61 protein-coding genes and 1 pseudogene (2 of these 62 only partly in view) are annotated in these 56,695 nt (G+C 49.6%); 42 read left to right on the forward strand and 20 right to left on the reverse strand.

Annotated elements, in window-relative coordinates; genetic code table 11:
• The 8 genes from ACN0YR_RS16105 to ACN0YR_RS16140 all read left to right on the forward strand — a co-directional run.
• A protein-coding gene (locus tag ACN0YR_RS16105) for an efflux RND transporter permease subunit (RefSeq protein ID WP_417850254.1) crosses the window boundary here: on the forward strand, positions 1-3,056 show its 3' portion. Its footprint begins 154 nt before the window's first position; 3,056 of the gene's 3,210 nt are visible here — the last part of the coding sequence; its start codon lies beyond the left edge, outside the window; its stop codon occupies positions 3,054-3,056.
• A 140-nt stretch (positions 3,057-3,196) separates the two neighbouring features.
• Positions 3,197-3,883, forward strand: coding sequence for a hypothetical protein (locus tag ACN0YR_RS16110; RefSeq protein ID WP_417850255.1), 687 nt, complete (start codon positions 3,197-3,199; stop codon positions 3,881-3,883).
• Between the two features lie 89 nt (positions 3,884-3,972).
• Positions 3,973-4,485, forward strand: coding sequence for a hypothetical protein (locus ACN0YR_RS16115; RefSeq protein WP_417850256.1), 513 nt, complete (start codon positions 3,973-3,975; stop codon positions 4,483-4,485).
• Between the two features lie 74 nt (positions 4,486-4,559).
• Positions 4,560-5,570, forward strand: coding sequence for a cation diffusion facilitator family transporter (locus tag ACN0YR_RS16120; RefSeq protein ID WP_417850257.1), 1,011 nt, complete (start codon positions 4,560-4,562; stop codon positions 5,568-5,570).
• A gap of 961 nt (positions 5,571-6,531) precedes the next feature.
• Positions 6,532-7,314, forward strand: coding sequence for a hypothetical protein (locus ACN0YR_RS16125; protein WP_417850258.1), 783 nt, complete (start codon positions 6,532-6,534; stop codon positions 7,312-7,314).
• Between the two features lie 89 nt (positions 7,315-7,403).
• Positions 7,404-8,636, forward strand: a complete 1,233-nt coding sequence (locus ACN0YR_RS16130) for an ABC transporter permease (RefSeq protein WP_417850259.1) — start codon at positions 7,404-7,406, stop codon at positions 8,634-8,636.
• 35 nt (positions 8,637-8,671) lie between these two features.
• The gene (locus ACN0YR_RS16135) at positions 8,672-9,355 is read left to right on the forward strand and encodes an ABC transporter ATP-binding protein (protein ID WP_417850260.1); all 684 of its coding nucleotides are present in this window, start codon (positions 8,672-8,674) and stop codon (positions 9,353-9,355) included.
• A gap of 195 nt (positions 9,356-9,550) precedes the next feature.
• A complete protein-coding gene (locus tag ACN0YR_RS16140) occupies positions 9,551-11,038 on the forward strand; it encodes a PP2C family protein-serine/threonine phosphatase (protein WP_417850261.1) in 1,488 nt (495 codons plus the stop codon).
• Between the two features lie 64 nt (positions 11,039-11,102).
• Here the strand turns inward: ACN0YR_RS16140 and ACN0YR_RS16145 are convergent, their stop codons facing one another.
• From ACN0YR_RS16145 to ACN0YR_RS16155, 3 genes are all read right to left on the reverse strand, one after another.
• Positions 11,103-12,002: a hypothetical protein gene (locus ACN0YR_RS16145; protein WP_417850262.1), complete on the reverse strand. Its 900-nt coding sequence runs from the start codon at positions 12,000-12,002 to the stop codon at positions 11,103-11,105.
• Between the two features lie 229 nt (positions 12,003-12,231).
• Positions 12,232-12,585, reverse strand: coding sequence for a hypothetical protein (locus ACN0YR_RS16150; RefSeq protein ID WP_417850263.1), 354 nt, complete (start codon positions 12,583-12,585; stop codon positions 12,232-12,234).
• Between the two features lie 490 nt (positions 12,586-13,075).
• Entirely contained in the window at positions 13,076-13,336 is a 261-nt protein-coding gene (locus ACN0YR_RS16155; protein WP_417850264.1) for a helix-turn-helix domain-containing protein, read from the reverse strand.
• A 96-nt stretch (positions 13,337-13,432) separates the two neighbouring features.
• Between ACN0YR_RS16155 and ACN0YR_RS16160 the strand changes: the two genes are divergently transcribed.
• The 16 genes and pseudogenes from ACN0YR_RS16160 to ACN0YR_RS16235 all read left to right on the forward strand — a co-directional run bounded on the left by ACN0YR_RS16160 (position 13,433) and on the right by ACN0YR_RS16235 (position 23,542).
• Positions 13,433-14,422, forward strand: coding sequence for a DUF5685 family protein (locus tag ACN0YR_RS16160; RefSeq protein ID WP_417850265.1), 990 nt, complete (start codon positions 13,433-13,435; stop codon positions 14,420-14,422).
• 549 nt (positions 14,423-14,971) lie between these two features.
• Positions 14,972-15,340, forward strand: coding sequence for a DUF1257 domain-containing protein (locus tag ACN0YR_RS16165; RefSeq protein ID WP_417850266.1), 369 nt, complete (start codon positions 14,972-14,974; stop codon positions 15,338-15,340).
• Positions 15,337-15,531 carry a DUF2997 domain-containing protein gene (locus ACN0YR_RS16170; RefSeq protein WP_417850267.1) on the forward strand — a complete coding sequence of 65 codons (195 nt, stop codon included), beginning with the start codon at positions 15,337-15,339 and terminating at the stop codon, positions 15,529-15,531. Before ACN0YR_RS16165 ends, ACN0YR_RS16170 begins: the two co-directional genes overlap by 4 nt.
• An 8-nt stretch (positions 15,532-15,539) precedes the next feature.
• A complete protein-coding gene (locus ACN0YR_RS16175) occupies positions 15,540-16,169 on the forward strand; it encodes an ATP-dependent endonuclease (RefSeq protein ID WP_417850268.1) in 630 nt (209 codons plus the stop codon).
• Positions 16,170-16,258: 89 nt separating this feature from the next.
• Positions 16,259-17,734 carry an AAA family ATPase gene (locus ACN0YR_RS16180; RefSeq protein ID WP_417850269.1) on the forward strand — a complete coding sequence of 492 codons (1,476 nt, stop codon included), beginning with the start codon at positions 16,259-16,261 and terminating at the stop codon, positions 17,732-17,734.
• Positions 17,735-17,814: 80 nt separating this feature from the next.
• Positions 17,815-18,207, forward strand: coding sequence for a DUF6878 family protein (locus ACN0YR_RS16185; RefSeq protein ID WP_417850270.1), 393 nt, complete (start codon positions 17,815-17,817; stop codon positions 18,205-18,207).
• A pseudogene (locus ACN0YR_RS16190) lies at positions 18,204-18,509 on the forward strand (DUF6915 family protein); the annotation flags it as partial. The gene ACN0YR_RS16185 and the pseudogene ACN0YR_RS16190, both read left to right, overlap by 4 nt.
• Before the next feature lie 99 nt (positions 18,510-18,608).
• On the forward strand, positions 18,609-19,553 hold the full coding sequence (locus ACN0YR_RS16195) for a hypothetical protein (RefSeq protein ID WP_417850328.1): 945 nt from the start codon (positions 18,609-18,611) through the stop codon (positions 19,551-19,553).
• A gap of 10 nt (positions 19,554-19,563) precedes the next feature.
• Complete coding sequence (locus tag ACN0YR_RS16200) at positions 19,564-19,809, forward strand: hypothetical protein (protein ID WP_145196894.1); 246 nt, start codon at positions 19,564-19,566, stop codon at positions 19,807-19,809.
• Positions 19,810-19,992: 183 nt separating this feature from the next.
• Positions 19,993-20,214: a hypothetical protein gene (locus ACN0YR_RS16205; RefSeq protein WP_417850271.1), complete on the forward strand. Its 222-nt coding sequence runs from the start codon at positions 19,993-19,995 to the stop codon at positions 20,212-20,214.
• A gap of 175 nt (positions 20,215-20,389) precedes the next feature.
• Positions 20,390-20,575 (forward strand): hypothetical protein, encoded by a 186-nt coding sequence (locus ACN0YR_RS16210; RefSeq protein WP_417850272.1) that lies wholly within the window; start codon positions 20,390-20,392, stop codon positions 20,573-20,575.
• 49 nt (positions 20,576-20,624) lie between these two features.
• Positions 20,625-20,927, forward strand: a complete 303-nt coding sequence (locus tag ACN0YR_RS16215) for a hypothetical protein (RefSeq protein ID WP_417850273.1) — start codon at positions 20,625-20,627, stop codon at positions 20,925-20,927.
• Entirely contained in the window at positions 20,879-21,088 is a 210-nt protein-coding gene (locus ACN0YR_RS16220; protein ID WP_417850274.1) for a hypothetical protein, read from the forward strand. Before ACN0YR_RS16215 ends, ACN0YR_RS16220 begins: the two co-directional genes overlap by 49 nt.
• Before the next feature lie 81 nt (positions 21,089-21,169).
• The gene (locus tag ACN0YR_RS16225; RefSeq protein WP_417850275.1) at positions 21,170-22,261 is read left to right on the forward strand and encodes a hypothetical protein; all 1,092 of its coding nucleotides are present in this window, start codon (positions 21,170-21,172) and stop codon (positions 22,259-22,261) included.
• A gap of 103 nt (positions 22,262-22,364) precedes the next feature.
• The gene (locus ACN0YR_RS16230) at positions 22,365-22,862 is read left to right on the forward strand and encodes a hypothetical protein (RefSeq protein WP_417850276.1); all 498 of its coding nucleotides are present in this window, start codon (positions 22,365-22,367) and stop codon (positions 22,860-22,862) included.
• Positions 22,859-23,542, forward strand: coding sequence for a ThiF family adenylyltransferase (locus tag ACN0YR_RS16235; protein ID WP_417850277.1), 684 nt, complete (start codon positions 22,859-22,861; stop codon positions 23,540-23,542). Before ACN0YR_RS16230 ends, ACN0YR_RS16235 begins: the two co-directional genes overlap by 4 nt.
• 134 nt (positions 23,543-23,676) lie before the next feature.
• Here ACN0YR_RS16235 and ACN0YR_RS16240 read toward each other — a convergent pair whose 3' ends face one another.
• From ACN0YR_RS16240 to ACN0YR_RS16280, 9 genes are all read right to left on the reverse strand, one after another.
• Entirely contained in the window at positions 23,677-25,029 is a 1,353-nt protein-coding gene (locus tag ACN0YR_RS16240) for a tyrosine-type recombinase/integrase (RefSeq protein ID WP_417850278.1), read from the reverse strand.
• Between the two features lie 3 nt (positions 25,030-25,032).
• On the reverse strand, positions 25,033-25,281 hold the full coding sequence (locus ACN0YR_RS16245; protein ID WP_417850279.1) for a helix-turn-helix transcriptional regulator: 249 nt from the start codon (positions 25,279-25,281) through the stop codon (positions 25,033-25,035).
• Between the two features lie 90 nt (positions 25,282-25,371).
• Positions 25,372-26,127, reverse strand: a complete 756-nt coding sequence (locus ACN0YR_RS16250; RefSeq protein ID WP_417850280.1) for a hypothetical protein — start codon at positions 26,125-26,127, stop codon at positions 25,372-25,374.
• Entirely contained in the window at positions 26,117-27,670 is a 1,554-nt protein-coding gene (locus tag ACN0YR_RS16255) for a type IV secretory system conjugative DNA transfer family protein (protein WP_417850281.1), read from the reverse strand. Before ACN0YR_RS16255 ends, ACN0YR_RS16250 begins: the two co-directional genes overlap by 11 nt.
• Before the next feature lie 127 nt (positions 27,671-27,797).
• On the reverse strand, positions 27,798-28,463 hold the full coding sequence (locus tag ACN0YR_RS16260; protein ID WP_417850282.1) for a hypothetical protein: 666 nt from the start codon (positions 28,461-28,463) through the stop codon (positions 27,798-27,800).
• A gap of 45 nt (positions 28,464-28,508) precedes the next feature.
• On the reverse strand, positions 28,509-29,114 hold the full coding sequence (locus ACN0YR_RS16265) for a hypothetical protein (RefSeq protein ID WP_417850283.1): 606 nt from the start codon (positions 29,112-29,114) through the stop codon (positions 28,509-28,511).
• Between the two features lie 33 nt (positions 29,115-29,147).
• The gene (locus tag ACN0YR_RS16270; RefSeq protein ID WP_417850284.1) at positions 29,148-29,864 is read right to left on the reverse strand and encodes a hypothetical protein; all 717 of its coding nucleotides are present in this window, start codon (positions 29,862-29,864) and stop codon (positions 29,148-29,150) included.
• A 95-nt stretch (positions 29,865-29,959) separates the two neighbouring features.
• A complete protein-coding gene (locus ACN0YR_RS16275; protein ID WP_417850285.1) occupies positions 29,960-30,157 on the reverse strand; it encodes a hypothetical protein in 198 nt (65 codons plus the stop codon).
• A 69-nt stretch (positions 30,158-30,226) separates the two neighbouring features.
• Positions 30,227-30,397 (reverse strand): hypothetical protein, encoded by a 171-nt coding sequence (locus tag ACN0YR_RS16280; RefSeq protein WP_417850286.1) that lies wholly within the window; start codon positions 30,395-30,397, stop codon positions 30,227-30,229.
• 186 nt (positions 30,398-30,583) lie between these two features.
• Between ACN0YR_RS16280 and ACN0YR_RS16285 the strand changes: the two genes are divergently transcribed.
• Both ACN0YR_RS16285 and ACN0YR_RS16290 read left to right on the forward strand, forming a co-directional pair.
• Positions 30,584-31,144: a helix-turn-helix transcriptional regulator gene (locus ACN0YR_RS16285; RefSeq protein WP_417850287.1), complete on the forward strand. Its 561-nt coding sequence runs from the start codon at positions 30,584-30,586 to the stop codon at positions 31,142-31,144.
• Positions 31,125-34,016 (forward strand): protein kinase domain-containing protein, encoded by a 2,892-nt coding sequence (locus ACN0YR_RS16290; RefSeq protein WP_417850288.1) that lies wholly within the window; start codon positions 31,125-31,127, stop codon positions 34,014-34,016. Before ACN0YR_RS16285 ends, ACN0YR_RS16290 begins: the two co-directional genes overlap by 20 nt.
• Here the strand turns inward: ACN0YR_RS16290 and ACN0YR_RS16295 are convergent.
• On the reverse strand, positions 34,013-34,396 hold the full coding sequence (locus ACN0YR_RS16295) for a hypothetical protein (protein WP_417850289.1): 384 nt from the start codon (positions 34,394-34,396) through the stop codon (positions 34,013-34,015). The two genes, ACN0YR_RS16290 and ACN0YR_RS16295, sit on opposite strands and share 4 nt — an antisense overlap.
• 142 nt (positions 34,397-34,538) lie before the next feature.
• Here ACN0YR_RS16295 and ACN0YR_RS16300 point away from each other — a divergent pair, with 142 nt between their 5' ends.
• The gene (locus ACN0YR_RS16300) at positions 34,539-34,982 is read left to right on the forward strand and encodes a hypothetical protein (protein WP_417850290.1); all 444 of its coding nucleotides are present in this window, start codon (positions 34,539-34,541) and stop codon (positions 34,980-34,982) included.
• A gap of 38 nt (positions 34,983-35,020) precedes the next feature.
• Here the strand turns inward: ACN0YR_RS16300 and ACN0YR_RS16305 are convergent, their stop codons facing one another.
• The gene (locus ACN0YR_RS16305) at positions 35,021-36,103 is read right to left on the reverse strand and encodes a replication initiator protein A (RefSeq protein WP_417850291.1); all 1,083 of its coding nucleotides are present in this window, start codon (positions 36,101-36,103) and stop codon (positions 35,021-35,023) included.
• A 571-nt stretch (positions 36,104-36,674) separates the two neighbouring features.
• Here ACN0YR_RS16305 and ACN0YR_RS16310 point away from each other — a divergent pair.
• From ACN0YR_RS16310 to ACN0YR_RS16350, 9 genes are all read left to right on the forward strand, one after another.
• Entirely contained in the window at positions 36,675-36,923 is a 249-nt protein-coding gene (locus ACN0YR_RS16310; RefSeq protein WP_417850292.1) for a FitA-like ribbon-helix-helix domain-containing protein, read from the forward strand.
• Entirely contained in the window at positions 36,920-37,345 is a 426-nt protein-coding gene (locus ACN0YR_RS16315; protein WP_417850293.1) for a type II toxin-antitoxin system VapC family toxin, read from the forward strand. Before ACN0YR_RS16310 ends, ACN0YR_RS16315 begins: the two co-directional genes overlap by 4 nt.
• A 220-nt stretch (positions 37,346-37,565) precedes the next feature.
• Positions 37,566-38,519 (forward strand): toprim domain-containing protein, encoded by a 954-nt coding sequence (locus ACN0YR_RS16320; RefSeq protein WP_417850294.1) that lies wholly within the window; start codon positions 37,566-37,568, stop codon positions 38,517-38,519.
• A 337-nt stretch (positions 38,520-38,856) separates the two neighbouring features.
• Positions 38,857-40,008 (forward strand): hypothetical protein, encoded by a 1,152-nt coding sequence (locus ACN0YR_RS16325; protein WP_417850295.1) that lies wholly within the window; start codon positions 38,857-38,859, stop codon positions 40,006-40,008.
• Positions 40,009-40,034: 26 nt separating this feature from the next.
• A complete protein-coding gene (locus ACN0YR_RS16330) occupies positions 40,035-40,847 on the forward strand; it encodes a hypothetical protein (RefSeq protein ID WP_417850296.1) in 813 nt (270 codons plus the stop codon).
• The gene (locus ACN0YR_RS16335; RefSeq protein ID WP_417850297.1) at positions 40,848-41,237 is read left to right on the forward strand and encodes a hypothetical protein; all 390 of its coding nucleotides are present in this window, start codon (positions 40,848-40,850) and stop codon (positions 41,235-41,237) included.
• Between the two features lie 448 nt (positions 41,238-41,685).
• Positions 41,686-42,093: a DUF6876 family protein gene (locus tag ACN0YR_RS16340; RefSeq protein ID WP_417850298.1), complete on the forward strand. Its 408-nt coding sequence runs from the start codon at positions 41,686-41,688 to the stop codon at positions 42,091-42,093.
• A gap of 105 nt (positions 42,094-42,198) precedes the next feature.
• On the forward strand, positions 42,199-43,185 hold the full coding sequence (locus ACN0YR_RS16345) for an ArdC family protein (RefSeq protein WP_417850299.1): 987 nt from the start codon (positions 42,199-42,201) through the stop codon (positions 43,183-43,185).
• Positions 43,186-43,466: 281 nt separating this feature from the next.
• A complete protein-coding gene (locus ACN0YR_RS16350) occupies positions 43,467-43,721 on the forward strand; it encodes a hypothetical protein (protein WP_417850300.1) in 255 nt (84 codons plus the stop codon).
• Between the two features lie 306 nt (positions 43,722-44,027).
• On the opposite strand, the gene ACN0YR_RS16355 is transcribed toward ACN0YR_RS16350, so the two are convergent.
• Positions 44,028-44,444: a hypothetical protein gene (locus ACN0YR_RS16355; RefSeq protein ID WP_417850301.1), complete on the reverse strand. Its 417-nt coding sequence runs from the start codon at positions 44,442-44,444 to the stop codon at positions 44,028-44,030.
• A 20-nt stretch (positions 44,445-44,464) separates the two neighbouring features.
• Complete coding sequence (gene mobF / locus ACN0YR_RS16360) at positions 44,465-47,362, reverse strand: MobF family relaxase (RefSeq protein ID WP_417850302.1); 2,898 nt, start codon at positions 47,360-47,362, stop codon at positions 44,465-44,467.
• Positions 47,363-47,696: 334 nt separating this feature from the next.
• Here mobF and ACN0YR_RS16365 point away from each other — a divergent pair, with 334 nt between their 5' ends.
• Positions 47,697-48,068, forward strand: coding sequence for a hypothetical protein (locus ACN0YR_RS16365; protein ID WP_417850303.1), 372 nt, complete (start codon positions 47,697-47,699; stop codon positions 48,066-48,068).
• A gap of 15 nt (positions 48,069-48,083) precedes the next feature.
• Here the strand turns inward: ACN0YR_RS16365 and ACN0YR_RS16370 are convergent, their stop codons facing one another.
• Genes ACN0YR_RS16370 through parA form a run of 4 tightly spaced genes read right to left on the reverse strand, consistent with a single transcriptional unit; the run spans position 48,084 to position 49,517 of the window.
• On the reverse strand, positions 48,084-48,224 hold the full coding sequence (locus ACN0YR_RS16370) for a DUF6876 family protein (RefSeq protein ID WP_417850304.1): 141 nt from the start codon (positions 48,222-48,224) through the stop codon (positions 48,084-48,086).
• Positions 48,225-48,250: 26 nt separating this feature from the next.
• Entirely contained in the window at positions 48,251-48,646 is a 396-nt protein-coding gene (locus ACN0YR_RS16375) for a DUF6876 family protein (protein WP_417850305.1), read from the reverse strand.
• Positions 48,643-48,900, reverse strand: a complete 258-nt coding sequence (locus ACN0YR_RS16380) for a plasmid partition protein ParG (protein ID WP_417850306.1) — start codon at positions 48,898-48,900, stop codon at positions 48,643-48,645. Before ACN0YR_RS16380 ends, ACN0YR_RS16375 begins: the two co-directional genes overlap by 4 nt.
• Positions 48,897-49,517, reverse strand: coding sequence for a ParA family partition ATPase (gene parA / locus ACN0YR_RS16385; RefSeq protein ID WP_417850307.1), 621 nt, complete (start codon positions 49,515-49,517; stop codon positions 48,897-48,899). Before parA ends, ACN0YR_RS16380 begins: the two co-directional genes overlap by 4 nt.
• A 150-nt stretch (positions 49,518-49,667) precedes the next feature.
• Here parA and ACN0YR_RS16390 point away from each other — a divergent pair, with 150 nt between their 5' ends.
• From ACN0YR_RS16390 to ACN0YR_RS16410, 5 genes are all read left to right on the forward strand, one after another.
• The gene (locus tag ACN0YR_RS16390; protein ID WP_417850308.1) at positions 49,668-50,564 is read left to right on the forward strand and encodes a hypothetical protein; all 897 of its coding nucleotides are present in this window, start codon (positions 49,668-49,670) and stop codon (positions 50,562-50,564) included.
• Positions 50,565-50,902: 338 nt separating this feature from the next.
• Positions 50,903-52,459 (forward strand): glycosyltransferase, encoded by a 1,557-nt coding sequence (locus ACN0YR_RS16395; RefSeq protein WP_417850309.1) that lies wholly within the window; start codon positions 50,903-50,905, stop codon positions 52,457-52,459.
• A gap of 186 nt (positions 52,460-52,645) precedes the next feature.
• On the forward strand, positions 52,646-54,472 hold the full coding sequence (locus tag ACN0YR_RS16400) for an RHS repeat domain-containing protein (RefSeq protein ID WP_417850311.1): 1,827 nt from the start codon (positions 52,646-52,648) through the stop codon (positions 54,470-54,472).
• 80 nt (positions 54,473-54,552) lie between these two features.
• Entirely contained in the window at positions 54,553-55,476 is a 924-nt protein-coding gene (locus ACN0YR_RS16405) for a hypothetical protein (protein ID WP_417850312.1), read from the forward strand.
• 234 nt (positions 55,477-55,710) lie between these two features.
• A protein-coding gene (locus ACN0YR_RS16410; protein WP_417850313.1) for a glycosyltransferase crosses the window boundary here: on the forward strand, positions 55,711-56,695 show its 5' end (the start). The gene runs 2,543 nt beyond the window's last position; only the first 985 of its 3,528 coding nucleotides appear in the window; its start codon is at positions 55,711-55,713; its stop codon lies off the right edge, out of view.

Genomic DNA, 56,695 nt, shown 5'->3' on the forward strand with positions numbered 1-56,695 from the left:
AAGTGCCTGGGATGGCACCGGAAGAAGTCGAAACTCTGGTGACGTTCCCGCTGGAAACGGCATTGAATGGTGCCAACGGCGTGCAGGCTGTTCGCAGTTCCTCGGGCGTTGGAATTTCGGTGATTTATGTCGAGTTCGATTGGGGAACCGACATCTATAATGATCGTCAAATTGTCAACGAACGCATCCAGCTCGTCCAGGAACGAATGCCCGAGGGAGTGAAACCAACCCTCGCTCCGATTTCATCCATCATGGGACAAATCCTGATGTTGGGGATGTGGAGTGAAGACGAACAAACCGATGCATTGGAGATGCGTACGATTGCGGACTGGGTGGTGCGTCAACGGCTACTGACGATTCCTGGCGTTTCGCAGGTGTTTACGATGGGCGGAGGGCGCAAGCAGTTCCAGGTGCTTGTCGATCCAGATGCCATGCTGCGGTACGGAGTCGCGCTTCATGAAGTCAAGGACGCCGTTCAAAATAGTAACGAGAATGCGACGGGGGGATACCTCGATGAACAAGGCCCGAACGAATTGCTGGTCCGTGCATTAGGGCGAGTTCAGTCGATTGAAGATCTTCAGAAAGTCGTCGTCACAATTCGCGACGGCAAGCCGATTGCCCTTTCTCAAATCGCCCAAGTCATTGAAGGTCCGCAGGTCAAACGCGGCGATAGTTCTGCCTTCTTGCGTGAAGAAGATGGCGAGTTTTCCGGCGGTCAGTCAGTCATTTTGACGATCAATAAGCAACCCAACGCTGATACGCGTGAAGTGACCGAAAGCGTGATGGCGGCCATTGAGGAACTCCGCCCTTCGTTGCCGGACGATCTTAGAATTCGTCAGTTCTATTCCCAAAAGTCGTTCATTGATCGGGCGATTGAGAATGTCATCGAAGCATTGCGCGATGGTGGCATCCTGGTCGTCATCATACTATTCCTGTTTTTGATGAACTTTCGCACGACGTTTATCACGCTGACGGCAATCCCCCTCTCTCTGGTCAGTACCGCGATTGTTTTCCACTTCCTTGGACTCTCCATCAATACAATGACGCTGGGAGGATTAGCAGTCGCCATCGGTGAGTTGGTCGATGATGCGATTGTGGATGTGGAGAACATCTTCCGACGACTCAGAGAGAACCGACTTAAAGATAAACCGCTGCACCCGTTGCTGGTGGTCTTCCGGGCGAGTGTTGAGGTTCGTAATTCGATCGTGTTTGGAACCATGATCGTGATTCTCGTTTTCGTTCCCCTGTTTGCGCTCACCGGGATGGAAGGACGTCTCTTCACCCCGCTGGGAATCGCTTACATCGTCTCGATTCTCTCATCGCTGGTCGTCTCGCTGACTGTCACACCGGTGTTGTCGTATTGGCTTCTGGCACATCAAAAATCGACTGAGGAAGAGAAAGACGGCTTCTTCCTCAGAGGACTCAAGTGGGTCGGTGACAAGGTGATCCGCTTCAGTTTGCAATTCCCACGGTTGAATCTGACCGTCACGTTGACCGCTGTGGCATTGGCAGGACTGTTTGTGACCAACCTCGAAAAAGACTTTCTTCCGCCGTTTAACGAAGGCGTGATTCAGTTGAATGTTGTGTTGCCACCGGGCACGTCGTTGGAAACATCCAACGCAATCAATCGTCGGGTCGAACAGCGTCTGCTCGAAATCGAAGATATCGAACAGTTTGTTCGTCGGACAGGACGCGCGGAACTCGATGAGCATGCGGAGGGCGTCAACATGAGTGAATACATTGTCGACCTCGATCCGGAGTCGGAACGTTCACGTGAAGAACAACTTGAAGAAATTCGTGAGGCGATGGCAGACATCCCCGGCATCGTGACCGCCGTGGAACAGCCGATTGCCCACCTGATCTCTCACATGCTTTCGGGGGTGAAAGCCCAGATCGGAATCAAGATTTACGGCGACGATCTCGATGTTCTCCGTCGCAAAGCCGACGAAATGAAGGCGGCCATGCAATCGGTGCCGGGAGTGACGGACTTGTTGGTCGAACCGCAGGTCATCATCCCGCAACTGCGCATCGAACTCGACCGCGACAAGTTGCTCCTCTACGGCCTCACTCCGGTCGAGGTCAATGAGTTCATCGAGACCGCCATGAATGGGCAGGTCGTCTCGGAAGTGCTGATGGGACAACGCACCTTCGACCTGTTGATTCGTTTGGACGAGAACTATCGCGAGAACCTTCAGGAACTGAAGCGGCTCACCATTGATCTTAAAGGCGGTGGGAAAGTTCCGCTCGAAGCTGTTGCCAATATCTACGAATCGGGCGGACCCAACACCGTCAATCGAGAGAACGTTCGTCGTCGGATTATCTTGCAATGTAACGTTTCCGAGCGAGGTGTCGTCGATGTTGTGCAGGACATCCAGCGTCAGGTGCAACCAGTCGTGGAATCTCTCCCAACTGGCTATTTCGTCGAATACAGTGGACAGTTTGAATCACAACAGTCGGCGTCACGCATCATCGGAGCGCTATTCGCAGTTTCAATGATTGGCGTCTTTATGGTGCTATTCACCATGTTCCGGTCGGTCAATCTCTCCTTACAGGTGATGGCCGCATTGCCGATGGCGTTTATCGGATCGGTGGCAGCCCTCGTGATCACCGGACAAACGCTGACAGTCGCAGCCATGGTCGGATTTATCTCTCTGGCCGGAATTGCCTCCCGCAATGGCATTTTGTTGCTCAATCATTATCTGCATCTGGTGAAGTACGAAGGTGAAGACTGGAGCAAGAAAATGATTGTTCGCGCCGGGCTGGAGAGGCTCGCACCGGTGTTGATGACCGCACTCACCTCGGGCATCGGACTCGTTCCACTAGTCCTCGCGTCTGGTGAGCCAGGAAAAGAAATCCTTTACCCAGTCGCCACAGTCATCCTGGGAGGCCTGATTAGTTCGACTTTGCTGGACTTTTTTGTCCATCCGGCACTCTTTTGGCTCTTTGGACTCAAAGAGGCTCAGCGAGTCGTCAAAGAATCACAGACTGAAATCGCACTGACCGAAGAACACGACGAAACTCATGGAATCGAACATCCCGTCGCGATTACGACTTAGCAACTGTCCTTTGCCGTTACAAAACAACTCCGCAAATCATGTAACTCTTTCAACCGCATCACGACGACGGTTTATCAAGATGCTTTGATCTCCACAGGACAGGCGATTCACAGCAAACAACTGACTTTAGGAGACGAACGATGAAAACTTTTCAAACAACGATGCTCGCTACCGCTGCTATGCTCGTAATGAGCACGGCTTCATCTGCGATGGCCGAGGAGTCTTTCGTGATTGCCTATCGGCTGGGGAATTGGAAGACAATGGAATTTGAAAATCCAACAACCGCGCAGCAACACCTGCAAGCCGTGAGAAATCTCGGATGTGAAGCACGAGCCGAAAACCATAACGGACATCTGGATGTGATCTATCGTCTTCCCGAGTGGAGGCCGCTGGAATTGGCATCGGACAAGCTGGTCCACGATTGGGAAGGGTGGTTGAAATCTTCAGGTTTTGAAACGATCCATGGTCATGGTGATGATCACGCCCAGGGACATGACGGACATAATCATGCTGCCCACGATCACGCTGGTCATCAACATGGTCCTAACGGAGAAGAGTCGATCGCCTATCGAATGCCCAACTGGAAAACCCTCCATTTTGAAACCGCCAGTGAACGTGACCAGCTCATTGCCATCGCACAAGGGCTCGGGTGTGAAGTTCGTCAGGAATCGCATGCAGGGCACGACGACGTCCTCATCCGATCACCACGCTGGATGCACGCTGAGTTTTCGACGCATGCCATCGCACTCAATTGGGAGCAGTGGATGAAGCGTACGGGCTTCGAAACGCAGCACGAACATGGCGGTGAGCACAATCATGTTCACTGATCACTCGGCAGCACATCGACACCATTCGCCGCGAGTGGTGTCGATGTGCGTCGCTTTTAACTTTCTCTACTCAACTCAAGGATTGCAAAATGAAACGTTTCCCTCATCTCACAACGGCATTAGTCGCATCCCTATCCATTGCAATGATCGGATGTGCGGATAACGAACCTTCCTCTGATGGTCCGATCTCTACCGGTCCACCGGCGACGGTCGACAGTCACGAAGGGCACGATCACCCGACAGAAGGCCCCCATCATGGCTCGCTGATCGAACTCGGTGCCGAAGAGTACCATGGTGAATTCGTCCATGACGAGGAAGCAGGGACTGTGACCATTTATGTCCTCGACAGTGCCGCCAAAGCTGCTGTTCCGATTGAAGCATCTGAAATCACGATCAATCTCAAACATGATGGCAAAGGCGAACAGTTCAAACTCGCCGCCAAACCGGACAGCGGTGACGCAGAAGGAAAATCGTCGCGATTTATTTCCTCAGATAAGGAACTCGGAGAAGACCTGCATAGCGAGGACGCTGAGGCAACTCTTGTCCTGTCCATCAACGGGAAATCGTATCGTGGGAAAATCGCTCACGATCATGCGCACTAATTTGTCAGGTCAAGACTGGACGACCCACCGACTTGATTTTCCAGTCAGTTCAAACTCTAGCCCCCCACAGTAGAATGTCATCCCCATCCGCAACGACTAAGAACGAAGAATCGCCATCGATCGACCATGACCACTCGGGGCATACACATAGGATGACCCGCAGTGGCGAGGTGGTGGACGTTAGCGATTCGCGCCTGTTGTGGTCTGTGGTTCTCAACCAGATTTTGACATTGGGACAGGTGATTGCCGGAATCATGTCCGGGAGCGTCGCTTTGCTCTCGGACGCAGCTCACAATTTCAATGATGCCAATGCCCTGTTGATTGCGTGGATCGCTCGGCGCATTTCTCGAAAGGAATCAAACGAACGTTACACGTTTGGATATCGGCGAGCCGAACTCATCGGGGCAACGATCAATCTGACGCTTTTGGCAGTCATCGGGTTGTACCTGGTCTACGAAGGAATCAATCGCATTTTCTATCCGCAGGAGATTATCGGCTGGTTAATGGCCGCGGCGGCGATCCTGGCCCTCGTCGTTGATGTGGGCACAGCCTTGCTGCTGTGGGCAATGAGTCGCGGATCGCTGAACGTGAGAGCGGCTTTCATTCACAACATTGTCGATGCTCTCGGATCGTTAGGAGTTCTAATTGGAGCAGGAGCGATCATCTGGCTGAAGTGGAATTGGGTTGATCCAGCATTGACGTTATTGATTTCCGGCTACGTGCTATATCAAGTGGTCGTGATGCTGCCGCAAGCAACACGTGTGTTGATGGAGGGTACACCGACCGATTTTGACCTCGATCATCTCGTCAAGGATGTCACCGCCATCGATCAAGTCATCGACCTGCATCATCTGCATGTCTGGCAACTCGACGAACAACACATTGCACTGGAAGCTCATATCGTCATCAAACGCCAGAACGCTGGCGACTTGGAGACCATCAAGAAGTCGGTCAAAAATCTTTTGAAGGACGAATTCGACATCTCTCATTCAACTCTCGAATTTGAGTTTAATGAGGAGCGAACACAGCAGGACCACACCTGTCAGCTTGATGCGGGCGCATCAGGTCTGTCCCCTGGAGATTAAGTCATTTAGCCAGAACACTTTGCAATGATGATATTATAAATTGAGTTCGTGTTCAGAATGAGCGATATCAGTACGATTTTCGCTGACGTAGTTTCGCCCAAAGTCGAGACCCATTGAGGAGGCATCCAACCCTGAGTTTTTCCTCTAGACTCACTGCTCCATGTCCGATAAATAGAGATAACCGTTGTTCTCATCTTTCACGTTCTCATCCCAACAATTGAACTCCTCGGATTTCATGTTTCGCAACTTCCTCATTCTCTGGACCGTGTCGGCAGCCATTTTTCATGTGCTGTTGGGATGCTGTTCACCGTATGTGGGTTGTTGTGCCTATGCCTGCACAATGTGTGTCGATTCTTCTTCGTCTGAGTGCAAAGGTGACTGCTCCGCCTCTGATTGCGATGAAGCGGAGAATCACGAATCAGAACAGGGAAGCAATCTTTCATCGTCCCCATGTGGGAACAGTCATCCGAGCCCACCAAAGCCATGCGATGACGTTGACTGCCAGTTTGTGTTTGCACCTCGGACCGATGACACCTTAGACACACTTTCAACCGACTTGCTGGCAACAGTTCAAAACGTCTGCCCGGCTTCGTTTGTTCTTGACGTGTTGCCTCGCCTCACTCGGCTTGAGCGACCGGATCAATTCTTGACAACTTCTGAACCGCTATACGCTATCAAGCAGGTTTGGTTGGTCTAACGCTCTTGTAGACCAATATTCTTCTTTCATCCGCATGGATTGGCGCGCTGTGTTGAGCGATCTTTCCATCCGTCCTTCGTGATACCCGGCGGCTGTCGAATTACTTCCAGTTGCCGCAGTCACTGTTCTCACTCTCAAAACTACGTTCATGGAACCTCGTCCTCGACGTCCCCGTTGAGCGATGGTAATCGAATGCAGAATCGGATTCGTCGAGTCGGTTGTTGCAGTCTCAATTCACACTCGGCATAGAAAAGGATTTCAATCATGACTAGAAATACGCAAGCACTCACAGTCGCGTTCATGCTGATTGCAGGAGCGCTTCCCTTGAGCCATCAAGCAACCGCTGCTGAATTCAGCGCGGGGCAACAAGCAGTTGAATCGAATGCCCAGAATGGGAAGTTTAGTTTTGTCCTGTTTTATCGCAGTAATGATTCCGCGACTCAGTCGATGCAGCAAGTCCTTCAATCGACCCTTGCGAGTCGACAGGACGCAGCGATCGTGCCCGTTCAAATTAACGATAACCGCGAACAAGCGTTAATCAGTAAGTTTGATGCGACTCGGATACCGATGCCTGCCGTGGCTGTGCTTGCTCCGAACGGGGCGATCGCGAGTGTGTTTCCTCAGCGAGTCACTCCTCAGCATCTCACTGCTGCAATTGTTTCTCCCGCGCAGGCGAACTGCCTGAAAGCACTTCAGGAACAGAAGATTGTTTTGTTGTGTGCTCATCCAGACGGCCAAAAAGTCGTTCCAGCCGGTGTGACTCAGTTCCAGAACGACGCTCTGTTCAAGAAACGAACCGAAGTCGTCACTGTCAATGCAAACGATCCGGCGGAAGCGCGCTTCCTGCAGCAGCTTCGCATCCGTACCGATCAGCCAAGTTCGGTTGTGGCGTTCATGGCCCCTCCGGGAGTGATGCTCGGTCTCTATAACGAAAATGTGACTCACAATATTCTGGCTCAAAAACTGGCTGCCGCCGGTAAGTGCTGCGACGATGCGAATTGCAAGCACATTAAGGCTGCTGGTGGAACACAAGTACCACGCCGCTAATTCTATTTCTTCAAGCACGGGAATCGCTTCATTGCAGACAACGCGATTCCCGTGCTTTCCTTAATACTCAACACTTAGGGGTGGATTCCATGAAACTTCGTACACTCATCTGGAAAGAACTCTGGCAACGTCCGACGACAATGCTAACAAGTTTATTAACGGTGACGCTCGGCGTCGCTGCACTCGTTGCGATTCAAAATATTACGGTCTCTTCAGAACGGAAAATTGCCGGTGACATGGAGTCGCTGGGAGCGAACGTCCTTGTCTTACCCGACAATGTCTCGTTGCAGGATTATTATTCTGCCGACATGCACGGTCAGACCATGCCCGAAGAGTATGTCACCAGGTTGGCACTGGCTCGGATGCCGGGAGTGGAAAACCTTGCTCCGAAACTTTGCGTCGCTGCAACGGTGGACTCGATCCCCGTCACCCTCACTGGGATTCTTCCGCGTTCGGAGTTTCAAGCGAAATCGGCGTGGCAGGGCCTGAACCTCATCGCAAATCCAGTCGGTTCCGATCGAGGATGCTGCCCCACTGCGACTTCCGTCGGAGATGGCGATAGCGAAAGCCCAGCAGATCTCGCGACCACACGATCCATTCAAACTCTCGGAAAACGAGAGGTGATCCTCGGTGCTGATATTGCAACGCAACTCGGGACGGAAAATGGAGACAAACTTAATCTGTTGGGAGAAGATTTCGAGGTCCTCACAATCCTTCCTGAGACAGGAACGGTCGATGACAGTCGCCTGTTTGCACATTTACATTCCGTTCAAGATCTCTCCGGTTCAGGACCAGTCATCAACGTCATCGAAATTATGGCGTGCTGTGAGGACGCAGCCGGTGATCTCATCGGCAACCTTTCGGCGGAACTTCCTGAGACCCGTATCGTGACCATTGCACAAGTCGTGGAGACACAGGTCGCCGTCAACGGATTGATGTCGAGTCTCTCCTGGGTTTTCTTTTCGATCCTACTACTTGTTGGTGGAGCGAGTATCGCCAGTGTCATGTTCGCTAATGTCACCGAACGACGCAAAGAAATTGGCACACTCATGGCATTGGGAGCGGGGCGTCGGTTTGTGACGCAACTGTTTCTCGGTAAAGCCACCCTCCTTGGAGTCTCGGGCGGGTTGATCGGATTTTTGACCGGGACGGTTGTCGCAGTCGTCCTTGGACCGCAACTCCTCGGAATTGCTGTCCGCCCGATGCCACAACTGCTGGCCATCGGCATGGTCACAGCGACAGTCGTCTCATTGCTTGCCAGCTACTTTCCCGCTCGGAAAGCAGCGGGACTCGATCCCTGCCTCGTGTTCAACGACGCGTAATTCTCAAACTGGTCATTGGACCAAGGAGCTTTTTCATGTATCAACTTAAAGAGGTCACGAAGACCTACACGCGTCGCGGTGAGACCGTGACAGCTCTCGATCATTCGAACCTGGCGATTGCCGACAACGACTTCGTTGCGATTGTCGGTCCCAGTGGCAGCGGAAAGACAACGATGCTCTCCGTCCTCGGCGGCATGATGGCTCCGACCTCGGGACAAGTCATCCTCGATGGGCAATCCCTGTATGATCTCTCCATCGAAGAACGAACAGCCGTTCGGGGAGAAAAGATCGGATTCGTGTTTCAAACCTTCAACTTAATTCCTTATCTCTCCGCTTGCGAGAATGTGCAGGTGCCGTTGTTGCTGTCAGGCAAGACTCCTGATGAACAACGAAAACGTGCACTGGAAATGCTCGACCGTGTCGGATTGTCTGACCGGGTCGATCACAAGCCCAATGAACTCAGCCAGGGACAGCAGCAGCGTGTGGCGATGGCCCGCACTTTGGCGAATGATCCGCAAATCATCCTGGCTGATGAGCCGACCGGGAATCTCGACTCTGAAACCCGTCAACAGGTGATGGAATACCTGACCGAGTTTCATCAGGACGGTCGTACCATTATCATGGTGACCCACGACAGTGGCTCCGCAGCCTATGCGAAAAGAACAATCCGCCTCGTCGATGGTGTTGCCTTGGATGTGAAGGATGCAAGAGCTGCCTAATCAAACCTGTCGGTTCACAATTGCGATTCCGTGTTGCAAGTTCTGACGCGTTGCTTCCGACGCCAGGAACTTGTACACGGTTTTTCAAAAGTTATTGACCACGCTCTGTTAACAAGATGCTTGGAAGTGTTTTCACGCACAACTATCAAAGAACATGTCATCAATTCGTCCAAAGAAGTGATTGTGGAACCATAAATGTTGAAGATTCGACAACCGGATTCATCACTAAACGGCTCACGATCGATACGAACTCAGCTGTTATGGTCAGTCAACCTGACGTTGGGAATTGCCATACTTTGTCTACTCTCTTTTCATTATCAAAAAGAGATGAGCGGCGAGTCACGTAAAAAATTCGAAAATCTCCGCGACGAAGCGATTGCAATCCACACAGCAGTCAATCATCTTGCTCTCAATCACGACTCCGGCGAAATACAACGCTACATCGATGGGGTTTGTAACCGTATTTGTTCAGGCAATCCCTCTGGACATCGGATCACTGTTAAAGTGGACGGGAAAGTGTTGCATTCCCACAAACATGCCGAAGACGCCCCGAACATTCTTGAGGTTATTAGTGAAGCGGCAGTTTCACCTGATCATCAAGCAGTGATCCATGATCGTGCTATTGTTGTAGGCAGCCATATTGAAAATGGGATCAGTGTATTCGTCTCTGAAGATTTGGCAGATGCTCGCAGGGCGATTCGCACACACCTCCTGACACAACTAGGAGTATTAGCAATACTTGGAATCGGCGCTGCAGTCATCGTGAATATCGTCCTGCTTCGTATCGTTGATCGTCCATTGAAGCGTCTTGTACAACGGGTCGAACAGATTGCGGTGGGGGAGTACGGGCTCACGACAAAACCGTTCGGTTGTCGTGAGCTTCAAAATCTTTTTCGGGCGATTAACTCAATGAGCGAACGACTTCAGTTCAATGAAAGAGAAAGACATCAACAGTTGGAGAAAGCGCAGAGAATCCAACAGCACTTGCTGCCCGATGCAGTGGCAGTCCCAGGAATCCGCATCGCACACTCGTTCAAACCGGCAGATGTTGTGGCGGGGGATTACTACGATTATCTCCCGCTGTCCGATGGATCATGGTTGATTTGTCTGGCCGATGTGACGGGACACGGAATCCCGGCCGCTATGGGAGCAGCGATGTTGAAATCCATCCTTCTGGGCGTAACAGAAGAAGAACCTTTCGAGTTGATTTCAATCGTTCAGAAAGTCAATCGACGATTTGCAGCGACTGTACTTCCCGGAAACTTTGCATCAATGTTTCTCGCTCAGTGGACACCTGCTAAGCAGGAATTCTCATGGGTCAGCGCGGGTCATGAAACTGGAATTCTGCTCACCGAACGAAACACAGTACAAGAACTTTCCAGTACCGGGTTGCTACTGGGCATCGATGAGAAAGCGAATTACGAGCAGCAAACAATCACGCTCGCGCCCAACCAAAGAATTCTCTTGTTCAGTGATGGAGCTACTGAAACACTCAGTCTTTCAGGTGAACTCTTTGGACGTGAACGACTACTTGAATGCTTTCGTCGCCATCGAGAAGCACGAATTGAATTTGCTCTTGCCAAAATTGAAGAGCAACTGGATTCCCACCGAGGGACCGCGAACTTGTCGGACGACTTGACACTGATTGCCATGGAATTCGCGGAGATGAACGACAGCGAATAAAAAACTGCCTGACAACTCTTGGTGAATTGCAGGCAGTGGATTGTCTCAGTCTATTGTTTTGAGATCATGGAACGGTTGGAGGTGGGGGGGAACCAATCGCGTTTGGATTTTGATTGGTTGGAACCGCTTGTCGAAAGGTCGGACTATTCGATGGTGCTGATTGCTGGAATCCCGAACCGGCGGGCGGAGGCGCTTGTCCGTTTGCAGGGCCTCCCGGTGGTGGAGCTTGACCATTACCAGCGTTGACGCCTGACTTGCGGACTCCGACATCATTCATGAGATGATGCAGTGTTGATTCGATGTAATCCATCTTCGTCAAGATTCCGAGATTTCCAACCTGTCGATGATGGTGACGGCTCCAGCCTCGCACATCGTCTTGAACATGGTGGAACAATTCATCAAGACCACCAAGTCGTGATGCGATGGCGTCGCGATAATGCTGATGTTCAGCGTCGTGAATGTATTTCGCGACTTGCAGGATTTCGTAAGCTTCAGCATATGTTTCACGGAATCCATGATTGTGTGAGTAATTGAAATGGAGATCCAGACAGAGTTCATTTGTTAGTTCTTCGAGACGAATTGCCAGATCATCGACGTGTGAAAATCCACCGAATTCGATCTGCACAGGTTTAGCAGTACGATGAACATGCCCATGCGGATCAGCTGCTGTAGTACGTGAAGGATAGTAATAATGATGGCCATCATGCGAATAGTAAGCCCCTGAGTTCCCCGAGTTATAGTGTGGGACCACATGAGTTGAATTCGGATGAACTACGTCATGGTGATAGCGTTGGATGACGTGCCCATGACTATCCCGCACAACATGATCATGATGATCGATGTGCGCTCCTCCCGAGTAGCGTGGTTGATAGCGACGATGAACATGCTGAGCTTCGACAGTACTAGCTGTCCACACCAATGCCAGCCCGGCCATTGTCAGAAATGTTGCGGCGTTCGTTTTCACAGGACTCTCCTCTGTTGAAATTGTGAGACATCCTGTCATCGATTTGGCCCGCTGCTCCGCAACAGGTATTTACCTCTAGTCAATTATGCCTATCTCATTACCAATCATTCAAGGTTAGAGCTGAATTCTTTGAGTTAGACACGAGGTGAGGCGTGGAGGCAAATTCAGGAAAACCTGCCCCCAAAGCTCTGACGCCATAATGCATGCCAAGCTCCTACCGACAGCTCATTTAATGTCTGTGCCCCGATCGATGAAAATCATAGTGGCCTGGAGTGTAGTCGAGATGTCCTCGATGCCGCTGAACTGTTGGGGGATGGTAGTCGTAATGGCTGGTGTCATGGTACGAGCGACCATATCCGAAAGAAGGATAGGAACCATAGTTTGACCGATAGCCGTTGTTAAATCTGGATCCGTAGTTGCCGTAATTTCGTGAGTAAGAGCGACCGTACCCCCCGTGAGAATAGGCACCGCCATAGTTGTTGTAACCGTTTCCCCAACTGACTCCGAATCCGGAAGCCTGAGCTGATGATCCCATCAGTATTGTGGCAGTCAGGACAGCACTCAATGCAAGTAAACGTTTCATCGTTCTATCTCCTCGTTAAGACTTCGATTTCAAGTGAATCGCAATTTCGCGATGTACCAATGAATTGCACAAGCGATGCCAAACCGGCAAATATTGCCGATTTCTCCTTTCCGCAGCGAATACAGTCAGATCGATGCAATTGAGGGCTTGAAGTCGATGAATCGGTGTCGCGTTTGGGAGTTTGGTGTCGTCAAAGCGATCTCGGGAAGGCAACTTTGACTCCGGTTTGATTGAGAACCAGCTTTGAGTCCAGACAAAACTGGGCGAAAGTCGATCTTATCAACGAGGCACAGAAGCCCGGTTCCATTGATGTGACTCACTGGAGCGAGTCGATTGCGGTGATTGAACAACCAACTTTTTTTTTTGGAATCCTTCCAACATCAAAAGGAAGCCATCTGTATCTTTCTTGGTGTTAGAAAGCATTCGCGCGAGACCGACCAGCAATTTCTGGCTCTTGTTTCGGCTGGTTTACCGTTCAATCGCCAACTGTCTATTTCGCCTTCCCATTCACCGACAACACCTTTTCCAAGGTCATCGCGAAATCTGAGAGTTTGATGCCGAGGACTTCGCACACATCGTAGAGTTCGAGAATGTCGAGTCTTCTTTCTCCAGACTCGTATTTGCTTACGAAGGATTGTGGGCGGTTGAGTTGAATGGCCACATCCTCTTGGCGTAGACCCGCCCGACTCCGAGTCTCTCGCAGGAGACTCAAAAGTTTCTGTTGTCGTGCGGTGTAGAGATTCTTTTCCACTCACCCTTCCTTCAAAGTTGAAGGGCGAATCTACATCCCGCTTGAGGATATCCCATTATCGGATACACTGGTCTGGTCAGCGCAGCTCCGTATCAGATGAAAGGCCAAGACATGTTCGGGATCTTGAAACCACAAGCGAATCTTTTGACTCGCGAAGAATACCGTCAGTACGTTTCCGCCTACTGCAATCTATGTGGTCTATTACATCACCGGTATGGCCTAAAATCTCGCTTCCTTGTGCTTCACGATGTTGCGACCTTGTGGTGGCTTCTCGATCATCAAAATAAATCACGACAGCTGCGGATGGGAAATTGTGTCCGTGGCGGTGTTGGCAAGCTCAAGGACGGGGAAGTCTCGGAACTGCAGCAACTTCTCGCTGCCATCAGCGTCTACACCATTTCCATCAAGGTCAAGGATGACATGCAGGATGATGGCGGTCTTCAAAGTCGGATTCTGCACTGGAGCTATCAAAGTGTTTTCGAAGAAGCTCGTCAGGATCTGCGAAACCTTGATTTCGATGTCGATCAGATGGAGTCAATCCTTGCACAACAACAAGCGGTTGAAGCTCGCCGCGAACCGAACTTCGAGTCCGCAGCTGAACCAACCGCTCAGGCCTACGGGCTGCTTGCGACGGAAATCGTCGAGCGTTGTGAATCGCATCTGGACGCCGCACAAGCTCGGCAAATCGGAGAGCGTTTGGGACGATCCGTCTATCTGGTCGATGCCATCCAAGATTTTGAGGCGGACGCGGGAACGAATTATAACCCGCTTTGCTATGCCGTGGGAAAACAGATTTCGACGTTGCCGAGCCGGATTAAGAATGACGTCCTCTTGTATCTTGGTGAATGCCTCAAACAGGGACGGGAAACGATTGGCTCGCATTGGAAAAGTTCTTGGCATGCCGTCGAACGTGCTTTGCTGGCGTCGGCTGGAGTTCGTGATCAGCGATCGGTCACATTGTATCTTGGATGCTGCATTCCTTGCGGACCGGGCGGAGTTTATGTTGATGACAAAGATTGTGCAGGTTGTGAAATAGCGTGTTGCGTGTGTGGATTTGCGTTATTCAGTCTATGCTGTGGAAACTGAGTGGCGATCCGCATGGAATTTGATGAATCAGTGTGAATCGAGTGTTGCTGCTGGTCAATTCAGCTAAATTCAGTGAGGAAACGCGGCAAGTAAGGTGAGACTCTGGTATAGCTATTGGCTCCCATTCTTATTCTTGCCAATAGCGGATAGAGCGAGATTCGTTCGCAGTCCCTGGTAAGGCATTTTGCCCAATGGGACAGGAAATGTTCCGTTCGACTCGGTGAACCTTCTCGACAGAAACAGACTCGGTCATCCGTGATACGAATTGACGGAGGCAACGACGATATTAATCGTTAGCGATCACTTGGAAATATGTTCTTCGTCGCGATCCGTTCTTCAGAGGCAGAGTTGTCACTGCCGGATGGCTAAATTCAGAGCAGAAACGCGGCAAGTAAGTTGATACCTGTGGTGTAGCTTTGAGAAGGTGATTCTCAGCTGTGTGAAAGCCCCATGAAGACCGGAAATGGCCGGTTTTTGCGGGGCTTTTCTTATGGGCGGGGCCGATGGTCGGTTCCGTGATCAGATTTCTTAAATGTGGAGGACGAGTGTATGTCGCACATTGTTTCGATTCAGACGGAGGTTCGTGATCCGGTGGCGATTCGGTCGGCGTGTAATCGCCTGAAATTGCCGGAGCCGGTGTTTGGGGAGGTGAAGTTGTTCAGTAGTTCGGCGACGGGATGGGCGGTGCGATTACCGCAGTGGCGGTATGCGGTTGTCGCTGACGTGAACACGGGAAAGCTCGCCTTCGACAATTACAACGGTCGGTGGGGTGAACAGAAGCAACTTGATCGGTTCCTGCAAAGATACGCGGTTGAGAAAGCCTCTTTGGAAGCGCGCAAGGCGGGGCATTCTGTGATCGAACAACCCTTGAAAGATGGTTCAATCAAATTGACCGTGAACGTGGGAGATGCTGTATGAGCAAGACGATCGAAATCACCATCGCACCCAATGGTCAATCACGAGTGGAGACGAAGGGCTTCGTTGGCAATGAATGCCTGGAAGCCAGCCGGTTCATCGAACGGTCACTCGGCCAACATCTCGACGAACAATTGACGTCCGAGTTCTATGCCAGCCAGAAGGCGGAAACTCAGCAACATCACCACGAGTAGGAGGGACGATGAGTGAACCTCACAACACGTCACTCCCAGTGTTGATACTGTTAGAGGGGCCGCATGATGTGGAATTCTTGCGACGCATCAGCCGGGTACTCGCCGAAGTCGATCCCGCTGTTCCCAGTCTCGCAACTCTGGAACAATCACATGAGATTGCCATTCTCCCTCTGGGTGGCAACGGACCACAGCCGTGGATGCAACGATTGACGCCGCTTTGCCGGTCGGCATTCTCACTGTTTGATCGTGAGATGCCGCCGGAAAGCGAGCAACGTCGATTGGCTATAGACAACCTCAACTCACTGCCGAAGCATCGTTCGTTCATGACCGGCAAGCGGAGCCTGGAGAACTATCTGCATCCCCAGGCGATTAGCGACGCTCGCAACGTGTCGGTGAACTTTGGCGACGATGATGACGTGGCCGAACTGGCTGCGTTGGAGATTCTGCGTAGTAAAAGAATTCAGCGCGAATGGACGTCGCTGTCGTTACGGACTCGCAAACGACTCCGCAATCAGGCCAAGCACTGGCTCAACCGGGACGTCGTCGATTGCATGACCCCTCAACGATTGGCTGACAGCGATCACGCGGGCGAGGTCACTTCGTGGCTGCATGCCATTGCTGAACTCGTCAATCAGTGACGCTTCATTCCTGCCGATGCGACATCTCTTCTAGCGGTAACTCTTGCTGCTGGAATTTCCCCCTTTTCACTTCATGAAGGAGAATACCTATGACATTGACTGATCGACTCGGAGAGTACGTGCGGGCTTGCTTTACCGGGCTGTGGGTCGAGAGCCATGAGCATCAGGATGCGCTGGTGGCGATTGCGCAGTTATGCCGTCAGGAGGAATGGCGGTTGGCAACGTGGGACATTGAACAAGGATTGAAGGTCACCGGTGCTGAGATTGAAGCAGCCGGAAACGATCCGTTAGCGGCGATTCGTGCTGTCAACTCGTTGGCCACACCGGACGGCACTGCGATCCTGGTGCTACAGAACTTTCATCGGTTCTTGCAATCAGCCGAGATCGTGCAGGCACTCGCTCAACAGGTCGTCGCGGGAAAGCTGAACCGCACAATCGTGGTGATCCTGTCACCCGTCGTGCAGTTGCCTGTCGAACTCGAAAAGCTGTTCGTGGTGCTGGAGCATGACTTGCCCGACCGTAAACAGTTGGCACACATCGCACGTGGCATTGCCACGGAAGAATCCGAACTGCCCGAGGGCCAGGAACTGGAAACGGTACTCGACGCGGCGGCGGGACTGACACGAATGGAAGCCGAGAATGCCTTCAGCCTGTCATTGGTTCGACACGGTCGCGTGACGCCGGATGCGGTCTGGGAACTGAAGACACAGACGCTCAAGAAGTCCGGTTCGCTCGAACTGCATCGTGGTCAAGCGAACTTCAGCAGCCTCGGCGGACTGTCGGCGTTGAAGTCGTTTTGCAAGCGGTCGCTCTTGCAACCAAGTCGCGGGAAGCGTTCGCAGCGTGCGCGGGGTGTGTTATTACTCTCTCCACCGGGTTGTGGGAAGTCGGAGTTCTGCAAGACGCTCGGTAACGAAGTTGGTCGACCGGTGTTAATCCTCGACATCGGTAGCCTGATGGGTTCACTGGTCGGTCAGTCAGAAGAGAGAACACGGCAAGCCCTGAAGGTCATCGACGCGATGGCTCCTTGTATTGTCATGCTCGATGAAGTGGAGAAAGCGTTTGCGGGTGTCAACGGCAGCGGTGATTCGGGTGTCTCGTCACGGATGTTCGGGACATTTCTGGGTTGGCTCAATGACCATGAGTCCGATGCCTTTGTCGTTTGCACAGCCAACGATGTCTCGAAGTTGCCGCCAGAGTTCGGGCGTAGTGAACGCTTTGATGGCATCTTCTTTCTCGACCTGCCCAATCGAGAAGAGAAGGACGCGATCTGGAACATCTATCTCGATCGGTTCGAGATTAACCGCGACCAGAGGATGCCGGATGATGCCATCTGGACTGGTGCGGAGGTCAAAGCCTGCTGCCGATTGTCGGCATTGCTTGATGTCCCATTGCTGCAAGCGGCCCAGAACGTCGTACCGGTGGCTGTCACGGCTGCGGAATCAGTAGAGCGTCTGCGGACATGGGCGAGCGGTCGTTGCCTTTCTGCAAATCATGCGGGTGTGTACCAAGCGTCCATTGAAGGCAATCCAAAACGTCGAAAGATCGAGCCTTCAACAAACTAACTTCGAAGCATTTGACAACTTCAGAGACATTCTGAGGAGGACCAAGCCCATTAACATTTCAACCTTAAAAGGAGCCCGACATGCCTGATCCTGAACCATTGGCTGATGCCCTCAGCTGTTGGCAAAAGAAACAACGTGAACAAGAACTTATTGCTCGCGAGAAACTTCGCGACGCCTGTAATCAACTTGCTGATCTGGGAGTGGACAAGGTCGTCATCAGTTATGACGGCTACGGAGATTCGGGAACTGTGGAATCTCCGATTGCATATTGTGGCGAAGATTCGTTTGATCTCTCGGACGAACTCAAAGAGGTTTTAACGGATACGGCGGATGCGAATCTGCCATGCGGTTGGGAGATCAACGATGGTGCGTTCGGCGAGTTGACGCTTGACGTACAAGCGCGCAAGTTGACCCGTGAACACAATTGGCGAGTGACCGAATACCAGACCGAGGAGGAGGACATTCCACTTTGAACCCGTATCACCATGCCCTTTCATCCGCGCAGAAGTTTGGCGGAATAGTCGATGACTACCTGCCAATTCATCAGTGGTTCGACGAGAGCAAAGCCTTCTTTCCCGACTTCAGACACCGTGCTCTCCGTCATCATGCGGAGGGCATTTTTCTTTGTGAGCGACTATTCGGCGCGACGATCACGAATAGCGACGACCGTGAGATTTCGACCCGATTCATCGGTGAGCAACATGTGAAGGAAGACCTCGGTCGGATTCCGACAGTACAGGACTGGCTGAGTTGTCTGGCTCCAGAACGCTGGATGCTGACAGCCGGGGGGCCAGAGAAAACAAAAAATCTACTGACAGAGACAAAGACAGATCAGTGGGACCTGTCTCCAGCTCTCTACTACAAGGATACAAATATGACAACACTTCTGGATGATTCCTATACGCGGCAGATGACAGCCCCGAGTGATCGACTCCGTGCGACAATGGCAGCGGCGCGGCTCAGCTTCACCTGGCTTGGTGTACGGAAGTCACTGACGTCGGCACAGAAGAATCAGGCCGCCGATTCGTTTGGTGCGGAAGGAAAGTATCTCTCTGCTGGAAAGAAACTTCTCGACACATCCCATCCTGCGTTCAAAGCGGTGACAGTCATTCGAGGTCGAACAATTGCTTATTGGAAAGACGTATCGCTGCCATTTCCAGAAGCTGGCATCCGCCTGATCCGGCAAGACTCGATCTCTGAGTTCGATCTGCAAGTGGCGGAGTTTCGAGATGAACTCGATGATGCCGTTGCGGAACTGAACCGACACTATGGCGAACTGCGGTTGGCTGCGCGAGATCGGTTGGGTGACTTGTTCGATGCCAGCGACTACCCGACGACATTGATCGGGATGTTTGCCATAGAGCATGACTATCCATCGATCGAACCGCCGAACTACCTGCGGCAACTCAGCCCGGAACTTTACGAACAGGAATGTCGCCGGGTGCAGTCACGGTTTGACGAAGCCGTGCAACTCGCTGAACAGGCATTCCTGGATGAAATCACGAAACTTGTCGAACATGTCACCGAACGGCTCAGCGGTGAGCATAATGGCAAGCCCAAAGTCTTTCGTGATTCAGCCATCACGAACCTCACGGAGTTCTTCGAGCGATTTCGCACGTTGAATATCCGATCCAATGAACAGCTTGACGAACTGGTCGTTCGTGCCCAGCAAATTGTCGGTGGCGTCGAGCCGCAACAACTGCGAGACAGTGGTGCCCTGCGACAACAGATTGTGACGCAACTCTCAGGCGTGCAGTCTTCACTCGATGGTCTGCTCGTGGACCGCCCCCGCCGCAACATTCAGCGTCGACCTCGATAAGGAGGTCAACATGCAGATTGTTGTGCAACACGATGGTTCCGTGCGGTGTCTCTACGACGAAACACTCGACCTGCATGGCCTGGGTCAGCTCGCTATTACCCGAGGCAGTCATGTGGAACCAACCCCCGCTGGTCAGTGGACCGCCGATCTTTCCCCCGTCGATGGTCCCGTCCTCGGAACGTTCTCAACACGTAGCGAGGCACTTGATGCTGAAGTCGCGTGGCTACTCGACAACTGGCTCGTAACAGCAGAGTAGCAACAACTTATTGGTGCCACGCGTTACGACCTGGATTGAATGTTGACACCCGAGTCAACAAAGGCCCCTGTTTTTGAGTGGCCAAGTAAAAGTTTCTGCCTCGCGTGTAGCGGGGCGGTTGTGTTTCTTCACGACCGTCCTGTGTTGGGCGGTCGTTTTCCCTCTGTACCAAGGATTGAACGAATGACTCAACAAGAAATTGATCGTGCTGTCTGCGTCGCTACCGGCGAATGCCTGTGTGAAGTTCAGCAGCGGGGATTCAGTATTGCTGATCCTCTCGACGTAAATTTTGACCCCGAGCCCGATTTTCTACCGCCGAGTATCGTCGATTGGGACGAGATCGAACTACATCGCAATGTCGCAGTCATTAACCAACCGCGAAAAGCCAACTGTCGACTCATATAGGCTGTCCAGTGACATCCGGTTCGAAGGAAATATCGATGTCGAAGAACTCCAATGAAAGGAGGCTAAAACCATAATTGATTCGAGACGCCCCACAACAAGCAAATTTGCCTCTGGACAAATCCTCTGCACGCCCCATCTGCTCGAAGAAGTTTCGAGAGCCGAGATTCAACGGGCGTTGCAACGTCATCTCAGCGGTGACTGGGGAGATTGCGAGCCCGAGGATGCCATTGCGAATGACCGCGCCGTGAGTGAAGGGACAAGACTGTTTTCTGTATATCACTCATCGAGCGGAACAAAGTTCTGGATCATCACTGAAGCAGATCGCTCAGCGACAACCGTGTTGCTGCCAGACGATTATTAACCATCACAATGTTTCCCATTTTTGACGACCCAACCGAAAGAACAGACTTATGAAGATTTTGTTTATCAATAACGATGGAGCCGGCTTCGCTGATCAGATTGAAGTCAAAGATGAAACATCCATCACGCAATTATTTCAAGACCGTGTTCCACATGGAAAGCCGCAGGACTACCTGATTCGCGTCAACCGGCAACCGACGACAGCGGACTATGTCCTGCGGGACGGAGATCGCGTCTCCATCACACCGACGAAAATCGAAGGGGCGTTCCAACGTCCGATCATCACTACAACAAAAGGAGAATCATGGGCGCACGACAACGCCTCAACAGTTTGTATTTCATTGGAGTTCTGATCGTTGCGACGATTATCGGCGGAACAGCGAACTCCTGGGCAGTGTTCCTCATCGTCGCAGGCGTGTTGATTGCCACAGCGATCAATAGTGGTGACATCCGTCTCACGCCAACGGTTCGACCTCAACGACGAAGACGACGTCCGCAGCACCGCAAACGATGACTTTCTACGACGGGGACATCTGCACAATGCTCGCAGGTGTCCCCGTTTCTGTTTCAGATATCCAACACAGGAGGGCTTGACATGATCTTGTCGAACGCTGATCGCGAACTTCTGAACGCAGCGATCGAATTGAAGCATGCCTATGACACGCAGAAGTTGTCTCCAACACCAATTACACCACTTCCAGCACATCATTGGGAGAGACTCCAAAGACTTGAACGTCAGATCAAAATCTCCGCAGAAAGAGATTATGCTGCTGCGAATCAACGGACGAGTCAGCTCTATCTTGAGCAACTACGAATACTGCTTCTTGAATTGAACTCCATTGAAGCACAGCTCGGACAAAGACCAAAAATCACCCCGAAGCCGTCACTTCGATTCTTATATGAGGAGTTGCAATCTCTCGCAGATGAATTCATCGAGGTCGATATCGACCGTGCATTGAAAGAGGTTGTGGTCTTTACTGATCGTGTGGTTCTCGAAGGGATTGACCTCGGTCAGTTTGAGATCCGATTGTCCATTACCCGCATCAGGGAATCTCAGCCCTATCGAGTCATGGCAATTGAAAGCAACACGGCGAGCAGCGATGACAACGTACCCCATCCCCACATTCAGGGTGAGAATCTGTGTGTGGGTGACGGTTTGCCATCAATCAACAATGCCCTCGCAACAGGTCGCCTATGTGACTTCTTTCTGACAGTTCGCCAAATCCTCCAGACCTACAATGCGTCTTCGGCCTACGTCGCACTCGAAGACTGGAATGGAGTCACCTGCGGCGATTGTGGAGAGATGGTCGATTCCGGTGACAGTTACTGCTGCGAAAACTGTCATAGTCGCACGTGTGACTACTGCACACGATCGTGCAATGAGTGTGACGTTTCGTTGTGCTGCGAATGCAGCGACGTTTGCAAGGACTGTGATCATGGCTTCTGTCGGAGTTGCCTGGAAGTCTGCGAACAGTGCGAACAATCGACCTGCCATCAATGCCTTGAAAACGAACTTTGCGAGAGCTGCCACAACCTTCAACAGGAACAAGACGATGCCGAACAGAAAGACTCACCCCATGACGCGCCGACACCTCAGGAGACCGCGACGGAAACGTCACGAGAAATCGAAACGTCCCAGGCTGCGGTTCAGCCCGTACGCGTGGGCGAAGCTGTTATTTCTGCGTGACGCTGGTCCCACGGAAGTAGGTGGATTCGGCATTGCTTCGTCAGAGGACCTCTTGCTTGTAAAGGACCTGGTATTAATTGAACAGCAATGTACGGAGGTGACCGTGGAGTTCGCGGACAGGGCGGTCGCAGACTTTTTCGATGACCAGATCGACCTCAATCGTCGTCCCAAACAGTTTGCTCGGATCTGGATTCATACACACCCCGGTGATTCTCCGCGCCCTAGCAGTGTTGATGTGGAGACATTCGAGCGAGTATTCGGTCATTGCGATTGGGCCGTGATGTTCATCATCGCTCAGAGCGGAAAGACCTACGCTGAACTCTACTGGCGACATGGTGGACCCGCATCGCTACGGATGCAGGTCGATGTCGATTACACGCAACCGTTCTTGAGTTCTGATCATGAGACATGGGCAGATGAGTATCACACCTGCGTGACTGACCATTCAGCTCTCATTTCTTCATCCGAGATTGAATGGGATGAGTGGCTCATCGAGAACTGGGAAAGCCCAGAGATGTTCGCGGACCCTGCTGAAGATTTCGTTCCACAAGAGACTGACATTGACGAATTCCAACATCAATCCAATCAGGAGTACATATGACCGCGACAGATAGATTCACTCGTCAACGCGATCTCGTGCCACGCGACCGACTCGACGATCTCAAGGTGACCGTGATCGGCGTCGGTGCGATTGGTCGTCAAGTCGCCATCCAACTCGCCTCCATCGGAGTTCGTCAAATCCAACTCATCGACTTCGATACCGTCGAAGCGACGAACATCACGACACAAGGCTATTTTCAGGACGACCTCGGGAGGACTAAAATAGAAGCCACTGCCGAGCAGATTCAGCGCATCGATCCCAACATTCACACCTGCGCAATCCACGACCGCTATCGCCCACAACATCATGTGGGAAATGCCGTCTTCTGCTGCGTCGACTCGATTAACAGCCGCGCCGCTATTTGGAAGTCAGTCAAAGACCGTTGCCAATTCTGGTGCGATGGCAGAATGCTCGGTGAGACAATCCGAGTTCTCACCGCCACGCCCGCAGTTCCAGAATCCCAAGCTCATTACTCCTCCACCCTGTTCCCCCAATCCGAAGCCCAAACCGGTACCTGCACCACCCAATCCACCATCTACAACGCCAACCTCGCCGCCGCATTGATGCTCCACCAGTTCACCCGTTGGCTACGAGGTCTTCAAATCGAGTCTGAGCAGCTCGTCAACATACTTGCTGCGGAGATGACATCGACATCTCTCAAACCGATGAAAAATGCATAAACACTTTTCGTAGGATTCGAGTCGATCACAAAGGTCCTTGTGGCGTTTTTGTGGCGTTGCAATACCCTAACAATCGCATTCTTCAAGCTGCACCATGAAACGCATTGCACTGTAAGTTTATGAAAATTAGAGACTTACAGTAAATCGACGTAGCACTGAATTGTGCCACCGGAGAATCCCCCTCTCTCCGCTTTGTCATGAGGTGCCACCTGATGACAAGCAGTGCCTAAACCCTTGCTAATGCAAGGGTTTTTGTCATTTGGGTGTGGGTGGTCAGTGTCATCCAATGACACCGAATGCTGATCAAAGACGCCCGAGATACAGCGCATTTGCAGCGCATGCTGATCATCAGAATTCTGATCGACATCCGGGTTCGCATTGAACTGTTCAGTTGGCAGGTTGGCGACGGCTTTCGCCTGATCCTCAATTCCGATGTGGGTATACTTCATTGTCTGCTTAATGTCCGAATGGCGAGCGAGTTGTTGAGCTTCTGGCAGCGACGCACCGTTTCGCAGTAGCTCAGTAATATGCGTATGGCGACCGGCAGCGTGAAAATCCGCGATTCCATGTTCATTTCTGTAGGGGATTCCGACTCGCTCCAAATCTTTCTTGACCATAAGCCAGGTTCGTTTCTTTTCCAAATCAGGAAAGAGCTTTTGTTTCGGCTTGAACCCTTTCAACCATGACGTCAGCAGCTGGACGAACTCTGGATGCAACGGCAGAACATCTTGTTTGCGATGCTTCGAATTGGCGGCTTCGACTGTGACTGTCGGAGGATTGCTTGCGAGGTTAAAACTCTGCTTCGTCAGGCTGCCTAATTCTTTGCGTCGTAAACCCGTCATGTAGGAAGTGATGTAGACCCTGGCTCGCTCTTCTCCACGATAGCCATTCACACGACAGTCACTTTCCCGAGCGGACTTGACCAACATCGCGAATTCAGTTTCACTCAATGCTCTGCGAGGATGTCGAATATCCAGATCAGCGTTCAAACGCTCGATGCCAACGAGCGGATTACTTGCCAATCGTTTTGATTTCACGCACCAATTGCAGAACCTATCGATTGCCTGAATATAATGGTTGTAGGTTCGGGGTGCTAAGTTCTGATCTTCGCGGATTTCTTTGAGAAACTCCGTGACCGCTTCCTCATTGATATCTCCGAGCGTTTTGAATTCACAACCATCCACAATTCGATTTAAGCGAAACATTGTTCGTTTCACGTATTCGTCACTCCTTTCAGAGAGTGTCTTTTCAAACTTTTTGATCAACTGATCTAGTGGAGAACGTTTTTTCTCAGCAAGCTTTTCCTGTTCGACATCGACAATCCCTGTTTTGCGGAGCATCGCTTCGGTTTCGAGCTTGGATGCCAGTTGTTCGGTCAGTGCTTTGTCGGTGAACCCTTTCTTCGTCTTCCTTTTGCCCTCATAATCCGTGTACTGAATCCAGTACGGCTGGTTCTTTTTCTGTTTGCGTTTGAAGATCGATGCCATGACTTATCCTTTATTTTTATTCTGCACGTTCTTTTGAATTGGACAACCCGCTTGAATCCAGTTTTCGATATCTGACTCTCGCCATCGTACCCCTCCTCCGACGCGGACTGGTTCTGGGAGCTGACCTGAGCTGCGCATTCGCCAGATCGTGCGATTTGAGACTTTCAGCAACGCTCCGATCTCATCGACCGTCAGCAATTGTGGACAATGGGAAGAGGAAGATGTGAGCGTTTCTTCTATGGGTTCAGACATGCTTGGACTCCCGATTTCATGGTGTTTGAGTAGAGTTTGAAGCTCTTCCTGGAACGTAGCTTTCTGTGTATCTGTGATTACGATTTCCCGTTAGTACGGAGAAGCTGTGTCGATATCGATACCGGGGGGAAGCTGATTGCGTTGTTCAGGAGATCGCTGTGTCAATGCGGCTGCGGTCATCAGTACCATCGCAACCTCAGCGACATCTTCCTGATCGAGTTCGATGACAGGAATTTCCCGCATCGCGTTCGGATCATCAGTCACGGTCGGGAGATGATCGTGATGGCGCATTTCGATGGTAAGTCGTATGATGGAAGCGGTCATACGGCGACGCTTTGTTTCTTCTTGTGAAAAGTCGCGTGCCGGTAATTGATTATCAGCATATTGATCTCTTTCCACTCGAAACGTGACATGCACCAGACGATCTTTCCATTCCCGCCAAATGACAACTCCGTTGGCGTACAGTTTGCTTTTGAACGCCACAGCTTGTGAGTTAAACCAGAACCGTGTTGTCTCACCGAACAGTTGTCTGGCAAAGAATCCATCCAACGCAAAGTGCATCCACGCCTTGGCGGCTGCGGAGAACATCGCCACGACGATCATGATCCAGAACCCACGACCGAACGGTGAGTCGATGAAATCGAGTTTGTGCCACACCAGCCAGCCGATATAGAAGTTGATCAGCCATCGCACTACCCTTGTCGCTCGATGCGCTCGGACCCAACTTCGCCAGCTATCGACACGCACGTTGACTCGGGCAGATTTTCGTTCTCGATCAAACCACAGTTTCGGTGAATTTGGCAGACCTGGAGCAGTATAACGAACTAAAGTCGACTTACCGTTCATCGAATCGTCCTCGAAAAAATTCATGCTGATCATAAAAAGCTCGTTGCAATACCATGGGACGATAGCCTGGACGAATAACCAGTTGTCTGAGCAATTTGTCATCACGAGCAAAAAAACGACCGACTTCTTCTGCGTTCATCAACCGATGAACTCCCAAGGACCAGGACTCACCGGTCGCAGCCTGTTTGGTCGCTTGTTCGAACCCTGGTGCGTTGGTTGACCGTGAAATGGTCGGAGCTTCCCCAAGTCGTTTGGAGATATATTCGAGTGTTGTTTCATCGGCGAGACCAAACGCCTGAATCGCTGCCGCGTTGGCAATAAACGTTTCCCAGTTCTTCGGGTAATGTGTCTTCAACTGTGAGAGATCTTGCAGCACTGCCACTATTTTCAATCCGAGACCGGCGATCTGGGCAGCAGCGACCTCTAAGCATTTCAGTGTCCCTAAAACGTGCATCTCATCGAGACCCAGAATTGTCTGTGAACCGAGTTGAGAAATTTCTTCCTCATGAGCAGCCAATGTCAGTTGCACGATCATTCTCAACCAGCCAGAAAGATCAGTCATTCGCATTGCAGGGACTGAAATATACAATGACATCGCACCCCGTTTCAGGTCACGCAGATCAATGGAATCACCCGTCAAACAATCCGCCATGCACTCGATGCTCAGGAAGTCGAGATGTTTTCGAAGGTTCGACAGCACTGATGAGAACTCACCGCCAGTTCGGTCATAAAATTGTCGAGCAAGATTGCGGATCGCTCCATTGGCGGCATCATTGGAGAGGAGTTCTTGCTCCAACCAGTATCGACCAGAGTTGTCAGGGTCAGCTGATGCAAGTTCCGCAGCAAGATGCCAGACTGTGATCAGGTCACGACAGCCATCGTAGCGCCAGTAGGTGGCGACATGCAGAATGAGCATTGAAAGTGCCTGATGAGAACAGGTGTCCCAGTGCTTATCTTTGAAGTCGCCGGAGACAATGATCGAGTCTGAGATCAGTTTTGAATTAGGCACGAATGTTCTGCGATTATTCGGATCGAGTGTGGCAATAGGGTTCAGAACGACTCGATGTTTGGCTGCTTCAGAGCCAGCAACTCCAAAGGGATCAAGTAGACCAACTTGTTGTATTGAAGATCGATAACGGATTGAAATTCGTGCGAGATCACCCTTGGGGTCCAGCCAAAGAGAGGACGTTGTCGGAGGAAGGCTGAGAAGACAGGGCAAGAGCATGGATCGCCCCTTGCCCGCACGTGATCCAGCCAGCAGAATATGGTGACGGTCGTCTCCAATACCAATCCCAGTCCCTCCCACAATGTGCCGTGTGAGCCGACCATCAGCCAGACGATCACCTTGAATGACTTCTCCTCCAACGACACCCATGAAGAGTTTTGATTCCCGATTCAGATGAGTGTCGAATTGTAGAGACTTCGTTGCGGCGAGGTTCTGTGGAGATTCAAAATAGGAATGTGGTAACGTCCCGACAAACTGAGCATCCCTCCCCCGTGGAAAATCATCAAGCAGTTTCGTTGAGCCTTCAGGTACAACCATTTGACCTTCCTTTCCAACTGTCCCGCTCTGAATACTGAAGAAGTTGCACGAACTCGGTAAGAATCAGCTCTCCAGCCCTCGCCGATTCAGAACGAACAAGCGAGTGCTGAGGAACCGTGACGATGCTTTAATCGAACTGCGGCAACTGAGGCGTGGCAACAAGTTCGTTCTCAATGATGTAATGTCCCGGCTCAAAGCCTGCTTCATTGAAGATACTTTGCCATTCGGGCATTTGCTCTTCGGCAACAAAATAGAGTGCCATCCCTCCTCCCTGTTGACGGTAGCTGATCAAAGACTGCATCAGCTTTTCGCGAGAGGTGTTACGGAGAACCGGATCGTATTCTGAATCCCACATATCCGAGAGGATGACCGTCAGCAGTTTGGTGTTTTCAGTCACACCAGTAATCGATCTGACATAATCTACTGATCGACGAGTCGCATCAAAGACTTTCGAACTACTCGGATCAGATTTCGCTTTCAAAAACTCGTTGAACTCTTCGGGACCAGAGAAGCGATTCCTTAAATCGTCAGGCTGACCTTCGAAGAGGACAACCTGATCGTTGCCAGAAAGCTGACAGATCACCAGCTTGGCATCACTTCCCATCGACTCGGTGAAATAGAGTTCGGAGAGTTGTAGAAACAACGTGTAGGCACGGTCGTCCCAGTAAGATTGAAAGCTACCTGATAAATCGACCACGATCGCCAAACAGGCATCGAGTTCACGATTCTCGAAATGTCCCGTGTTCTCGACTTGCTGAGATTCAACACAGCCAACGAGACAAAAACAAGTCACTGCTATCAGTATCATATTATTGAATGATCTCATAATGAGATTCTCCTAATGCAAATTGTTCGTGTGATAGTCAGCATGCCACCAACCGAGGACTGCGAGTCCGCAGGAATAGATCAAAGTGGCTGCCGGGACGATATACTCTGGGGCGTTAGACCAACCGCTCGACGTCTGAGCAGCCAGCCCGTAATAAAAGATGCCGGCATCGAGTAGCAGGATCACTCCTGCGATGATAGAAATCATCATGAACACAATCGGATTGCGTTCACGTTGAGCGAGGATCGAACCATACCCCATCAGTTCAATCCAGATCTTGCACCATAGCCAGGTGATGACTCCGAAGAGCAGGATCGACACCACAATGGCGAGATCGGCACGATCCCAACCATCAAAATTACGTGCCAGTCCCACACCTGGAATCGGTAGTTGATATAATCTCCTACGAAAAATCGGTAAGAGCAACCTGATTCCGTCGGCGATCACTGATGCGTAAACTAGCCCCATGATCGGCATGACAATCAGGTTCGCCATATAGAAACTAACGACCTGTTTGATGGTCCTGCGACGCCGCAGGGGTGGTGCCGCCCGAGCATGTCCGCTTGTGGTCGACTCCGGCATAAATGCCTGGTCGAATTGATCGAAACCGTCAAACATGATGGTCTCCAGATAAGAGAATGATTGAAGTGATTATGCAGCGGTCATGTTTTCCTGCATTTGACGGAGTTCATTGATAGCTGCTTCGAGATCACGAATGACAGCCGGAACGTCGGCGAGTTCCCCCGGTTCATTATGGACGAGTTTGATCCGCACCACTGATCCCGAGAAGACCCAGTGTCCCGGCTTGTTCGCGACAACTGTCGGAGTAGAATCAGAAGGTGTCGGCAGAGTCATGCCATGCTTCTTTTGCAAGTTCTGTGCAACTTTAATCGTGATCCGCTCTCCCTTGCGAGCAAGTTTCAATGCTTCTTCACGAGCAGCTTCAGGTGTTCGTTCTTCTGCAAGCATCTTCAACGACTCACGACAGAACTGATGGAGTGTTGATTTCTCTGAGAGCAGCTTGGAACCGTACGAACGCCACGCTGCTCGGCATCGAAACGCCTGAGAACGTGAGACACCAAGATCTTCTTCCATGTTTCGCATCAGTTCGCTGTTGCCACGAGTCTCAGACACCGCAGCAAATATTTCGAGCAACCCGCCAAAGATCAGCACCTGCTGTATGCCGATCGAGTTGCACGTTGTAACGACATAAGTTGCTATAAACGGAACCTCGTTTTCTCCCGTCCTCTGAGCCATTGCCAGCAAGTCCTCGGTCGAAGTTTCGGCAAGCACTTTCAGAACTTCAGGGTATTCATGATCCTCAAGAACCATCTTGAACGGGTCATTCAAAGTCGGAGTAATAGACATATTTTCATCCTTATCATTTTCAGACAGTAGGAAAGAAAGAATTCAAGAAAGGCAGCGGAACGCCAATTGACTCTCCGCTGCCATTAAGCGAATAATCAGATCATTCTGTTTGCGGTATGGTCGAACACACGCCAGATCAACCACAACGGCGCAACCAAGATTCCGAGAAGCATGACAAACAGCGAAGTCGGCCAACTCAGAGAAATCAAGCCTACCGCAATCAGAATCAGAGCGATCGTTGTCACATCGATTTCCTGAAACAGTGACTGCGGTTTTTCAGTGATAAATTTCATAAAGACGTCTCCAATGGGTGGTGCCTGCACTGGTGCAGACACCACGAGCAGAAAAAAATCAACCGCGAACTACCGCTCCCGAACTTTGCCTTTCATGTAAACGTCATACTCCTTCTTGCGATTGCAAGCCGCGCAAATGGCCCATAAAAAGCCCACCACGATGAGAAACCCAACAAACGCAGACCCATCACCAGACTCTGTCGTACTACTCGCCAAACTGAAAGCTGAAAGAAAGTTCATAATGTCCACATCCTATTCCTGGAGAGTTTTAAGAAACTTGGCTACTGAGACATTCAGATAACCTTTCAATCTATAACGGGGGATGAGTCGACAATTTTTTACATAGAAATCTGGAAAGTTTTAAATTGAATCTTACGATTGCCAACTAGAAGCAAACTAATCAGTCCACTAGCTGTGAGGTTTTCAATGACAGAATCAACTCCTTTCGACAACTACCCTGAAGGTGAATGGAAGAAATTCGAAGAAGAGGCTTTAAAGAAGATTGAACAACGACTACGTCGAATGCGAGACGCACCAGATGAGAAAGATGAAATCTATCACAGTGCCTGGAGAACTTACTTGGATCGTCGCGATTCTGATGATCCCAAACATCGAAAAGATGCTGACGCGAATACACCGGCACAAGTCAAAGCTCGTTTGATGCATCACATTCGTCGTAAGCTTCGGAGTCAACGGGATCGCAGAGAGTTGGAAGATAACAAAGCTTTGAAGTTCAGTATTCTAGAAGGGGAATCTGGTCAACCATTTGAGCCAATCTCATTGGGCTTTCCAGATGATGAACGGCTCATGGAGATGTTGCTCAAGCCGTGCAAGAAGTTGACAGACCGTCAGCGTGATGTTGCCCGCCTTGCAATGATGAATTACGATCCTAAGGAAATTGCAGAGAAATTGGAAATTGGCGTTCACACCGTCTATCGCGAACTGTTGGTAATCCGGGCTGCCATTGATGAACAACGCTTCGAATAAAAATGAGTCCAACAGATCAAGCCCGATTCGTCCCGCGACTTTATGCGAGAGAAAGCTTACCGATCTCGCTGATCAATATAATTCAGTTTATCAGAAAGACGAGCAACCCAGTCTTGACGAATATTTGAATCAATTGCCACGTGAATGTCAGGCGTACAAACTCGATCTGTTGAATCTACTTTTGCTGACAGATGCACATTACTGGCAAGGGCGAATGGGGCGAGATATTTCCAAGCAAGACTTACTGGAACTCTACCCATGGCATGCGGATGATATTCAAAAATCTCATGTCGCCAGAGAACTCGATAATGGACGCAAATTTGAGTGGCGAATCGGAAAGTTTCGGATTGAAGGAAAAATTTCAGAGGGTGGTGAAGGCAAGGTCTACAAAGCTGTCGATCTCAACCTCAATCGAACTGTTGCCCTGAAGGTCACACACCCCATTCTGCCTTTCGACTGGATTAAGACTGAAGGGCAGGCATTGGCGGAATTGAACCATCCCCATATCTTACGAGTCTTCGAGTTCTTCCGCATGCAACGTACGACATTTCTGGTGACAGAGTACATCAAAGCCGCCAGCCTGCACTCACGATTCTCTGAGGAGAACCCATCTCAAAAACAATTGACTTCAATCGCTGTGCAACTTCTTGATGCGGTCGTTCATTTGCATGAGCAGCAAATCTGCCATCGGGATATTCAACCGAAGAATGTCCTGTACAGTGCTGCTGAACAGGTGAAGCTAATCGACTTCGGTCTTGCCATCACATTTGATCGATTACTGGACGACAAGGAAGTCCAGACGGCTCCAGTCGGAACCCCACCTTTCATGGCACCAGAATTGTTGCATAGTGATACTAGAGTCGATCCCAGACGCTCTGATCTCTACTCGATCGGAGCGACGTTGTTCTGGCTGATGGCGAAGGTTCCGCCAGTTGAAGGTCAGACACGAGATGAGATTTATGATAACCTCCGTCAAGGAAGATTGAACTATCAAAAGTTCGAAGACGTTCGACGCAGTTATCCCGTTCTCGCTTCCCATTGTCTTCAGTTGCTTGAGGTGAACCCCGAAAATCGACCCCGCAACGCAAAAGAAGCCCTCGCGACATTTCGTCGGTTCGAAGATCAGATTGCCGATCCGATCGAAAACGTCACGATCAACGCTACAAACGTGAAAGTCAATGCACACGAATCAGCCTCTTATCAGCATGATTTTTCAAAACTGGAAGAGACGTTTTCAGGAACATTCTCATGTTCAGAATTGGACAGAGGTAAACGGAGAGAATGGCAACGAAAACTGGTGAGTCTCTACCAGAATCAGACACAAAGAGCTTTCGGGGAGGCAGATTCTGGGAGTCAACTACCAAGAGTTAAAGACCAAAACCAGCTAATCTTCGCACCAAATTCAATCGCTGATTTTGACTTCAGCTCACTGATCGTAATCAGCGGGTACGTCGGACAGGGGAAATCTTATCTTTTGAAGAATTTGGCCGCCAATACTGCGAACGAGACCAGTCGTCTTCCTGTCTATTGTGAACTCTTAGCGCATCAGCAGCAATCACTAACAGACATGGTCAGTAGAGTTCTGAAATCGGTTGGTCTTCCCATGGGTGACGAAACGATCAATTTTGAATCGTCTGCGGAAGATATCGCTTTGTTCTTCGATGGTTTTGAGGAAGTTGCACAACCGAAACGTACTCAACTTCTGGCAGACCTTCAGCGTCTTAAATTACTCGCTCCCGACCTACCTGTTTTCATAGGAACGCGCCCTGGTACAGAGTTGGCTCATTGTGCCATAGCGACGGTCTACACTATCGATGAGCTTAAAAAAGATGACTTTTTCGCAACTGCTCGTGAGTTGAGGCGAGATCGAACGGACGAGGAATTGCAACGAATGTTCGTCGGTGATCGCCTCGGGCTAAGTGATCTCTTAACAACACCTGCACTAGTTGGAGAGGTTTTACGTCATTTTCGCTCCGACCGGACATTAAGACAAAATACGCTCTCTTTCTACCGTGATCTGTTTGACCTCCTCGTGAGACGCCACAATCAATCCCAGTATGGACGACGTAGGCAACTCACATGCGATTTCGATGAGACTTGGTTGCAACACTATTTCGAGATTCTCTGTTTTTTCGTGTATCGCAAATATGGTCGGAATGAGATTCATATTTCCGATTTACGAAAGCAGGCATTTGTTGCTGCAAAGTTGGTAGGACATCCGAATCAAGCCACTCCGGCTCTTGATGACATACTTTCATTATCTAATCTGATTATCGAGGATGAAGGGAATTGTCGTTTCCTGCATCCATCAGTTTGTGAATATTACGCTGCCTCATCGGTTGCTAATCTTCTGCTTGAGAGTGCTGAGGGAGTCTATCAATTGCTGTTGAGACAATGGCAACACTGGATACACGTCCTCTCATTTCTTTCGGATTTAGATCCGGTACGCATGGCAGTGTTGTTAGAACTTCCTGAACTCCGCCAAGTGACTGCCGATGGGAAGCGATCTTATCTCGCTCAATTCCAATCGTTTATCATTGAAAAACTCAACGATGGTCGTGAGCAGCTGAGAATTTCTCATAGCAAAGCCTACTGTTCGCGAAATCACAAGATTCTTGTTGGAGGTGTCAAAGACAATTTTTTCAGGGAAGGCGCTCATATTTGGTTTCCGTCAATTGTGTGGCCTGACCTGAAGCCCGGTCATGGAGTACGACTGCCAGTGGAGCAAATTGACCTCAGCAAACTTGTCGACTGGCTGGGAAAACGACTCGATTCGGGGTATGCAAGTTGTGAACAGCGACTGATACATTGCGTAGAACTCCAACGATTGAATCCACAACTCTGTGCGATCAAAGCAATGGATGATTCTTAGATCCGTGGTCCAGTCTCGCCAGGAAATGGCACAGTCAGCATTCCATTATCAGTATTTTTTTGAAGAGCTTTTTTCGGCAAATGATTGTAAAACGCTCGTCCTCTTACGAATGCATTTTCATCATTGAACAAGGATGATCGTAATTCCACAATCGCAGCGACCATCGCATTCAGATATGGCTGAACTTGTAGCTTTTTAAACAGCACATTCTCGATTTCCTCAATCTTATTCGAGTCCGGTAAGCTGCTGATTTCTTGCTCAATCTGAAACATCCGCTGCAAAGCTTCGGAATGATCGAGGTTGTCAAATAGCCATGCCCTCCAAACTTGATCAAGGCGAGATACTTTCTGATGTACTTGTTCATCAAATACTTGGGTCATAATCCATTGTACATCAGTTCGCTTCAGTCGCGCAAGAACTTCTTACGGTAAGGTCTGCAGTGTGCATTTCGCCCCTTTGTTTTGTTGGATCGACCGTTGCCCGGTGGGGTGAGTCGATCAACAAAACCAAAGGAGCAACGATATGACAACAGAGACTGAAACAGCCGCCGACAACATCCACGAAGTCCCTGCTGAACGGTTAGAGATGGGAACATGGTGCCACACCCGAGATCGCCAGATCGGCGAAGGTGATATTTACAGAGCTTATAGTGCTGATACGATCGCCCTCGAAGGTCGAATTCGCAGACCGTTCCAATTCCAAGGAAGTTTGTTTGCGACCACTTCGGTTCACGGTGGTGAAGACTTTAAAGCTGAAGCATACCGACTGCAACTTCCAGAACTCTTCAATGAGCAAACCATGACTTACGCTGAGCGATGCCGTTCAAACGATCCTCGCAGCAATCCCAACGGTTTTTACCATGGTATGCTCGTTCGTCACGGGAAACAGGAATATGTACTGGTTGGACCGCCTCAGCAATTCTGCCCTTCAAAGGAACCTGTCCAGACACAGGGATCACTATTTTGATGTGACGTGTGCCATCGAGAAAAGCATGCATCTACAACCTAATTGAACTTCCGCTTTGCATTCCACTTTCGGCAAAACCCGATGAACGCGGCGTCGATATTTCGTGGCGGTTCGGCTTCGGTCAGGCTGAGCCAGGTTCGCCATTCTCTTTCAATCTCGTACACATCCCATCCGGGTGCTGCGAGACGGGCTTCGTGGTAGGTATCCCCCTGGAGTGGCGGAAGCGGTCGAGTCGTTTCGCTATCCGTGATCGCAGGGATTGTGCCTCGGTTTTCGAAGATGATGATGTCGCGTGGTTGGTCAGGATGATCATCAAACCGAATACGGTAATCAGGGAGATGGTTCGTCCGTTGGTCATCATCGACAACGCGGCTGATGAGACGCTTGAACTCTTTGGTGGTTGAGCCTGAACCGCACTTTTTGCGGAGCAGGTCGAGGGAGATTCTCCATTCCGATTTGCGACCGCAATGTTTGCGAGCCAGTTCGTACAGACGACGTTCGATCGGTCTTCGCAATCGGAAGTAATCACGATGGAGCGTCAGCACCTCCCCGGCTTCGATCGCATTGAAGACCCAATCAGACAGTTTGACTTCGATGTCCTGCATCCGTCCTTCACGAGTCTCGCGAACGATTTCATACGCATCGATCAATCCGAACCCACGTGTAATCTCTTGCTCTCCTGTCAAAATGTTGGTGCTGATGCGCGTCCCCGCCAGACGTTCCAATGCCGAGCGGAGCAGGTCGTAACCACGACCGTTGGTCATGCGATTCGTAGCGGTCAACAGGTCGAAGCCTTTGAACCGGACTGTTTGCGAAAGCCGCCTCCCCTCATTCCGAGCAGCCATCAACTGGCTGATACAGAAGATGAGAATGTCCCGGTCATGAATCGTCGCTAATCCGTCAGCGGAGGGTTTGATCTCAATCCAAGCGTGTTTATGTTCGTAGCGTCTGACCCGTAAATCTGGTTTGGTGGAGAGGCTGAAGACTGGATGCTCCATGCTCGCCATATCCCCTTTCGGTGAAGCATCGAGGAAATCGCAGACGAAGAAGTCCGGCGTCGGATGCCGTTCAGGCAACAGCGGAGAGCGACTCTTTTTAGCATCACATGTTAATTCTTTCATTCAACAGTCCACGACGGTTCGGTGACGACTTTATTGTCAATTGAGAGAGAAGATCGTGGTTTCGATACTTCACACACCATTCATGAATGACATGGTTCGCACATTGATGTCAAACAGAATCGACATTTCACACACCAACAACCCGCTTTCGATATTTCACCCACCGAAGAGATTCCTATCGACACTTCACACACCGATCTTCGACACTTCACACACCATATTTCGACACTTCACACACCGGGCGTTTGAAAATTTCGAATTGATACAGTCGGTTGCTGTCCGATTCGCAAGTCGTAACACACCTCTAAACACATATTTAACACACACTTGCTGTGGATAACTCGATGATCTGTCCCTTCTGGCAGAATTACAGACGGGACAATGGGAAAAGAATATCTGGTGAATTTTCCAAACCCATGAATCCCAAAGGGCGAAAACTGAAGAATAAATGTCGCCCGAACATTGCCAGCAAGCGACATTGAATGACAGTTAACGACGACCAACCGCCGCTTCACAAAAAAATAGACAACTCCTCAAAACTATGATATCATGATAGCAATGGAGGTGAACTATGGCTCAATTTATTGTACGAAACCTGGAAGACGATGTTCGTGATCGGCTGCGAGATTTAGCTCGCGAGCAAGGTCAGAGCATGGAAGAAATGGTGCGGGATATTCTGCGAAACGCAGTCCTGAAGCAAAGTGCTTCTCCAAAAGGATTAGGAACAAGACTCACCGAACGATTTGCAGAGAACCCTTTGGAAGCTGAGATTCCTGAATTGCGAGGTCAACAGATTGAGCCGATGAGTTTCGATCAATGATCATTCTCGACACGAATGTCATTTCTGCCGTGATGCGGCAACGGGAACCTCAGATCGCTGACTGGCTGAACTCCCTCCCCTCTCAATCTGTTTGGACAACCAGCGTTTGCGTTTATGAGATCGAGTTTGGTTTGAAATCACTTCCGAAAGGGAAACGTCGAACACAACTGGAAGCTGATTTTGAATTGGCATTGCTCGAAGATCTGGAAGGTCGCATCCTCGACTTCAACGCTTTGTCTGCTCAGCACGCTACTGAGATTTCTGCGAGACTGAAGTCTGCTGGACGACCGGTTGAGATTCGCGATGCAATGATCGCAGGAACGGTCGCTGCCTGGAATGCCACTCTCGCCACCCGCAACATGAAGCATTTCGCAGACGCGAAAATCGCTTTGGTCAATCCGTGGGAAATCCAGACAGATTGACATCTTGCTCAAGCTGTAGTCAAACGGCGTGGTCTCGTCTTTTGATGGCTTTCCCCGCCGCGACTGCAAATTGGCTTCCTTAATCTGAATCTAACATCAATCGTAACTCCGTATCGTCGTGCTTCTGTGTCTCTGTAATTGCGAGAGTTATCCACACCTCTTTTCCAATTGCCCCGCCGCAGTTTTTGCCTCCATCGCTTTCTTGATTTATTGTCGAGACATGTTGTCCCGAGGCGAAGAACTGGAAGCGATGAAGCGGATTGATTTCTGTCAGTATGTTGCTTCGCGTGGGTTCGTACTCGATCGCAAGAAGAGTAGTCGAGCCAGCATCGTGATGCGGCATTCCAATGGTGACAAGCTGATCGTTGGTAGAACTCCAAACGGTCAGTATATCTATTTCAACGCCAAGGGGAACGACAGCGGATCGATCATCGATTTCGTGCAGACCCGTGATCGCGTCTCACTCGGTGAAGTCCGCAAGATACTCAGACCATGGCTGAACGGATCAACGATTCCGATCAATGAGCTCCCTCCTCTCCCGATCAAGTTACAGCCGTCAGAGCATGATGCCGCTCAGGTTCTCGCGAACTGGATGAAAGCCAAACCGCTTTGGAAGACACATCCCTATCTTGAATACGAACGCCAGATCCCACGTGAGATTCTGACGAGCCCCCTCCTCCGAGATCGAATCAGGATCGATGACCGCAAGAACGCAGTCTTTCCACATTTCAACCAGTCTGGATTGTGCGGGTTTGAGTTGAAGAACCGTGGCTTTACGGGGTTCTCACCGGGTGGGATTAAAGGACTTGCCTGCACTCGTCCCCAGCCTGATGATCAGCAGATGATTATCTGTGAGACAGCGATCGACATGCTCAGCTACGCCGCTGTCAAAGGTCTCGATGGAAAGCGATTGTTCAGTACAGCTGGTCAGATCAGTCCATCACAGGCGGAATGCCTGAAAACAGCTGTCTCCAAAATGCCAGAAGATGTGATGATTGTGTTGGCGTTAGACAACGATAAAGGTGGCTATGAACTGGCAGAAAAGATCGCCGAAGTTCTCGCTGATTGTCATCGCCCAATCATGACCGACTTCCCCTCTCTGCACGGTGGAGACTGGAATGATGTTCTCCGTAATCCCACATCGTCGCAGTTCTGTGCTTCTGTATCGCCGTAAAATCAGTATCGCTGTATCAAAGTATTCACACAACACTTGGAAAGCATATCTCTGCATTTCTGCATGAGCGACTTTCTGCATCATCGTGTCTACGCATTTCATTGAATCAGAAAATGTGTTTCGTCTCAATCACTCATTATCGTATTTCTGTATATGCGGTTTTCTGTACCGACTTGAATCCATAATTCTGCAAGTGACGACAACACAGGATAAGACTTCCGAAAGGAACAATTTTCCAAAAGTTTGAGATTTCTTTTGATCGAGTGATACGCATCTCGTACCATGTAGGGTTACACCGAGCAGTTCTTGCTTCGAGCTTATAGGGATAGGGCAACAAATGGATGGTCACTCTCTTACTTTTGAATCACTCTTAGAATCTCACTCCAAAGAGTTGTCTGATTTCAATATCGCGGATCTCAATCTGGCAGCGGCTCATGGGTTGCCGGGAATCGTTCATCTCAATACAGATACCTACATTGAGGATTTATACGAGTGGTCTCGAAGGGTTCAATTTGAGATATGCAGACATTTGTATCAACTCGATTCCCAAGCTGATCAAGGACCCACAGAATTCACATATGGAAATTCTTTAGCAAGATTTATCTGCTGGTACATGTTGCAGGTTCTTCAAGAAGATTGTGGAGTCAAATATAATCCCGAACGTAAGTTTGATCCCGATTTCTGCCAGCCTGAAGACTTATTCATCCATGGTATTGTAGACGAAAAAGGTTATGGAGGAACATGTGCCTCGATGCCGGTCGTTTATGTAGCGATTGGTCAACTACTTGGGCTTCCAGTCTCGCTTGTAGAAACACGAGGTCACTTGTTTTTTCGCTGGGATGATCCGAAAGGGACGACACTTCAGTGGAAGAATCCTTACCTGACGCTTTGGATTCCACCTGATCGTTTTAACATTGAAGGGTCTGGTGAAGGCATAGCCTATTACCCTGACTCTCACTACATTCAGTGGCCAGAAGTATGGAAAGAAGTTGATTTTCAACACGGTCGGTATCTTCGGAGCATGACTCACCGGGACGCTCTTGCTGCATTTTTAGTACAACGATCTGAATGCTTCTTTGAACTTCAGAACTGGCATGAATGCCTCAAAGCGATTTTCTTCGCACGGAAACTTGCTCCCGCAGATGCACGTTATGAATGGTTGCATGCAGAACGCACAAAGCAATTTGCCGATTATCAACATTCACAACAAATCCTGCAAGAATTGACTTCACATGCCCGGCAGGTAGGAGTGAAGAATCAAACAATGAAGCATGGCAATCATTGTCAATGCTATCGCCGGGAAGATCGAGAGAAAGCAAAAGAGCCAGTCGGGATGCCTGGTCATGCGGAGCATTGCCTCTGCTCCGGTTGCCTTCAATCTCGAACCCAGGCAAAGATTGGTGCTCCCCTCGGACACTCTGCATTTCAAATTCCAGGACCAACCCCGAGCCCTTTTCCACCTCAGCTACCTGGAATGACTCATTTCTAGTTTTCAAAGAAGGAATTGGTATGTACATGCCAAAACTCGCTCAATTTACTTCGCGTGATCCACTGATCAACGGTCAACCAGTAATCCTCGGGGATGGTCTTTACAACTATGCAAGGATGAATCCCGTAAACCGCATAGACCCTTCGGGGATGATATCAATTACTAGCGTCAATGGAGGTCCTTTTTGCGATACACCTGGGCAAGTTTATTTAGGCGTTTGGCTAAAGCCTGATGTTGATTCGATCATGAATAAGTTGAGAGTGAATGGTGGAGTTCTCATAGCAATTAAAGATCGTGAAGTCAGAGCGGAAGACTGCAATGGGAAACTATTAAAAGAAGAGCAGACAACTTTTTTGCAATGCTATCCTATTCAGCCAGACTTATCTTTTCCTGAATCAAGACCTGCTGCAGGTAATCCAACATCTCAAGTGATGCAATACATTTCTGTTTTAGACTTTAAGGCGTCCGCAGGCATCGCATTTAATCCTGAAGGCAATCAGGGATTCGCAAGAGGATATTTACATTTTCATTTTTATTCCTTGCCAGGCTCAATGAGTCCGCAGACCGCATGCCAGCAATTGGGATTTAAAAATGCTATTAAACCTGACGGAACTCCAGCAGATGGTTACGAAGCACCAGTGTCTGTTAGTTCCAGAGATAGTGAAGGGTATCCAGACAAATATGGCAGATTTTTTCCAAAAAAGTTCGAACTTAAAAGTCTCGGTTTCAAGACGGTCAAAATAAAATATACTTGGGCTGAGTGTCCTTGTGACTATCGAAGTAGCTGCGAGACATTCCCTAAAAAGCTTGAGGGAGGACCGAATCGAGAAGGGAAATAAATGAAAAAAATCAGTAAATGGCTGAAATGCCATAGCAAAAGTTCAATTTTGAAATTATTTCTCGTGATATTCTTCATCTCTTCTATCTATTATGCGTCTCTTCCTTTTGCGTTAGATTTTATGTGGAAAGATAGGACCGTAAATTCGTCAACACAAGTGTTGAGTAAACCAGTATTTATAGGCTTGCGTCCAATTGCGCGAGTCCCTGCTTTAGAAAAAGCGATGATCAATTGGGGACAATTGGTGAATGGGACTGGGCAATCATTTTATTTCTACATGTATGATTACACTGGACGAGTTCCAATGTTGCGAGTTTACGAAGAAACGGATGGCTATAGTGCTGCAACGACACCTACAGGAAATAGTCACAAGCCTTATTTAACTGAGTAAGTTTGTCTCAAGCAGAACTGATTTAAGCCATCCAATGAATGCTGGCCCGTTCTCATCAGACCTGAGCCTCCCAGTTGCTGGCCCGTTTCTGGTGAGGCTCTTTTGCATTTGCTCTGAACAGTACAGGCAGCAGGCATTCCCGCTCAACTCTGAACTGACCTTCGCGACCATCCTTCTCAACTGGTGGTAATTGCGAGATTGCTGTTCAAGTCAATTAGTCGAGTTCTGCCTCAATAACGATACATCTTCAATTGGAATGATGTTGTCAGCTGTCTCGCTTTCTGTGGTTGACATCTTTGCCACGTTGAACGGCGGTTGCCGTCAATTCAAGCAGCCGTGTTGACTTGCCATGCGGCTGCGTCTGCCCGCACCACTCTGCTTGAGTTCCCGGCACATTCCCACCGTTCGGTCACTGGGCATGATCAACAACAGAGAAAGGAAACAGATCATGACCAACCACAACCCACAACTTGAAGAAGACGTCTTGCGAATGTTCACTGGGACGTCGAAGTATTTTCGTCACTCAATCAATCGCAATGTCCTGTTTACCGACGGAGTGAGACACGTCGCGGAGGAGGGCGAAGCATTCTGGCTCATCGATGCCATCGCCATCTGGCTAACAGACCAAAAGTTTCGAGAAGAAGCCCAGAAAGATGATCGCATCCAATCGCTGCACTTCTGGAAGCTAACAGTCAACGAAGACCGCTCGGCAATTCTGACCGCCAAAGCGGACAGTCCCGAAGAACCATTCATCACACAAGCGATTCTGTTTACCGACTTCCCACTCGACAGCATCGATATCTGGGTAGGCAACGACGGAGAGTATTGGACGCTCTATCTGCCATCGGAGCATTGAGTATGGAACAAGCAACAACACTGTGGAGAGTTCGATCTGCGTCATTGACCAGCATCAGCATTCATGCAATGGAAAACAGAACAATGGTCAAGGAGGACCAGGACAATGCGAAAAAAACCAAGACGTGACATCTATCAGGAAGTGACCGATAAAATCATTGAGCGACTCGATCAGGGAACCGTTCCTTGGCAGAACCCGATCAAACGTGGCAGCGGTGACGGCTGGCCGAAGAACATTCAGAGCGGCAAGAACTATCGCGGCATCAATGTTTTCTTGCTCGGTATGACAGCCTGGGAAGCGGGATTCAGTTCTGACTACTGGATCACCTTCAAGCAAGCCAAAGAGCGAGGTGGGCAGGTCAAGAAAGGTGAGAAGTCGTCTCTAATCATCTTCTGGAAACAACTCGACAAAGAAGACCTCGAAACAGGTGAAGAGATCAAGATCCCCGTACTGAAGCATTACAACGTGTTCAATGTTGAACAGTGTGACGGGATCGATATCCCGGATGCTCCTGACGAAAAGCCAGCTGAACCGTTCGAACCGTTGGGGAAAGCTGAAGCGATTGTCTCAGGTTACAACGAGCGACCAACCATCCGGGAGGAGGGGAGTCGTGCCTGCTATCGACCATCAACCGATGAAGTCTTCATGCCGCTCGCGACCAGGTTCAGTGACCGTGAAAGTTATTATTCGACACTCATGCACGAGTTGTCACACTCAACAGGTCATTCGAAACGACTCAACCGTGGACTAGATACCAACCTCGCTCCGTTTGGTTCTCCCGACTACAGCAAGGAAGAACTTGTCGCAGAGATGTCGGCAGCGTTTCTCTGTGCGACTTGTGGGATTAGTCCACCAACAATCGATCAATCTGCCTCTTACCTCGACCACTGGAGGAAGCAGTTGAAAGGTGACAAGAAGTTGATCATCCAAGCCGCCGGTGCTGCTCAGAAATCTGCTGACTGGATTCTGGGAACGCAGTTCAATCAGTCCAGTGAGAAAGCTGATACCACTCCAACACAGCAACCAGTCGATCAAAAACCCAAAGCGGTAACTCCCACGACCGCTGCCCGCACACAGCTGGAACTGTTTTGAAGTCATGCTGATAACGGTAACACGATCATACGACGACACGGCGATACAGAAGTACGGCGATAGTGGTTGCTTTGAGATTTCTACCGATTCGGTCATTGCAGTCTTTGGCTTTCGCAATCTGACAAGCCTGATTCGCTTGATGTCACGCACGCGCCCGCCTGAGTCAATGGTCTGCCCGCACAAACGTGTGGACCATGACACCTGCGGTCGGACGGGACATTGGTCGCTTACGGCTAGCAGATGCGAGCCAAATTAACCACAACGACATAAAGGAGAAAAACATGTCAAACCAACCTATCCACCGTATCCGTATCGGAACATCAAGTGTCGCGATCTTTGAAAATAAGACCGATGACAACAAGACGTTCTACAACACACAGTTCGATCGCAGCTATCGCACAGGCGATGAGTGGAAACATACCCGCAGCTTCGGAAAAGATGATCTATTGGTCGTCGCCAAGTTAGCGGATCAGGCTCATAGCTGGATCACTGAGAAACTTCAGTCTGCATCACAGCAAACTCAAGAAGCAGCTTAACCTTCAGAGCGTGCCGGGAGACTGGCACGTTCACTTCTTGCTTTAACGTCACATTCAAGCTCTTTCCCAATTGCCCCGAATCGATGAGACCGTCCCAAATTTGGGACTGAGCTTACAGCTGACCCATAGAGTCCCAAACTTGGGACTGAGAATTCAGCCTGCGAACTCAAGCAACTTTCAAAATCAACACGGCAACATTCCCGACTTCCCATTGCCCCGTCTCAACGACAGAGTCCCAAACTTGGGACTGAAGCAAACGCTCATAACGACCATCCCAAATTTGGGACTGGGAGGAGGGGAAAGACATTAGTCACCTTGAACCTGCTCGATGCTTATCCCGGTGATTGAAGGACTCGATTCAGGACGATCGACATCACGTTCATCAATCTCTGCGATCCAACGGATGAGTCCGTTGCCCAGAGATTCCGCCAATTCGCGAAGATGCCGACCCTGAATCGTGACCTGCACGCGAGACATGCCCATGATACCGAGTTGCACGAACCCAGCATCACGGAATCTGATCTCTCGCAGATCACTGTAGGTGTAGCTGATCACTTCACCGGTACGGAACCGCAACTGAAACATCAGCGGCGGCATCTCGCCACTTTTGATCTGATGCCACGGTTTCGAGTCCGGCAAACTGCGGACTGGCTGGGAGGAGGGGGCAGTTCGAAACAACTGTTCCCGACGACTCTCGGCAAACGCTTTGGATGCTGTCGACATTGTAGATCCTTTCACGATCTTCATGATAAGCTCCGACCAGGAGGAGGGGACATTCCTACTCCCATTCTCAGATCAAACGACGGTCCAGGTCGAACCGCAGGTTCAGTCGCACGACGATCCTGAGTCTGATCTTTCCACCAGTTCACAAACCGATCGCGAACATTTTGAAAACTGTTGCGTCCTCGTTGTTCCTGCTGTCTCACAGCCACGTCGTATTCACGATTTTGCGACGGTCCATCTTTCTGTGCCGAGACCAACTCGGTCGCTGACAGTTGCTCACCTGAGCGAGCAATAGCGTTACGAACTTTCTGCTTATCATCAACGTAGATCGCAACATCATCACGACCGCGTGAAACGGTGACATAGAACTGTTTGGCGTTAATCGCAGGCAGGGACTCCGAACCCATCGCAGCGATGGCGAGCGGTCGATCCTTGCCCTGACTGGCATGGCTGGTGATGACGTAGCCCAGATCGAGATGACCGTAGTTTTTATCGACCGTCATCCCGCTTTTCAGAATCAGGTGACCTTCGTGATTGATCGCATTCACTTCATCGAGTCGACCATTGGCAATCCGACGTTTACCATCTTTGGCCGTTCCACCCAGGCTGAACCGGACTTTGTCACCAACGGCAATGCCGAGCGTCGACTCTCGGTAGACTTCGAACCGATCTGCCATGTCGCGTGGAAGGGTCTTTGCTGTATGACCATCCATCGAAGTCAACCGGACTTGCTGATCTTGAACAGTGTCGACGCGATACCGTTCACCACGCTTAAAGCCACCTTTCACATTCTGATGAAACTGCACGATCAGACCGTCCCGGTCGGAGTAGGTGACCGCTTCGGCTTTCTCAGCTTCGGAGAGGTTCATCGACTTCAACTGCGGAATCTTTTGTTCTTGCTCGGTCAGCTGACCTTTCTCACGCAGTCCCGATCTAATCTTCTCCGTGACCGCACCTGCTTCAGCGTGTGTCGGAGCGATAATCAGCGGAGACTGTTTTCCACTCTTCGCTTCGATATATTTGCTGGCAAGCAGCTCGTGCCGTTGTTCGTGATCGACTTCCTTGATCTTTCCTAACTTATCCAAGAGATCGTATCCTGCCAGCAATCCCGTTTTACCAGTTCGTTCATCAACCTCATGTCCACGACTGATCAGTTCCACCGCTTGCTTGTATTGCCCTTGTTGTCGTTGAATCGTCTCGACGCGAGCGATATTCAGTCCTGCTTCTCGTTCTAGCAACCGCATCGCTTCACCACGGCGAGGGGAGGAGTGTTGTCTCGTATCACCAGACAGCACGATGCGAGCGTTCTGCTGGTTCGCAATTTTGAACAGTCCCCGCATTGAACGGACATCGAGCAGTCCCGCTTCGTCGATCCACAGAACTTGATCCTTCACCTTCGCTTGAAACTCGTTGTTGCGGAGCAGATATTCAACAGTCTGAGCATTTTTGAACCCTTTCTCTTGGAGCACTTCTCTGGCTCCTGTCGACGGCGCAAACGTAAACACCTCTTTCCCATTGCCCCGAATCGCTTCGGCTGCTTCCTGCATCAGCGAGGATTTTCCGGTGCCAGCACCGCCAGTCACAGCGGTTACTGTATCGCGAGAAGTGAGAACATGGTTCACCGCATCTCGCTGTTGCTCATTCAGCCAGTCACGTGAGAACTGATGTTCAGTCTTCGCAATCGCTTTGCGAGTTCCTCGACTGTCACGAGCGAATTCAATCATGTCTCGCTCAGCGTGCAGCACTTCACGGGTGGTGACGAACTGTCGCTGTGCACCTTCAACATCACGCGACTTCTGAATCACCTGCATAGAATCGAGTGTCTTCTTGATCTCTTCAGGGGAGAGCGTGACGCCATGCTCCAATGCCGTTCCGACGACTTGATGCCGCTCGACCGTTGACTGCCGATACAAATGATGATCAAGGGCATATTTTACCGACTGACGAGCTTGATCACCTTCACGAGCGGTTTCGTCGCTATGGTTTCCGTTTCGCAAGTTCGTGAACGCTTGTCGTTCCTCAGCCGTGAGTCGTGACTGCCATTCTTCTCGCAACTTGTCGACGCCGGTTCCTTTGTCTTTGTTCTCTCGCGTCCGTTTCCCGAGCTTGCTCTTTTCAAAGGCATCCGTGATACCGTTCTCTTTGGCGAACTCTTCGACCTGTTCGGTCCTGCGACTGAACTTCTCGATCGTCTCACGACCGATACCGTTGATCTCCCAGCCAGTTTTGACTTTACCGCTTTGGGAATATTGACGCTTTTCAATGTTGTAGCCGAGATCTCGTTGCAGTCTGCGAGCCAGTCTCGCTTCAAACTTCGCTTGCAGACTCGGACGTTGCCTGATGATTTCAGCAAACTCACCGGCGTAGTGCTTCCCATTTTGGAAAGTCCAGTTGATCACGAACGCATGAATATGCAGATGCGGATCTGGTTTCCCATCGACAGGTCTGGAAGTCTTGTGGAGGAAGTCGGCATAGATCAGCTCACCGGTTTGAGTCCGTTGTTGCGTATTGGCATTCTTACCATGGCGCACCCGCCGCATCATCAACGGCTCAATGTCCTTGGTCATCGTCTCGCGAACGGATTCTCGTAATGCCTCAGCGATCTTCTCATCTTGGTTGATCGCCCAGGCGAGTGAAACGCTCTTCGGAACCGAAAATGTGAGATCAACACCCGGTCTGCGATCTTTACGAACTCGCTGAGCGAGTAGTTCTCCAGTCATCGGGTGCTGACCGTTAAGCAAGGCGTTGAACTGGTTACTGGCCACTTCAGTTCCTTGCCCCAGACCGAGCCGCTCTGCACCCTTACCATTCCAGTACCCAGCAACTTCCTGACCGAGATAATAATCGCCCTGCTTCAACACTGTTTCAAAGTATTGACGAGTGGCTGCAGCGTTCTTTCCCTGCGTTGCAATTAGCATGATTCAGTGCCCACGAAAGAAGGAGACAGGCTCATCAGAAACGAAGATGAGAGCCAAAATGAAGCGTCGAAGAGCGAACATACAGAACCATACGGGTGACCTAAAAGACGGTCAAATCGTAGGTCAAAGAAAGGATAAATTTAGATAGGCTTGTCTCCTAAGCAGTGCTTAGGCACAAATCAAACGTGCCACATGACCCGCCATGAAACAACCTCACGTTGCGTCCCAAACTTGGGACATCCACAACTTATTTACCCTGTGTTTTTCGATTGCGCTTCTGTGAGTCTGTGATAAATTGTTTCAATAAAATCACAATCGAAGGACAAAACGGGCAATGGGAAGATGGGGAACAAAAGCGTGGGAGAATGATTCAGCAATGGACTGGTATGAGCGATGGATGATGGAAACAGATTTCATCGACCAGATTGACCGCACACTCGCATTCGATGTTCAAGAAGATTTCCAAGAGATTCGAGCAGCTGCATCCATGTTGTGGATGCTCAACGAGCCAGACATCTGGCCAGTGGGGTATTACCTGCAGTTCGTCGAGCGGGCAGTAATCAAGTTGCAAGAGATACTGTCTTCAGGCGTGTATGCGAATCCTGAAATGATTACCGAGGTCGAGCAGGAACTGGAGAAACTTCAGGCAATTCAACAACAGTTCAACGTGGATAGTTCGAAACTCGATAAGCAACTCGAGCCATAATCTGAATCAATCAAGTCAATACTCCGAAGGAAGCATCAAAACCCAATACTGCTCATCCCGAGCCGCCCACACGTCGATGTCTTCGAAAGGGAAATCGGTATACGGAATCCTCGTTTCGGTCTTCGGAACCGATGCGATTGGCGACCGTTGAGTCACGATCGGTATAACGAAGTCCAGCTAAATCAGTATTCTGAAGACAACATTAAAACCCAGTACTGGTCATCGCGTCCTGCCCAGATGTCGATGTCTTCGAACGGAAAGTCAGTGAACGGAACCTGCTGTTCGATGAACGCAGGTTCATCGCTGTCAGCAACTGCTTTCAGGGTTGCTGAACGATCTTCGTGAACGGCCAGTTTCCAGAAATGCGTCAACCCGACTCGTTCATCATCTGCAGCAGCCTGGTTAAACGCTTTCGTCGCTAAGTGTGAAGCAATCGCATCGACCAGCCAATATGCTTCCGCTTTCTCTGCGAGGTACTGCACGCCGTCGGTGTAAATGACCGACCGATTCATTGAATGCAAGTAATAGTGTGAGGTCCCTGTGAATTGAGCGAGGTCGGATTTGGAAATCGAGTTCACTTTGAACTCGATTCTGTTTGTTTGGCTTCATCGTCAAATTGAAGCGATTCATCAATCAGTGAGCGTATAAGATCCGCTATCGGAATATCCTGTCTCACACAATGCAGTTTCAGTCGTGAGTGGAGTGTGGGATCAATGTCAATTGTCAGTCGCTTTGGTTTTGGTGGAGGAGGGAGGTCGCCTCTGCTCTCCACCCAGGTATCTGCATTCTGATTTCGTACAGGTCTTGCAGAGAGTTTAATGGTCTTACTCATTGGATTTTCCTCAGTTCGTTGATAAAGCGTTTGATTTCTGATTTCCCTTTTCTGTCTCCTCGCTCCAGGACTGTTGCTCCGTCTGCAAGTGACTCTGCAAATGCGACGCGTTGACCGACATCGTTATTCAAGATTGGAACATCCAGTTCCTTGAGAGCTTTACGGACGTCTCTTCCAATGGCGGTGTTTACAATTTTGCGATTCACCGCAAGGCAACACTTGAGCACTTCGTTATAGACTTGAGCTTCTCGGACAAGGTCGACGGTCTCAGCAGCAGCCCAAACATCAAGCGGGCTTGGGAGGAGGGGGATTACCACCAAGTCAGTAGCGAGGAGAATGGAACGAGCCAGTTCCGCGATGCGTGGTGGGCCATCAATAATGATCTCATCGTAGTCATTTCGCAGGAGATCGATTTCTTTATGAATCGTTGGCTGGGGCATCCCAATGACAGTGAAGGTTGGCTGTTCACGACAATTCGCCCAAGCCAACGCTGAGCCTTGCGGGTCTGCATCAATCAACAGGACACGTTGTCCTCGTCTGGAGAGCTCCGCAGCGGTGTGGATTGACAGAGTCGTCTTCCCGACACCACCCTTCTGGTTTAAAAAAGCATAAATCATTCTGTGTCGTATTTCTGTGCCATCGTTGGCACGATTTGACTGTATCCCAAAACAAAGTCGTGCGCAACCTATTTCAAGAAATGTTTACAGATCCCCTACAATGGGGCACGTCTGTTGAATTTGACTGGCATTTTGATGAAGGGGCCTTTGATGATTGAGAACCGACCCAAAATCGCAATTGGTCCTGAATCACCAGGATTTGGCTCTTGGGAGTGGGTGGGACAGGATTTGGTCGATGAACTCGAAATGGAAACCGTTGAGACCTTTCGCGATGTTGTTCCTAGCTGTGATATTGCGGTCTTTATCAAGTTCAAGCCGCCTTATGAACAACTCTGTCATCTCCGAGAGCGTTGTCACCTTGTTTACTGTCCGGTGGATATCTATGGAAGTGCTGCGGAGATCGATCTGGATTCAGATTCACTCAGTGTGTTTGACTGTCTCATCACACATGCCTCCGCCCTCACCAAGTACTTCTCACCTTATGCCCGTGTCGAACTCGTTGATCATCATGTGAAGTATGTGGCTCCGTTGCCTACGAAACAAAAAACTTCTGGACCTGTTCTCTGGACAGGAAATGCTTCCAATCTGACACCACTCGTACAATGGAGTCGCCAGAATCGCCTTCCGGAAGAGCTATGGATACTGACGAACCTTCAGCAGGACGCTCTTTCACCAGATCGCTTGGGGTTTAACAGTTACAACAGAGTTCGAAGTGAGAACTGGTCTCCCGAACGTCACCGAGAGTGGGCACAGATCGCACAAGCTGCAATCGACATTAAAGGAAAGGATTTTCGAGCACGTCACAAGCCTCCAACCAAAGCCTATGATTTCATTGCTTCTGGTCTTCCTCTGGCGATGAATGCGGAGAGTCGCCCCATAGTCGATGTTGCGCAGCATGGCCTGCAACTTGTGGAACCCACCGATATTGAACAATGGTTCTCGAAGGAGTATTGGGAAGCAACGCAACTGTTAGGACAAAAGTTGAATCGTGAACTCTCACGTTCAAAGGTTGCTCAAAAGTTATTGAGAATCCTCTATACCCTCTAACGTCCCTGAATTTCTGAGGAGAACGCTTCGCTGCAAGTTGGGATCTACTGACGTGTGTTTTACCAGTGAAAAGACTCGCAATCGTGTGATATCCCCTCAAAAGGCGGGGCGACATCGAAAGCTCACAGCAATTCTCCTGAGAAAAAATCTGAAAATAAATTCTCGAAGTGTAGCACTCTCTGGCTCCGCAATAATCATGCAATAAAAGTTCATTGACAGATCATTAATTCGATAATGCTAATCAAAAAAACAATACAACAACAGATGTTTATGATTGCAGTTCCGAAAATATTTCGTATTGTCTTTGGAGTCCATTTCATCAAACGAGGCCATGACAGATGCTTGCATCGTCACAACTTGAAATGGCAACCCAGCAGGCCTGTGCCGGGTTGCTCCTTGATGCTCAGCATGAGTTTCAAGAGTTGTTAAAAAAGACGCAGACTCCTTCCAGTCTGTTGCTCAATAATCTTGCCGTTGTGGAAGCCTCGCTAGGCAATTTCGAATCTGCACAACACCTTCTTGCCCAGGCTGCTGAACTCGATCCTCAAAGTACCTCTGTGACAGAGAATCGCTGTTATTTAGAACGTTATTCTTCGAATGTAGAGGAGGGATCGTTCTCAGGGCAAACCACAATAACAAGTGAAGACCAACGACGACGCATCGCGATTGTCAGTCTGCTGTTTAACTGGCCTTCCACAGGTGGTGGCACTGTTCATACCAAAGAGCTGGCAGACTTTCTGCAACACGAAGGTTACGAAGTTCGCCATTTTTATGCTGTGAACGAGCAATGGAGCGTTGGAAACGTTCGCGATGACTTACCGTATCCTTCTACTCCGATTCCGTTCTCTGAGCAGGATTGGAATGCCGACAGCATCCGTAAACGATTCCACGATGAGGTCACGAACTTTTCTCCAGATGCGGTGATTGTCACCGATAGTTGGAACACAAAACCTCTGCTTTGTGAAGCGGTTGCAGACTTTCCGTATTTCATTCGCATTGCAGCACTTGAGTCACTCTGTCCATTGAACAACGTGCGTCTTCTGGTGGATGATCAAAATCAACCACAGCAGTGTGCTTTGAATCAACTCGCTGAACCGACAACCTGCCGCAACTGTGTGATTCAGAATCAACATCTCTCTGGTGGCCTGCATCAAGCTGATCGTCAACTGGGGGGCTTTTTTGAAGCGGACTATCCAGAGCGACTTCAACGAGCCTTTGCAATGGCTGAAGGTGTGTTGGCTGTTAACCCGGAGATTGCATCGCTCTTTGAACCGCATTGCAAAACGGCTTATGTCATTCCGAGTGGGTTTGATGAACAGCGTTTCCCTGCGGAAGCGGTTTCACATCCGCCACAGCGAGAGAAGAAACGTTTGCTGTTTGCGGGGCTGACGAACGAGCTCATGAAAGGGTTTCATGTCCTGCAACAGGCAGGAGAACTGCTATGGCAACAGCGACAGGACTTTGAAATTGTCGCGACGGCTGATCCTGTTGGTCAGACCAATGAGTTCACAAGGTTCATCGGTTGGCTATCACAGGCAAGCCTGCCAGAAGTGATTCGAGACAGTGATTTTCTGGTCTTCCCGACCATTGCTCAAGAGGCATTGGGACGCACAGCGGTCGAAGCAATGGGGTGTGGACGACCGGTGATTGCCAGTGATATTGGTGGTCTCTCGTGGGTGGTTGAGCATGGAGTTACGGGACTGCTTTGTGAAGCTGGCAATCCACATGATCTCGCAGCGAAGTGTTCACAACTGCTGGATGCTCACTCGTCGCGAATTCAATTCGGAATCAACGGACGGAAGAAGTTCGAACGGGACTTCACCTGGAAACAAATTATCAAGAAACATTATTTGCAGCTATTCGGAACTCCGGTTCGTGAGGCTGCGAGGGTCTGACGGAGAATAAGATTCTGGTAAGAATTCGGCTGAAATCATTTGGCAATGTCATATCAACCGCTGGGCGTTAGCCCACGGTTAAACTGAACCGGACGCTAACGCGTTCCGGCTAATTCAGAAATTTATTGCAGGACGATTTGAAATTCGAAGTATGTAGAATGCACAAAGTGTTTGAGGAGATTGACGATGGGATCAGCGAAGAAAACGATCAGCTACCGTTACGATGCCAATCGGAATCGGACACTGATGATCGATCCTGATGGTGGTCGGACGACATACTCTTACGATGCTCTCAATCGGATCAGCTCGCTGATCAATCCGCAGGGAGAACGAACGACCTACGCCTACGATGCCAAAGGTCGTCGCACGGTCAAGAAACTTGCGAACGGAACGCGTGCTTCATTCACCTACGACGCAGCGAACCGAATCACCACACTCGCCAACCTGAAGAGTGACAACACGGTCATCTCGAAGTTCGATTACAAGTACGATAACGTCGGCAATCGCACGGAAGTCGCAGAAGCCGATGGCAGCCGGGTCACGTGGTCTTATGATGCCACTTATCAACTGACTGCTGAACACCGCACCGGGACTGTTCCGTATCGCAATACGTTCACCTACGACAGCGTGGGTAATCGCCTCGTCAAAAACGAAAGCGGTAGCAGAACCACCTACAGCTACGACGCAGCCAATCAATTAGAAACCAGCTTCGACGCCAGTGGAATCACCACCTACACATTCGACGCCGATGGCAACCAACAACTCGTTCAAGCCCCCAATAACGACCGCACCACTACAACCTGGGACTACGAGAATAAAACAACTCTTGTTGAGCTACCGACCGGTATCCGCAACACCATGTCGTATGAACCAGACGGGTTAAGAGTCAAACTCGAAGAATCAACCGGCACGAAAAAATTCATCTGGGACGATCAAAACTACCTCGCTGAGTCTGATGAGAACAACGACATCAACGTCGTCTACACCAACGAACCAAACTACTACGGCAACTTAGTTTCGCAATACCGAAAATCAGGAGCGGTTTGGGATCCAAGCTACTATCACTATGAAGCACTGGGATCAACCAGACAACTCACTGACAACACTGAAGTTATTACCGACACGTACCTCTACGACGTTTGGGGCAATGTTATCAATTCAAGTGGCTCGAAAGTGAATCCGTTTCAATTCACGGGTGATGTAGGCTATTACTTCGATGTTGATACTGAGAACCAATACATTCGGGCGAGAATTTATCGCCCAAACATCGGACGATGGCTGAGTATTGATCCACTATGGAGACGTTCAAAAAAATCCCCATATGTCAGTTTTGACAATTCAGGAGTTCTGAACACTGATCCATCTGGAAATATCACCGTAACTGGTATTACTCCACCTCACCCTGGTTGCTTTGATAACCAACCCAATATTGGAAAGATTGAATGTGGTGACACTGCATTATACGCCTGGCAGTTTTCGTTAAATGCTGATGCTCCTTGCGATGGATATATTATTCAAAAAGTCACTATAGGTTGTCGTGTGCAGCATTGTAGGCTCATCGAAAATAAACGTGATAAACCTATAGAAAACATTACTTATACTTACTACGAAGCATGGGAAGTTGCTTCTGGCTCGCGAGGTAATGTAGTTGATTGCGCGTCATTTGATGCGGATATGAATTGGTACGGTACAAAAGTTCAAGAAACTGAACTTAGGTTCTATTGTAAAAACAAAGAAAATGCGCCAAACGGAACAGGTGTGACTTCGAGCGAAGGCGGTGATGATGTCGTTGAGACTTGGTATCCAGGAGCAGTAAACCAAGCGAGTTATAAAAGAGTTGCTCCATGTAAGGTGTCATCAGGTCGTCTGCCACGAAAAGCAGGGGATCCTCCCAAGTTTTGGAATAGTAAACCAGTGGAAGTCGCTAAAATAAATCGAGATTTTTCTCTTGGTTTTGTTTGTTGTGATTGTGAACCAAGATTAGCTATCGCAGACGCTTCTCCACGAATTTAGCACCTGAAAGTTCAATCGAATTCTAGTTGACAATTGCAGGCATTTGAACGCCAAATGCATTTAATAAAAGAAGTCTTCTCATGATGAACATACTCAGATTTTTTTTAGTCTGTTCAGCCTGTCATCGAGCAATTGCTTGCGATGCAGTATTGAATTGTAATTCTAAGCAGCCAATTGACGTAGCAGTATCGAACTCATTGAAATCAGTTAAAAATGGCGATGAAATCGACATTGATCTTTTATATCACAACTACCCTGCTAAATCGCTTGAGACTATTTTGATCGAATCCAATATACACCGAGCAGTAATGGCTCAATGGAAAATTGCGATTAGCTCTCAACCAGTTAAGCAAGTCAGTGAACAAAATCTACAATCAATCCCAGGTGAAAAAATCCAACGATTTGTAGGTTTTGTGGAGGGTAGATTGCACATTGACTTGCCTGAATGGTGGGAAGAAACTGCGAATTCTGCTACTTCATCTGGGATAGACCGATCAATCAGCGTAGAAGTAAAAAAGAATCCTAAATGGCGAGCGGACAAGAAATCAGGTCTTATCTTACATCAAAATCTTGAGTCGGCAATTGCATCAAATTTACGTCTAGATGTTTTACTAAAGAATAGTCGCGAACAGTTTCAGCTAGACTTTAGCCAAGAAATACCTACAAAATTCTTGATCGATAATCCCTCAACGTGTGTGAACATTTCAAAGCAAGATGCTTTGTATGTGACCATCCATTCATCAATGGGGAAAAGGTATAAAATTTCAAAACACAATTTACTCGATGGAAAGTTAATGTGGAGCAGCTTTGTCTGGACAATGCCTGCTCCTCCCGGTGGGGGAAGTGGAATTCCTAGCCAAGGTCATTTTTCAGAGATTTTATTTACAGATGAAGTTGTGTATGTAGTGGGAGCGACTCCAGGTGGACAACAAGGAGTAATTTATATTGAAGGTTTCAATAGACTGAATGGTGATCCTCTTATTCGATTTAGTTCAGAATATTAAAGATTATATAACCCAAAAGCTCACTATTGAATCCATTAGTACTTATGCCAATTTTGAATAGGTGAGTCGATTTCAACAATCTAGATGAGCGAATTCATTTAATTCACTTTTTTATGTCCTCAGGGAATAGGATTAGTCGGGACATAAAGAAAGTCTTAGCTCACACGTATTTTAGGATCGCGGTATATGCGGAGATTGAGGTTGAATTTTCTATAAAGTGAAGACCAGACAATAATGAAACGTATCGCAATCATCTTTGATAACCATTTACGACCGGAGACGACGGGGGTGTATGTTCGTCGGGCATTGGGGGAGATGGTTCAGGCTGGAGTGTTGGAGTCGGTGGAGCATCTGTTACCGGCGGAGTTGGATCGTGTTGATCCGGGGCAGTTTGATTTGTTTTTGTATGTGGATGATGGGATTCAGAACAGGATTCGAGAAGACCTGCGACCAGCGGTCTGGTGGGGGATTGATTCGCATTTGGATTTTGAGCGTTGCCTCAAAATGGCTTCGTTGTGTGATGTTTCCTTTACTGCTCAACGGGATGGTGCTGAGAGGCTCCACTCAGCTGGTGTTCAGAACGTCTCGTGGTTGCCATTGGCCTGTGATCCAAAGATTCATGGTCGAATTGACGTTCCTCATCAATACGACATTGCATTCGTGGGACACGACTTCCCGGGGGAACGTCACCAGTTGTTGCAGGAAATTCAACAGCGGTATCCGAGCTCGTTCCTGGGGCAGCAGCATTATCTTAAAATGGCTGGGACCTACTCCGCTGCCAAAGTCGTTTTCAATCGGTCTCTCCGGAATGATATCAACATGCGAGTGTTCGAAGGACTTTGCAGTGGTGCATTGCTGATCACAAACAATCTCGCTGAGAATGGTCAGCAGGAACTGATTCAGGAAGGAATCCACTACGCAAGCTATCAGGATGCTGAGGAACTCTTTGACAAACTGAATTACTACTTGAACCACGATGAGATTCGTGAGCGAATTGCCCATACTGGCAGGCAGCATGTCTTGCAGCACCACACGTATCGTCATCGCGTCGAAACGTTACTTGAAAGCGTACAGAAACAACTGACTGCTGCACCAACATCAGTCCCCGTCAATCGCCCCGTTGCACAATCGAGCCTTCCCAAGAAAGAAGAGTTCTATTTCGAATTTGACCGTCCGGATGTGCAGGCACTGGTTCCCACCTCAGCAGAGCGAATCCTCG

The organism is Thalassoglobus sp. (genome assembly GCF_048270125.1).
GTDB lineage: Bacteria > Planctomycetota > Planctomycetia > Planctomycetales > Planctomycetaceae > Thalassoglobus.

Excerpts from the sequence above, each read along its gene's own strand:
- ACN0YR_RS16110 (WP_417850255.1), top strand. The coding sequence starts at position 3,197 with ATGAAAACTTTTCAAACAACGATGCTCGCTACCGCTGCTATGCTCGTA.
- ACN0YR_RS16115 (WP_417850256.1), top strand. The coding sequence starts at position 3,973 with ATGAAACGTTTCCCTCATCTCACAACGGCATTAGTCGCATCCCTATCC.
- ACN0YR_RS16120 (WP_417850257.1), top strand. The coding sequence starts at position 4,560 with ATGTCATCCCCATCCGCAACGACTAAGAACGAAGAATCGCCATCGATC.
- ACN0YR_RS16125 (WP_417850258.1), top strand. The coding sequence starts at position 6,532 with ATGACTAGAAATACGCAAGCACTCACAGTCGCGTTCATGCTGATTGCA.
- ACN0YR_RS16130 (WP_417850259.1), top strand. The coding sequence starts at position 7,404 with ATGAAACTTCGTACACTCATCTGGAAAGAACTCTGGCAACGTCCGACG.
- ACN0YR_RS16135 (WP_417850260.1), top strand. The coding sequence starts at position 8,672 with ATGTATCAACTTAAAGAGGTCACGAAGACCTACACGCGTCGCGGTGAG.
- ACN0YR_RS16140 (WP_417850261.1), top strand. The coding sequence starts at position 9,551 with ATGTTGAAGATTCGACAACCGGATTCATCACTAAACGGCTCACGATCG.
- ACN0YR_RS16150 (WP_417850263.1), bottom strand. The coding sequence starts at position 12,585 with ATGAAACGTTTACTTGCATTGAGTGCTGTCCTGACTGCCACAATACTG.
- ACN0YR_RS16160 (WP_417850265.1), top strand. The coding sequence starts at position 13,433 with ATGAAAGGCCAAGACATGTTCGGGATCTTGAAACCACAAGCGAATCTT.
- ACN0YR_RS16165 (WP_417850266.1), top strand. The coding sequence starts at position 14,972 with ATGTCGCACATTGTTTCGATTCAGACGGAGGTTCGTGATCCGGTGGCG.
- ACN0YR_RS16170 (WP_417850267.1), top strand. The coding sequence starts at position 15,337 with ATGAGCAAGACGATCGAAATCACCATCGCACCCAATGGTCAATCACGA.
- ACN0YR_RS16175 (WP_417850268.1), top strand. The coding sequence starts at position 15,540 with ATGAGTGAACCTCACAACACGTCACTCCCAGTGTTGATACTGTTAGAG.
- ACN0YR_RS16180 (WP_417850269.1), top strand. The coding sequence starts at position 16,259 with ATGACATTGACTGATCGACTCGGAGAGTACGTGCGGGCTTGCTTTACC.
- ACN0YR_RS16185 (WP_417850270.1), top strand. The coding sequence starts at position 17,815 with ATGCCTGATCCTGAACCATTGGCTGATGCCCTCAGCTGTTGGCAAAAG.
- ACN0YR_RS16195 (WP_417850328.1), top strand. The coding sequence starts at position 18,609 with ATGACAACACTTCTGGATGATTCCTATACGCGGCAGATGACAGCCCCG.
- ACN0YR_RS16200 (WP_145196894.1), top strand. The coding sequence starts at position 19,564 with ATGCAGATTGTTGTGCAACACGATGGTTCCGTGCGGTGTCTCTACGAC.
- ACN0YR_RS16205 (WP_417850271.1), top strand. The coding sequence starts at position 19,993 with ATGACTCAACAAGAAATTGATCGTGCTGTCTGCGTCGCTACCGGCGAA.
- ACN0YR_RS16215 (WP_417850273.1), top strand. The coding sequence starts at position 20,625 with ATGAAGATTTTGTTTATCAATAACGATGGAGCCGGCTTCGCTGATCAG.
- ACN0YR_RS16220 (WP_417850274.1), top strand. The coding sequence starts at position 20,879 with ATGGGCGCACGACAACGCCTCAACAGTTTGTATTTCATTGGAGTTCTG.
- ACN0YR_RS16225 (WP_417850275.1), top strand. The coding sequence starts at position 21,170 with ATGATCTTGTCGAACGCTGATCGCGAACTTCTGAACGCAGCGATCGAA.
- ACN0YR_RS16235 (WP_417850277.1), top strand. The coding sequence starts at position 22,859 with ATGACCGCGACAGATAGATTCACTCGTCAACGCGATCTCGTGCCACGC.
- ACN0YR_RS16240 (WP_417850278.1), bottom strand. The coding sequence starts at position 25,029 with ATGGCATCGATCTTCAAACGCAAACAGAAAAAGAACCAGCCGTACTGG.
- ACN0YR_RS16245 (WP_417850279.1), bottom strand. The coding sequence starts at position 25,281 with ATGTCTGAACCCATAGAAGAAACGCTCACATCTTCCTCTTCCCATTGT.
- ACN0YR_RS16250 (WP_417850280.1), bottom strand. The coding sequence starts at position 26,127 with ATGAACGGTAAGTCGACTTTAGTTCGTTATACTGCTCCAGGTCTGCCA.
- ACN0YR_RS16255 (WP_417850281.1), bottom strand. The coding sequence starts at position 27,670 with ATGGTTGTACCTGAAGGCTCAACGAAACTGCTTGATGATTTTCCACGG.
- ACN0YR_RS16265 (WP_417850283.1), bottom strand. The coding sequence starts at position 29,114 with ATGTTTGACGGTTTCGATCAATTCGACCAGGCATTTATGCCGGAGTCG.
- ACN0YR_RS16270 (WP_417850284.1), bottom strand. The coding sequence starts at position 29,864 with ATGTCTATTACTCCGACTTTGAATGACCCGTTCAAGATGGTTCTTGAG.
- ACN0YR_RS16275 (WP_417850285.1), bottom strand. The coding sequence starts at position 30,157 with ATGAAATTTATCACTGAAAAACCGCAGTCACTGTTTCAGGAAATCGAT.
- ACN0YR_RS16280 (WP_417850286.1), bottom strand. The coding sequence starts at position 30,397 with ATGAACTTTCTTTCAGCTTTCAGTTTGGCGAGTAGTACGACAGAGTCT.
- ACN0YR_RS16285 (WP_417850287.1), top strand. The coding sequence starts at position 30,584 with ATGACAGAATCAACTCCTTTCGACAACTACCCTGAAGGTGAATGGAAG.
- ACN0YR_RS16290 (WP_417850288.1), top strand. The coding sequence starts at position 31,125 with ATGAACAACGCTTCGAATAAAAATGAGTCCAACAGATCAAGCCCGATT.
- ACN0YR_RS16295 (WP_417850289.1), bottom strand. The coding sequence starts at position 34,396 with ATGACCCAAGTATTTGATGAACAAGTACATCAGAAAGTATCTCGCCTT.
- ACN0YR_RS16300 (WP_417850290.1), top strand. The coding sequence starts at position 34,539 with ATGACAACAGAGACTGAAACAGCCGCCGACAACATCCACGAAGTCCCT.
- ACN0YR_RS16305 (WP_417850291.1), bottom strand. The coding sequence starts at position 36,103 with ATGAAAGAATTAACATGTGATGCTAAAAAGAGTCGCTCTCCGCTGTTG.
- ACN0YR_RS16310 (WP_417850292.1), top strand. The coding sequence starts at position 36,675 with ATGGCTCAATTTATTGTACGAAACCTGGAAGACGATGTTCGTGATCGG.
- ACN0YR_RS16315 (WP_417850293.1), top strand. The coding sequence starts at position 36,920 with ATGATCATTCTCGACACGAATGTCATTTCTGCCGTGATGCGGCAACGG.
- ACN0YR_RS16320 (WP_417850294.1), top strand. The coding sequence starts at position 37,566 with ATGTTGTCCCGAGGCGAAGAACTGGAAGCGATGAAGCGGATTGATTTC.
- ACN0YR_RS16325 (WP_417850295.1), top strand. The coding sequence starts at position 38,857 with ATGGATGGTCACTCTCTTACTTTTGAATCACTCTTAGAATCTCACTCC.
- ACN0YR_RS16330 (WP_417850296.1), top strand. The coding sequence starts at position 40,035 with ATGCCAAAACTCGCTCAATTTACTTCGCGTGATCCACTGATCAACGGT.
- ACN0YR_RS16335 (WP_417850297.1), top strand. The coding sequence starts at position 40,848 with ATGAAAAAAATCAGTAAATGGCTGAAATGCCATAGCAAAAGTTCAATT.
- ACN0YR_RS16340 (WP_417850298.1), top strand. The coding sequence starts at position 41,686 with ATGACCAACCACAACCCACAACTTGAAGAAGACGTCTTGCGAATGTTC.
- ACN0YR_RS16345 (WP_417850299.1), top strand. The coding sequence starts at position 42,199 with ATGCGAAAAAAACCAAGACGTGACATCTATCAGGAAGTGACCGATAAA.
- ACN0YR_RS16350 (WP_417850300.1), top strand. The coding sequence starts at position 43,467 with ATGTCAAACCAACCTATCCACCGTATCCGTATCGGAACATCAAGTGTC.
- ACN0YR_RS16355 (WP_417850301.1), bottom strand. The coding sequence starts at position 44,444 with ATGTCGACAGCATCCAAAGCGTTTGCCGAGAGTCGTCGGGAACAGTTG.
- mobF (WP_417850302.1), bottom strand. The coding sequence starts at position 47,362 with ATGCTAATTGCAACGCAGGGAAAGAACGCTGCAGCCACTCGTCAATAC.
- ACN0YR_RS16365 (WP_417850303.1), top strand. The coding sequence starts at position 47,697 with ATGGGAAGATGGGGAACAAAAGCGTGGGAGAATGATTCAGCAATGGAC.
- ACN0YR_RS16380 (WP_417850306.1), bottom strand. The coding sequence starts at position 48,900 with ATGAGTAAGACCATTAAACTCTCTGCAAGACCTGTACGAAATCAGAAT.
- parA (WP_417850307.1), bottom strand. The coding sequence starts at position 49,517 with ATGATTTATGCTTTTTTAAACCAGAAGGGTGGTGTCGGGAAGACGACT.
- ACN0YR_RS16390 (WP_417850308.1), top strand. The coding sequence starts at position 49,668 with ATGATTGAGAACCGACCCAAAATCGCAATTGGTCCTGAATCACCAGGA.
- ACN0YR_RS16395 (WP_417850309.1), top strand. The coding sequence starts at position 50,903 with ATGCTTGCATCGTCACAACTTGAAATGGCAACCCAGCAGGCCTGTGCC.
- ACN0YR_RS16400 (WP_417850311.1), top strand. The coding sequence starts at position 52,646 with ATGGGATCAGCGAAGAAAACGATCAGCTACCGTTACGATGCCAATCGG.
- ACN0YR_RS16405 (WP_417850312.1), top strand. The coding sequence starts at position 54,553 with ATGATGAACATACTCAGATTTTTTTTAGTCTGTTCAGCCTGTCATCGA.